This window comes from Mariniflexile sp., from assembly GCF_052728615.1.
Map to the genome: position 1 here is coordinate 1 of NZ_JBFVFE010000010.1, position 57,671 is coordinate 57,671.

The 57,671-nt window shown below is 36.0% G+C and carries 43 protein-coding genes (1 of these 43 running past the window's edge); 29 read left to right on the forward strand and 14 right to left on the reverse strand.

Annotation, left to right across the window (positions count from 1 at the left end):
- Window positions 1-34: 34 nt before the first annotated feature.
- Window positions 35-4,078, reverse strand: coding sequence for a type II CRISPR RNA-guided endonuclease Cas9 (gene cas9, locus ACU1LP_RS05765; RefSeq protein ID WP_445735813.1), 4,044 nt, complete (start codon window positions 4,076-4,078; stop codon window positions 35-37).
- Between the two features lie 705 nt (window positions 4,079-4,783).
- Window positions 4,784-8,350, reverse strand: a complete 3,567-nt coding sequence (locus ACU1LP_RS05770) for a methylmalonyl-CoA mutase family protein (RefSeq protein ID WP_445735814.1) — start codon at window positions 8,348-8,350, stop codon at window positions 4,784-4,786.
- Window positions 8,351-8,496: 146 nt separating this feature from the next.
- Here ACU1LP_RS05770 and purU point away from each other — a divergent pair, with 146 nt between their 5' ends.
- The 3 genes from purU (at window position 8,497) to ACU1LP_RS05785 (ending at window position 10,401) form a co-directional block, all read left to right on the forward strand.
- On the forward strand, window positions 8,497-9,351 hold the full coding sequence (purU, locus tag ACU1LP_RS05775) for a formyltetrahydrofolate deformylase (protein WP_445735815.1): 855 nt from the start codon (window positions 8,497-8,499) through the stop codon (window positions 9,349-9,351).
- Between the two features lie 44 nt (window positions 9,352-9,395).
- Complete coding sequence (locus ACU1LP_RS05780) at window positions 9,396-10,097, forward strand: DUF4197 domain-containing protein (RefSeq protein ID WP_445735816.1); 702 nt, start codon at window positions 9,396-9,398, stop codon at window positions 10,095-10,097.
- Window positions 10,098-10,209: 112 nt separating this feature from the next.
- Window positions 10,210-10,401, forward strand: coding sequence for a Lacal_2735 family protein (locus ACU1LP_RS05785; protein ID WP_445735817.1), 192 nt, complete (start codon window positions 10,210-10,212; stop codon window positions 10,399-10,401).
- A 348-nt stretch (window positions 10,402-10,749) separates the two neighbouring features.
- On the opposite strand, the gene ACU1LP_RS05790 is transcribed toward ACU1LP_RS05785, so the two are convergent.
- The 4 genes from ACU1LP_RS05790 to prfA form a co-directional block, all read right to left on the reverse strand.
- Complete coding sequence (locus tag ACU1LP_RS05790; protein ID WP_445735818.1) at window positions 10,750-11,556, reverse strand: ABC transporter substrate-binding protein; 807 nt, start codon at window positions 11,554-11,556, stop codon at window positions 10,750-10,752.
- A gap of 39 nt (window positions 11,557-11,595) precedes the next feature.
- Window positions 11,596-12,411 (reverse strand): orotidine-5'-phosphate decarboxylase, encoded by an 816-nt coding sequence (pyrF, locus tag ACU1LP_RS05795; RefSeq protein ID WP_445735819.1) that lies wholly within the window; start codon window positions 12,409-12,411, stop codon window positions 11,596-11,598.
- On the reverse strand, window positions 12,408-13,028 hold the full coding sequence (locus tag ACU1LP_RS05800) for a hypothetical protein (RefSeq protein ID WP_445732327.1): 621 nt from the start codon (window positions 13,026-13,028) through the stop codon (window positions 12,408-12,410). The genes pyrF and ACU1LP_RS05800 overlap by 4 nt, the downstream gene beginning before the upstream one ends.
- A 95-nt stretch (window positions 13,029-13,123) precedes the next feature.
- The gene (prfA, locus tag ACU1LP_RS05805) at window positions 13,124-14,200 is read right to left on the reverse strand and encodes a peptide chain release factor 1 (RefSeq protein ID WP_445732326.1); all 1,077 of its coding nucleotides are present in this window, start codon (window positions 14,198-14,200) and stop codon (window positions 13,124-13,126) included.
- Between the two features lie 431 nt (window positions 14,201-14,631).
- On the opposite strand from prfA, the gene ACU1LP_RS05810 reads away from it, so the two are divergent.
- The 8 genes from ACU1LP_RS05810 to ACU1LP_RS05845 all read left to right on the forward strand — a co-directional run bounded on the left by ACU1LP_RS05810 (window position 14,632) and on the right by ACU1LP_RS05845 (window position 28,417).
- Complete coding sequence (locus tag ACU1LP_RS05810) at window positions 14,632-16,440, forward strand: FAD/NAD(P)-binding protein (RefSeq protein WP_445735820.1); 1,809 nt, start codon at window positions 14,632-14,634, stop codon at window positions 16,438-16,440.
- A gap of 186 nt (window positions 16,441-16,626) precedes the next feature.
- The gene (locus ACU1LP_RS05815) at window positions 16,627-21,591 is read left to right on the forward strand and encodes a translocation/assembly module TamB domain-containing protein (protein ID WP_445735821.1); all 4,965 of its coding nucleotides are present in this window, start codon (window positions 16,627-16,629) and stop codon (window positions 21,589-21,591) included.
- Window positions 21,578-23,866, forward strand: a complete 2,289-nt coding sequence (tamL, locus tag ACU1LP_RS05820) for a translocation and assembly module lipoprotein TamL (RefSeq protein WP_445735822.1) — start codon at window positions 21,578-21,580, stop codon at window positions 23,864-23,866. Before ACU1LP_RS05815 ends, tamL begins: the two co-directional genes overlap by 14 nt.
- Window positions 23,867-24,390: 524 nt before the next feature.
- Window positions 24,391-25,209, forward strand: a complete 819-nt coding sequence (locus ACU1LP_RS05825) for an MlaE family ABC transporter permease (RefSeq protein ID WP_445733274.1) — start codon at window positions 24,391-24,393, stop codon at window positions 25,207-25,209.
- Complete coding sequence (locus ACU1LP_RS05830; protein ID WP_445734374.1) at window positions 25,209-25,952, forward strand: ABC transporter ATP-binding protein; 744 nt, start codon at window positions 25,209-25,211, stop codon at window positions 25,950-25,952. The genes ACU1LP_RS05825 and ACU1LP_RS05830 overlap by 1 nt, the downstream gene beginning before the upstream one ends.
- Window positions 25,953-25,959: 7 nt before the next feature.
- Entirely contained in the window at window positions 25,960-26,709 is a 750-nt protein-coding gene (locus ACU1LP_RS05835) for an MlaD family protein (RefSeq protein WP_445733028.1), read from the forward strand.
- Between the two features lie 20 nt (window positions 26,710-26,729).
- Window positions 26,730-27,578 (forward strand): mechanosensitive ion channel family protein, encoded by an 849-nt coding sequence (locus tag ACU1LP_RS05840; protein ID WP_445734373.1) that lies wholly within the window; start codon window positions 26,730-26,732, stop codon window positions 27,576-27,578.
- Between the two features lie 305 nt (window positions 27,579-27,883).
- Window positions 27,884-28,417 (forward strand): lipid-binding SYLF domain-containing protein, encoded by a 534-nt coding sequence (locus ACU1LP_RS05845; RefSeq protein ID WP_445734372.1) that lies wholly within the window; start codon window positions 27,884-27,886, stop codon window positions 28,415-28,417.
- 423 nt (window positions 28,418-28,840) lie between these two features.
- On the opposite strand, the gene ACU1LP_RS05850 is transcribed toward ACU1LP_RS05845, so the two are convergent.
- Together ACU1LP_RS05850 and ACU1LP_RS05855 are read right to left on the reverse strand one after the other, a co-directional pair.
- Entirely contained in the window at window positions 28,841-29,650 is an 810-nt protein-coding gene (locus ACU1LP_RS05850) for a TerC family protein (RefSeq protein WP_445734371.1), read from the reverse strand.
- Window positions 29,651-29,732: 82 nt separating this feature from the next.
- Entirely contained in the window at window positions 29,733-29,918 is a 186-nt protein-coding gene (locus tag ACU1LP_RS05855; protein ID WP_445734370.1) for a CsbD family protein, read from the reverse strand.
- Between the two features lie 293 nt (window positions 29,919-30,211).
- Between ACU1LP_RS05855 and ACU1LP_RS05860 the strand changes: the two genes are divergently transcribed.
- The 12 genes from ACU1LP_RS05860 to ACU1LP_RS05915 all read left to right on the forward strand — a co-directional run bounded on the left by ACU1LP_RS05860 (window position 30,212) and on the right by ACU1LP_RS05915 (window position 43,562).
- Entirely contained in the window at window positions 30,212-30,451 is a 240-nt protein-coding gene (locus ACU1LP_RS05860) for a DUF7218 family protein (protein ID WP_445735823.1), read from the forward strand.
- A gap of 43 nt (window positions 30,452-30,494) precedes the next feature.
- Window positions 30,495-31,517 (forward strand): AI-2E family transporter, encoded by a 1,023-nt coding sequence (locus ACU1LP_RS05865; protein WP_445735824.1) that lies wholly within the window; start codon window positions 30,495-30,497, stop codon window positions 31,515-31,517.
- Between the two features lie 171 nt (window positions 31,518-31,688).
- On the forward strand, window positions 31,689-32,456 hold the full coding sequence (locus ACU1LP_RS05870; protein WP_445735825.1) for an SDR family NAD(P)-dependent oxidoreductase: 768 nt from the start codon (window positions 31,689-31,691) through the stop codon (window positions 32,454-32,456).
- Between the two features lie 209 nt (window positions 32,457-32,665).
- Entirely contained in the window at window positions 32,666-33,283 is a 618-nt protein-coding gene (locus ACU1LP_RS05875; protein WP_445735826.1) for a nitroreductase family protein, read from the forward strand.
- Between the two features lie 24 nt (window positions 33,284-33,307).
- Window positions 33,308-33,949 carry an NADPH-dependent F420 reductase gene (locus tag ACU1LP_RS05880; RefSeq protein WP_445735827.1) on the forward strand — a complete coding sequence of 214 codons (642 nt, stop codon included), beginning with the start codon at window positions 33,308-33,310 and terminating at the stop codon, window positions 33,947-33,949.
- A gap of 1,048 nt (window positions 33,950-34,997) precedes the next feature.
- Entirely contained in the window at window positions 34,998-36,827 is a 1,830-nt protein-coding gene (locus ACU1LP_RS05885) for an SLC13 family permease (RefSeq protein WP_445735828.1), read from the forward strand.
- 11 nt (window positions 36,828-36,838) lie between these two features.
- Window positions 36,839-37,741: a mechanosensitive ion channel family protein gene (locus ACU1LP_RS05890; RefSeq protein WP_445735829.1), complete on the forward strand. Its 903-nt coding sequence runs from the start codon at window positions 36,839-36,841 to the stop codon at window positions 37,739-37,741.
- 182 nt (window positions 37,742-37,923) lie between these two features.
- Entirely contained in the window at window positions 37,924-38,268 is a 345-nt protein-coding gene (locus tag ACU1LP_RS05895; RefSeq protein ID WP_445735830.1) for a hypothetical protein, read from the forward strand.
- Between the two features lie 834 nt (window positions 38,269-39,102).
- Window positions 39,103-39,549, forward strand: coding sequence for a response regulator (locus ACU1LP_RS05900; protein ID WP_445735831.1), 447 nt, complete (start codon window positions 39,103-39,105; stop codon window positions 39,547-39,549).
- A 23-nt stretch (window positions 39,550-39,572) separates the two neighbouring features.
- On the forward strand, window positions 39,573-42,170 hold the full coding sequence (locus ACU1LP_RS05905; protein WP_445735832.1) for an ATP-binding protein: 2,598 nt from the start codon (window positions 39,573-39,575) through the stop codon (window positions 42,168-42,170).
- A 530-nt stretch (window positions 42,171-42,700) separates the two neighbouring features.
- Entirely contained in the window at window positions 42,701-43,015 is a 315-nt protein-coding gene (locus ACU1LP_RS05910) for a four-helix bundle copper-binding protein (RefSeq protein WP_445735833.1), read from the forward strand.
- Window positions 43,016-43,049: 34 nt separating this feature from the next.
- On the forward strand, window positions 43,050-43,562 hold the full coding sequence (locus tag ACU1LP_RS05915; RefSeq protein ID WP_445735834.1) for a pyridoxamine 5'-phosphate oxidase family protein: 513 nt from the start codon (window positions 43,050-43,052) through the stop codon (window positions 43,560-43,562).
- A gap of 463 nt (window positions 43,563-44,025) precedes the next feature.
- Here ACU1LP_RS05915 and ACU1LP_RS05920 read toward each other — a convergent pair whose 3' ends face one another.
- The 4 genes from ACU1LP_RS05920 to ACU1LP_RS05935 all read right to left on the reverse strand — a co-directional run bounded on the left by ACU1LP_RS05920 (window position 44,026) and on the right by ACU1LP_RS05935 (window position 46,245).
- Window positions 44,026-44,472: a response regulator gene (locus ACU1LP_RS05920; RefSeq protein ID WP_445735835.1), complete on the reverse strand. Its 447-nt coding sequence runs from the start codon at window positions 44,470-44,472 to the stop codon at window positions 44,026-44,028.
- A gap of 33 nt (window positions 44,473-44,505) precedes the next feature.
- The gene (locus ACU1LP_RS05925; RefSeq protein WP_445735836.1) at window positions 44,506-44,931 is read right to left on the reverse strand and encodes an OsmC family protein; all 426 of its coding nucleotides are present in this window, start codon (window positions 44,929-44,931) and stop codon (window positions 44,506-44,508) included.
- Between the two features lie 53 nt (window positions 44,932-44,984).
- On the reverse strand, window positions 44,985-45,155 hold the full coding sequence (locus ACU1LP_RS05930) for a lmo0937 family membrane protein (RefSeq protein WP_445733092.1): 171 nt from the start codon (window positions 45,153-45,155) through the stop codon (window positions 44,985-44,987).
- 202 nt (window positions 45,156-45,357) lie between these two features.
- Entirely contained in the window at window positions 45,358-46,245 is an 888-nt protein-coding gene (locus tag ACU1LP_RS05935) for a YihY/virulence factor BrkB family protein (RefSeq protein WP_445733091.1), read from the reverse strand.
- A gap of 284 nt (window positions 46,246-46,529) precedes the next feature.
- Between ACU1LP_RS05935 and ACU1LP_RS05940 the strand changes: the two genes are divergently transcribed.
- Together ACU1LP_RS05940 and ACU1LP_RS05945 are read left to right on the forward strand one after the other, a co-directional pair.
- Entirely contained in the window at window positions 46,530-46,670 is a 141-nt protein-coding gene (locus ACU1LP_RS05940; RefSeq protein ID WP_445735837.1) for a hypothetical protein, read from the forward strand.
- A gap of 86 nt (window positions 46,671-46,756) precedes the next feature.
- Window positions 46,757-47,773 carry a helix-turn-helix domain-containing protein gene (locus tag ACU1LP_RS05945; protein ID WP_445735838.1) on the forward strand — a complete coding sequence of 339 codons (1,017 nt, stop codon included), beginning with the start codon at window positions 46,757-46,759 and terminating at the stop codon, window positions 47,771-47,773.
- 1,205 nt (window positions 47,774-48,978) lie between these two features.
- Here ACU1LP_RS05945 and ACU1LP_RS05950 read toward each other — a convergent pair.
- On the reverse strand, window positions 48,979-49,776 hold the full coding sequence (locus tag ACU1LP_RS05950) for a hypothetical protein (protein WP_445735839.1): 798 nt from the start codon (window positions 49,774-49,776) through the stop codon (window positions 48,979-48,981).
- Between the two features lie 217 nt (window positions 49,777-49,993).
- Here ACU1LP_RS05950 and ACU1LP_RS05955 point away from each other — a divergent pair, with 217 nt between their 5' ends.
- Entirely contained in the window at window positions 49,994-50,938 is a 945-nt protein-coding gene (locus ACU1LP_RS05955) for a calcium/sodium antiporter (protein ID WP_445734046.1), read from the forward strand.
- Between the two features lie 433 nt (window positions 50,939-51,371).
- Here the strand turns inward: ACU1LP_RS05955 and ACU1LP_RS05960 are convergent, their stop codons facing one another.
- The gene (locus ACU1LP_RS05960) at window positions 51,372-52,394 is read right to left on the reverse strand and encodes a glutamine synthetase beta-grasp domain-containing protein (protein ID WP_445734048.1); all 1,023 of its coding nucleotides are present in this window, start codon (window positions 52,392-52,394) and stop codon (window positions 51,372-51,374) included.
- 266 nt (window positions 52,395-52,660) lie between these two features.
- On the opposite strand from ACU1LP_RS05960, the gene ACU1LP_RS05965 reads away from it, so the two are divergent.
- From ACU1LP_RS05965 to ACU1LP_RS05975, 3 genes are all read left to right on the forward strand, one after another.
- Window positions 52,661-54,847: a glutamine synthetase III family protein gene (locus ACU1LP_RS05965; RefSeq protein WP_445735840.1), complete on the forward strand. Its 2,187-nt coding sequence runs from the start codon at window positions 52,661-52,663 to the stop codon at window positions 54,845-54,847.
- Between the two features lie 617 nt (window positions 54,848-55,464).
- On the forward strand, window positions 55,465-56,643 hold the full coding sequence (locus tag ACU1LP_RS05970) for an AIR synthase related protein (RefSeq protein WP_445735841.1): 1,179 nt from the start codon (window positions 55,465-55,467) through the stop codon (window positions 56,641-56,643).
- A gap of 84 nt (window positions 56,644-56,727) precedes the next feature.
- A protein-coding gene (locus ACU1LP_RS05975; RefSeq protein ID WP_445734051.1) for a DUF3078 domain-containing protein crosses the window boundary here: on the forward strand, window positions 56,728-57,671 show its 5' portion. 13 nt of this gene lie beyond the right edge of the window; the window shows 944 of its 957 coding nt (coding positions 1-944); the start codon lies at window positions 56,728-56,730; its stop codon lies off the right edge, out of view.

The window sequence follows — 57,671 nt, forward strand, 5'->3', positions numbered from 1 at the left end:
CTATAAAAGCAAGCAAGGCCATAGAATCAAACAGTTATGCCAAAATGCAGCGTAATGGGAAATTTGTCGTACACCCTTTTTTCTTTTTTTGTTTCTCCAATAAAGCAATTTCCTTATTGATTTTTGCTTCTCCTGTTCTCGCATTGATAATAATTTTGCGGATTTCTGGGTCAACAATTTTCTTTAATTGGTTGTCTTTTAAATCGCTCACTTTCTTGCGCATGTGATAGCCTTTGCTAACTTCTAACGGTGCCTGTCTTTGCCCATAAACATTTTCCTTATGCAATTGACCTCTAACCGCATCGCCAACACTTATAAATGTTTTACCGTTTTTAGTGATGCGTTTTCTAACTTGGGTCAACACATTTCTGTTTTGCTTGTGCGATACTAAAATCTTTTCAGCTTCTTTTTTTGCCGAAGTATGGAAATTCAACCAAGGTTCAGGAAAATTCAATTGCTCTTTATCAAAATGCAATCCTTTGTATTTTGCTTCACGCTGTGCATTATAGACACTTAATTGTTGAAAATAACTTTGTTTTGACAAGGCAATTACCAATGCATCTATGGCATGGTGCCTGTGGTCGTCTCTATTTTTCTTTGGGTCAAATTTTATCTCGCCTGTGTATTTATCTACCCAAATAGTTCCTTCAACCAACGATTGATTTTCTTCTAAAGTTGGTTTTGGGTTTTCAATGACGTTAAATTCTTTTGGCTCATTTACGATGTCAAATACTACCCAATATTTCCCTTCCTTTTGTTGGGTTGTAAATTGATGTTCGGCATCTATTTCTGAAACGAAAACACCTCTATCATTTACTGTTCCTTCAATACAAATTTGATTTGAAGCAAAGGTTGGTCTTTCATTGATGGCTCTCTCATAAATCGGATTTTCTGTATCGATATCCAATAACAACCAATATTTTCCATTTTCATTATTGGTCTCACATTCATAAATATAGGATTTGAAATAATTGTCATTTACTTCGCCAAACAATAAAATTTGCTTTCCTGTTTTTTTAGGTTGCTTTTCTTTTTCTGGCAATATGAATTTTTTATTGGTTACAGGTAATTTTGCCCAATAGGACCCATTGTCAAGATCTTTTGCAGATACCAAACCAATGCCATTGTTCTTAAATTTTTCCCGTTCTATATGTCCTCTTAAAACAATAGTGTTTTCTGTACTTTCCGGTCGTTCTTTAAAGATGCGCACCACCTCAATAGCTTTAGAGATGTTCAACTTTAGCCAATAATCACCATTGTTCAATTCTGGTACGCTAACAGTTAAATCAACATAGTTCTCCAAAGTTTTGAAAACACCTTTATCTACTTTTCCTGTTATGGTCGTTTGGTTAACTTCCAACTTTGGTTTATCATTATAAATGGGCAATGAAGAAATTAAATTATTGTTTTCATCCATTACGACATAATGAGGATAGGCTCTATCTTCTTCTATATTCTTAACGTTTATATCCAGATTCATAACAGGTTGAAGAATATTATTTAATCCCCATAAATGTCTTAATTCCGAAGTAAGTCCTCCTGGAAGTACACGAACGTCTTCACAAACCTGACTCATGATTTCTTTGGTCTTTTTGCTGATATATCGTGTGTCGTTCAACTGCCTTTCTATAAAACTACTTTTCACATCAGCATCTTCAATCTTAATTTTTGAAGTAAAACGCTTTGCTTTCGGATACGGCAATAATCTATAAATCCTTTGTTCGACATCTCCCCAAGTTTCTGCACCACCCCATATTTTAGGGTCATTGTTTTTCAAATAAAATTGATAAGGTGTCAGATTGCCTTTTAGTCCGTTAAATTTTGAATCACACAATGTTTTGTTACCAAAACTATCATTTAAAGAAATACTTTTGGGCATGATGTGTTCTATCTGTATTTTGTTTTCACCACCCAATACATCACTTATGTTTATCGAAATGTTTGTATAAGGACAAACAGTAATAACACCGCGATCTTGCATTTCTTTATAGAGCAACACTTTTTGGATGTTGTTTCTGTCGTGTTTCAGTCCGTATTCAGTTAGCAATTTTTTTGCTGCATCATTCTTTGCGGTGTTTTCTTTAATTCTATCCGATTGATTCTGTCTTCCCTGTTTACTGTTCTTGACATCACGACCCAATTCTACTTGAATCCTGTCAAATTTTCCGTGCTCTTCAAGCAAATGGTTGACAAGTCGTCTTGTTTCATTCAGGCCTTGTTGAACAATTGGGTTTCTTAAGTTTTCAATAGCATCCAATTTGTCTTTCAATTCTTTCTTTTCTATATCCTGACTATGATGATACAGTTTTATAAACCGTTTATCTTCTTTCACAAAACCAAAACCGTTTTCAATCAAATACGATTTAATTTTCTCAATGGCATCTCCTTCTTTATTTGATTTGCCTTTTACAATATTTAGAACATCTTTCTTTAATTGTGCTTCTGAATCTTTAAAATAGTTTATTTGGTCTCCAAACACGTTCATAACGCCGCCCAAGATAGTAGCATCGCTCATTTGCAATCCTTCTCTTAAAAATGGCAATATGTTTTTTATCGCTTTTAAGGAAACATTTGAATATCCTTCCTTTAAATTGATTTTTTCAACTCTGTCAATTAGTTTTTCATCTAAATCAAAATCCGAAATCAATTTTTCAATTAAATTTTCGTTGTCTTCAAAATCTACAAAGCAATGCCATATTTCATCTTTATGCTTTTTCCATATTTCTTTAGAAAATAAAGTCGATAAATGCTTTGTGGTATAATTTCCTGCTACTTTTTGATCATCGGCATAATTCCATTTTTCATATTCCATTTTTAACTTTTTAGGAATTTCCGAAAAATTAAAATTACTGTCTTTGCTATTGATCAAATCCAAAACCTGCAATCTTTGGAACTCGTTAAGCTTTTGTTTTCGTCCGTATTCAATATTATTTATAAATTGATAGGCTCTGAATTCTTCATAAATTGGATGTGAAAGATGGCAAGGTGACTTCCCTTTTTGAAGATATTTTCCGTTTTTTAATACTGTTGGTTCAAATCTGCATTTGGCCAATAGACCTTTTTGGGAACGCAATGGTCTTTGCCAGAACAGCACACTATCTTGACTTTTATGTTTAATAGCCCCTTCATCATAATCGATTTCTCCCCCAAAAAATTCTTTTAATGGCACTATGGATTTTACAACAACTTTAAAAATACTTTTTCCTGTATCTTTATTTTTAATTTCTTCAATAGCAACATTTGGTTGCCCATACTTTTGATATAATTTTTCTATTTTCTTTTGATTTCTATTGGCTTTCAAATTTCCTTTAAGAAAAGTCAGCTTCTTTTTTTCTCCGGTTCTTTCCAATAATCCTAATTGCCCAGCTTGTCTTTCCCATATTTTATCAAACTCTTCAACATACATATCCCGCAACGTATATCTGGCTCTAACACGGAGTTCATTACCATTTTCGTCAGTAATTAATTTGAATGGCTCTCCCTCTATTGGATAAATCGCATTTAAAAAACTGCCCAAGGTACCATCTTCAATGCTGTTTTTAGTTTGGTCAATACCAACCATTCCTTCTTTGCCTTTATAGATTTTCCCATCATCCTTTCCTTTTCTATTGCTCAAAAATCCTCGTCTTTGAATTAAATGGTACAGAACACGTCCCATTTCCTCTAACGTTAAATCTTCGTTTAGGGCTTTATTTCTTAAGTAATAAGGATTTTGTCGATGCCATTCTGTATAAGCTTTTGAACTTGGAGCAATACGTCCAGCCTTTCCTTTGGATTTATCCCATTTTGCCCAAACATCAAGTTCTTTATGAGTCAACGGACACATATCTAAATCAATAAGTGTTCTCAATAGCTTTATTTTCCGTAAACGCTTTCTGTAATATTGACGTCTTTGTTGCCTACTGTTTCTTCGCGCTGCGTTTTTTGATTCTTCCTTTTCTCCTGTTCCAATTGTTTTAGCTACCACGCCTTCTGGGAATATACGGCTTCCCATACCCATTATCTGTTGTTTCTCATCGTCTACAATCGCCCACCCAATCGAGTTGGTTCCCAAATCCAATCCTAATATTTTTGCCATAGTCTCCTAAAATTAATTGGTTTTCAAGGTATTAAAAAACTTCTATTCTACCTTACGGAAAACCGTATTGATTTATCAAAAAGATTTCGCTATATTTGTTGTGATTAAAATTTCTAATCTTTAATCTTATCACAATAAGGCTATATGCCGTAGATGAAAATCTTTAGTCCTGCCTCGGTGGGACTTTTTTGCGCAAAAAAAATCCCCACACAAGTGCGGGGATCTATAAAAAACAACTGAGAGTACTGTTCTTTTAATTTAAAAAACGGGTATCATTAGGATAGGATACTATAGCTTCCATATCAAAATATCTTTCAGATTTTATAAAGTTCGCTAACCAATCAATATAATTTTTTGACTGTCTCTTAAAATTGTAATTCAAATTCGTTTCCATAGGCAAAAGATTTAATTATTTGGGTAAAATTTGTTCAATAATCAACTTGAACAGGATAAAACTACACCCGAAATCTTTAACCAAAAAATTTTATAAAATATATTAGTTCAATAGTTTGAATAAAACTTTAACGTGTTTTTTTTTGCAAAAAAAAACGATAAAATAACTCTTGAAAAAGTTGTTTTATCGCATTGATTGTTAAAAATTAAAAGTTTTTTTTCAATTCCATTGCATCAAAAAAAGCCCCCCCCGTCTTCGCTCGGAATAAGCGATCTACACACTTTTTGCAAACGCAAAAAGTGGTTCTCTGCTTACATATTTCTTCGGTACTGCCCACCAACTTCAAACAAAGCGTTGGTTATTTGCCCTAGTGAGCACACTTTGCAAACTTCCATCAATGCCTCAAAAATATTCTTATTGTTAATGGCTTTCTGTTGAAGGCCTTTCAGCAAGGTTTCGGTACTGTGCGCCTTGTGAAGATTCTCCAATGTTTTTATTTGAAGTTGTTTTTCTTCTTCGGTGGCCCGAATCACTTTCGCAGGTAAAATAGTTGGCGATCCCGTACTGCTTAAAAAGGTGTTTACTCCAATAATTGGAAAGGTGCCATTGTGCTTCAACGTTTCATAATACAGACTTTCTTCTTGTATTTTACTGCGCTGGTACATGGTTTCCATGGCGCCCAATACACCTCCGCGTTCCGTAATTCTATCGAACTCCAATAATACTGCCGCTTCTACCAAATCGGTCAGTTCTTCAATGATAAAAGACCCTTGTATAGGGTTTTCGTTTTTTGCCAATCCTAATTCCTTGTTTATTATCAGTTGAATGGCCATGGCACGACGTACCGATTCCTCCGTTGGTGTAGTTATAGCCTCATCATAAGCATTGGTGTGCAAAGAATTGCAATTATCATAAATGGCATACAATGCTTGTAGTGTGGTACGGATGTCGTTAAAATCAATTTCCTGTGCGTGGAGACTTCTACCCGAGGTTTGAATATGGTATTTTAACATTTGGGCACGTTCGTTAGCACCATATTTAAGTTTCATGGCTTTTGCCCAAATTTTTCGGGCAACGCGACCAATAACGGCATATTCAGGGTCGATACCATTGGAGAAAAAGAAAGATAAGTTGGGGCCGAATTTATTGATATCCATACCGCGACTTAAATAATATTCCACGTAAGTAAACCCGTTAGACAAGGTCAACGCCAATTGTGTAATGGGGTTTGCTCCCGCTTCTGCAATATGATAGCCAGAAATAGACACCGAATAAAAGTTCCGGACATTATTCTCAATAAAATATTCCTGTACATCGCCCATTAAACGCAAGGCAAATTCCGTTGAAAAAATACAGGTGTTTTGCGCTTGGTCTTCTTTTAAAATATCGGCTTGCACCGTTCCCCTAACTTGCGTAATGGTTTTTGTTTTTATATTTTGATAAACCTCTTTTGGCAATACTTGGTCTCCGGTAACCCCCAATAACATTAACCCTAAACCATTATTTCCTTCAGGTAGAAGCCCACCTCCTGTCCTCCCAAAGGGAGGATGATACGCGCTTCCATCCTGGCATATATACTTTGGTCTTTCGACACCTTTTTCTTGAAATATTTTTGAGATTTTAGCTTCGACTTCTTTTTCTAAACCCTTTTCTTTAATGTAAATTTCGCACTGTTGGTCAATCGCAGCATTCATAAAATATCCTAAAAGCATGGGAGCTGGCCCGTTAATAGTCATACTCACCGAGGTCATTTCATCTGCTAGATTAAAACCGGAATACAGTTTTTTGGCATCATCCAAACAACAGATGGACACCCCTGCATTACCAATTTTGCCATAGATATCGGGGCGTAAATCGGGGTCGTTTCCATAAAGCGTTACACTATCAAAAGCAGTGGACAATCGTTTTGCTGGCAAACCCGCACTGACGTAATGAAAACGGCGATTGGTGCGTTCGGGTCCACCTTCCCCTGCAAACATTCTTGCAGGATCTTCCCCGGTTCGTTTGAATGGATACAATCCTGAAGTATATGGGAATTCCCCAGGCACATTTTCCTGTAAACACCATTTTAAAATATCGCCCCAAGCTTGGTATTTTGGTAATGCCACTTTGGGGATTTGTGTATGCGAAAGCGACTCCGAATGCGTTTCTATTTTTATCTCATTGTTTCGGACTTTAAATGAATAAATGGGATTTTTATAAGTCTCAACTTTTCCATCCCAATTTATGATGGTTTCCCAATGGAATGGGTCTAGGTTTCGTTTTACACGGTCGAACTCTGAAATTAATAGTTTAATGAAATCTTTGTTATCATCCTGTCCCGAAAGCTTTCGGGATTGTTTTAGGATTTTATCACTATTAAGCCCCGACTTATTCAAATATGATTTCTCACTTGCGTTCGAAATGACTGCAACGGAACAAATGGTTTTATAAATCCCAAAAAGTTTTTGGGCGACTTCAGCTTGTTCATTAACTTTAGAATCATAATTACGATTGTTCTCTGCTATTTCAGATAAATAACGGGTTCGTGATGGCGGTATCACAAAAATCTTTTCACTCATTTCATTTGAAATCGTAAAGGTCGATTTTAAATCTGCCAATCCTTTTTCAACCAATTTATCCATGACCGCTTTATAAAGCGTATTCATGCCGGGGTCGTTGAATTGTGATGCAATCGTACCAAAAACGGGTAATTGGTCTTGAGGGGTGTCCCAAAGATTATGGTTGCGCATGTACTGCTTTTTTACATCGCGCAGTGCATCCAATGAACCTCGTTTGTCGAACTTATTGATGGCTACTAAATCGGCAAAATCAAGCATATCGATTTTTTCCAACTGGGTGGCGGCACCAAATTCCGGGGTCATCACATATAAGGACACATCAGAATGCTCAATAATTTCGGTGTCCGATTGCCCAATTCCCGATGTTTCCAAAATAATTAAATCGTATTCGGCCGCTTTCAAAACCCCAATCGCTTCATGTACATATTTTGACAATGCCAAATTAGATTGACGGGTTGCCAAACTGCGCATATAAACCCGTGGATTGTTGATGGCATTCATACGGATCCTATCTCCCAACAAGGCACCGCCCGTTTTACGTTTTGATGGGTCAACGGATATAATTCCAACCGTTTTTTCGGGGAAATCGACCAAAAAACGACGCACCAATTCATCAACCAAACTCGATTTTCCGGCACCACCTGTTCCTGTGATGCCCAAAACGGACCCTCCTAACCTCCCCGAAGGGGAGGAACTATTATGATAAAATACTTTTTCAAAAGCTTCATGATTGTTTTCTGCGAGCGAAATCAATCTTGCAATGACTCTTAAATCCTTATTTTTTAATTTCTTAGAGAATTCCTCCTTACTCATTTTAAACAACCAAGAAGCATCCGTATTATGATTGATAGCACGCATTGGCTCCCCTCCTTCGGAGGGGTTGGGGGAGGCACTTTCCACCAAATCATTAATCATCCCTTGCAAACCCAATTCCCTGCCATCATCTGGAGAATAAATCCGTGTAATGCCATAATCCATCAATTCCTTGATTTCTGAAGGCAAAATAACACCGCCGCCACCGCCAAAAATTTTAATATGGCTCGCACCTCTTTCCTTCAAAAGGTCATACATATACTTAAAATACTCATTATGCCCTCCTTGGTAGGAGGTCAAACAAATAGCATTGACGTCTTCTTGAATGGCCGTATTAACTACTTCCTCTACACTTCTATCGTGCCCCAGATGGATCACCTCAACACCAGTCGCTTGGATAATGCGCCGCATAATATTTATGGACGCATCATGGCCGTCAAACAACGATGCCGCTGTAACAATTCTAACTTTATGTTTTGGTTTATAGGGTGCTATCTGGATCATTCTAAAATAAATTAATTATACTGGCTGTAAATTTACGAAATATTCAAAAAAACTTAGCATTTGCAAACGATTATCTAAAATTATAATCTCTGCTATACCCAATCTAATTTTTAGGTTAATTTTGGACATCAATCATTTTTATTCAAATGCAAAAGATTACTATTTTAATTCATTGTAAAGACCGCCCGAATATCATTGCTACCGTTACCAATTTTATTGCCCAAAAAGACGGGAATATTGTGTACATAGACCAACATGTGGACAGGGAGCAAAACATCTTTTTTATGCGTTTGGAAAGTGAATTTGCTGAAGAATCGTTTTCAGCAGATGCTTTTAGGGATGCCTTTAAAACTTCCTTAGCCACTACTTTTGGAATGAAATGGCGTATTTATTCTTCTGCCAGAAAACCAAAAATGGCACTTTTTATTTCCAAATACGACCATTGTTTGTATGATTTATTGGGACGTTATAATTCTGGTGAACTTAATTTGGAAATCCCTTTCATAATCAGTAATCATTTGGATTTAAAACCCATTGCCGATAGTTTTAAAATTCCGTTTTACCACGTTCCTGTTACTAAGGACACCAAAGAAGAAGCGGAGCAAAAACAACTGGAACTGCTTGAAAAGCATCACATTGATTTTATTGTTTTGGCAAGGTACATGCAGATTATTACTGAAAAATTAATTGCGAAATACCCCAACAAAATCATTAACATACACCATTCGTTTTTACCTGCGTTTGTGGGCGCCAAACCCTACCATTCGGCTTTTAAACGTGGGGTAAAAATAATAGGTGCTACCAGCCATTATGTAACCGAGGAATTGGATGCGGGCCCTATTATAGACCAAGGTGTAACCCGTGTTTCCCATGCACATTCCATTGACGATTTAATTGCCAAAGGGCGCGATTTGGAAAAAATAGTTTTGGCCAATGCTGTTAAACTGCATACCAACCGAAAAGTAATGGTTTACAATAACAAAACGGTTATTTTCTCGTAATTACCTATATTTACCATTCTTAAGAACCCCAAAATCAAATAAACATGATACGTAAATTTTTAGCATTCATTTTAATTTTCAATGTAACAGCTTGTGCCGAACTGCAACAAGTAGTAAATCAATTACCCCAAGGCGGACTTGGAAATGATGAAATTGCCGCTGGATTAAGACAAGCCTTAGACTTTGGCATAGACAAACAAGTAACCAAACTAACGCAAACCGATGGTTTTTTTAAAAATGACTTGGTCAAGATTTTATTACCTGAAGAATTACAAAAAGTAGATAAAGGTTTAAGGGATATTGGTTTGGGGAAACTTGCCGATGAAGGCTTAAAAGTACTTAACCGCGCTGCTGAAGATGCCGTTAAGGAAGCCACCCCCATATTTGTTGATGCCGTTAAGGGTATCACATTTGCCGATGCCAAAAATATTTTACTTGGTGGTAACGATTCGGCAACCCAATATTTAACCACTAAAACACAAACGGCTTTGTACGCCAAGTTTAACCCAGTTATTAAAAATTCGTTTAGTAAAGTGGGTGCTGATGCCGTTTGGAACAACCTGATAACTAGATATAACAGCATTCCTTTCACGGCAGATGTGAACCCCGATTTAACGGATTATGTAACCGGTGAAGCCCTAAAAGGTGTTTACACGATGATTGCTGTGGAAGAAAAACAAATACGTACCAATTTAGCCTCTAGAACTACTGATCTATTGAGAAAGGTTTTTGCTTTGCAAGACTAAAAAGTTTACTTTTTTTTATAGCTTTTTTTGAAAGTGTTAAAAAAAAATTAAATGTTTTTGATATTTCTGAATAAAAAATGTATATTTAATTACTTGTTATTCAGTAATCTATATGGGCATCAATGATATCATAAAAAATCGTCAAAAAAAACTCGATGAGCGCTATAAAGAGCTTATGGAGCAAGCTTACAACTTCCGTCAAACCGACGCAGAACTTAGCGATCTTTCAGAATTTAAAGCCATGAGACTTCTCAATAAATTAAATACGCTGCGCTATTTTTCAAGAAATCAAGCTAAACGTTAGTTTAAGTTTTTTTAATTATTCGAACTCATCTTGACTTTTTCTATTTCCTAAAAAACGGCTAAAATTCGTCCATATTTCGTTACCTTTTTTATGTGTAGTGATGCTATGCCTTTCAAAAAGTGCCTCATCTGAACAAATTTTATCTCGTTTTCGGTCAAAAACAAAAAGTCAAGATGAGTTCTTCTTTAACTTTCTTATCACATCTAAAACCTATAAACTCACGTACTTTATATAAAAAAGTTATGAGTCCACATTTTTGTAGAGTAAGGAAGATCAGTCCCAATTTGAATAAATTAATCAGCTTAGAGGAATTTGAGAAAAGAATATCACACTTTGTTGAAGATATCACTAAAGTGGATTATCCTGAAGGGTTGCGTGCAAGTTTTTAAAATACTTGAATGCTTTGGCAAGTCTGGACCCATGCCACGAGAAATATTCCCCATCTCCTAAAACAATTTGGGCATTGGGAAAATACGCTTGAACTTCCTTAAAATGCATTGTTTTGAAAGGGTATGGTTCGCTTGATAAAATCACCAGATCAACAGCCATATTAGGTTGTAAACTGCTCAATTGTATTTCTGGATATCGACTCTGTCCTTCATATACATTTTCGAATTTATTCAGTCTCATCATATTATTGATGAACGTATGGTTCGCTGCTACCATCCACGGAGATTTCCAAATAAAATAAGCTGTTCTTTTTGGTTTTAGGGGTTTCATAAACAGCTCAAAATCCCTTTGCTCATTAATGATGGTATCTGCAATTCCCAAAGCTTTTTCTTCCTTATTAAAAATAGCGCCATATTGCTTGATCATGTCTATGCTATCCAAAATAGTAATAACATCGGAAACATGTACGTTGCAAAGGGTTTGGCACGCATCCACTATTTCAATAGTGTTTTCTTCTTTATTGCAAAGGATAATATCGGGCTGTAATGCGGCCATTTTATCAAATTGAATTTGTTTGGTACCGCCAACCACATCTGCATGTTTTTTTATATCTTTTGGATGGATACAAAATTTAGTAACTCCTACTATATGATTTTTTAATCCTAAATCGCACAATAATTCGGTTTGGCTCGGCACTAAAGAAACAATGCGTTTGGGGGAAGTTTTAAAATGAAGTTTTCTATGTAGTTGGTCGTGAATTTCCATATAAAAGACTCCTGATTTTTAAGGATACGAAACGGATTTTTAGTTATTGAGTATCACTTCCATTTCTAATTGAAGTTCTTTGGCTTTAGCGGCAGCAACTTCTGCAAAATCTTTGTTGTTGGAAGCGTAGATAATTCCTCTGGAAGAATTTATTAGCAGGCCAACCTGCTTATTCATCCCGTATTTACACACATCTTGCAAATTACCACCTTGAGCGCCTACACCGGGCACCAATAAAAAGTTATCGGGAATTATTTTTCTGATCTCGGCTAAATATTTTGCTTTGGTGGCACCAACCACATACATTAAATTTTCAGAATTTTTCCAAGTTTTAGAGGTTTCCAAAACCTGTTTATACAACTCTTTTCCATCAACAGTTTTTGTCTGGAAATCGAAAGCGCCTTCGTTGGAGGTTAACGCCAATAAAATAGTATGTTTGTTCTCAAAAGCTAAAAAAGGCTCCACGGAATCTTTTCCCATATACGGAGCAACCGTAACGGAATCAAACGCTAAATCTTCAAAAAAAGCTTTGGCATACATGGTGCTGGTGTTGCCAATATCGCCACGTTTGGCATCGGCAATCGTAAAAATTTCTGGATGGTTTTCATTTAAATAATTGATGGTTTTTTCTAAAGCCTTCCAACCTTTCAAACCATAGGCTTCGTAAAATGCGGTGTTTGGTTTGTAGGCTACACAAAAATGGTGTGTGGCATCAATAATCGCTTTATTGAAAGTAAAAATGGGGTCTTCTTCTTTTAAAAGGTGTGCTGGTATTTTGTTTAAATCGACATCCAATCCGATACATAGATAGGATTTCTTTTTTTGGATTTGGGATATTAAATATTCTTGAGTCATTGAAAAAAGTACAATAAAGTATATGAGCTTATTTCCAAATCTTTTTGAAAATATGCCATAAATGGTTTGAGATCATCATTTTTGATGAAATCTGTTTCTTTTTTTTCTATTTTTGGAAACAGAACAACAAAACTATCATCTTGAAAATTTAGTATATCTGAATCCTTTTTTTTATCTAAAATTTCTTTTATAGTTATAAACTCTTCCTTGTTACAAATTAATTTAGAAATCCATAAGAAATCATCGATAATTTCATTTTTGTTTTCATTATACAAAAAATCTTTAGGAACAACAAATGTAACAGATTTTCTAATGGAGTCACATTTTAATCCTGAGGGCACGAGAGATATGTTAAGCTTTTTGTTTTCAGATATTTCTACAGTGGCTGTAAATGTCTCTTTATCCCAATAATAATCTTTTAAGTCTTTTACGTTAGCTAAATAAACCTCCTCAAATTTTGATGTTTTCTCAATACAATCTGCATAACTTGGTCCTTCCATAAATTGTTTCTTGAGTTCTTGATGAAAACCTAATTCATCGGACTGTTCATGTTTATCATTCATGACTTTACATCCTCCCAAAAACAAACCAATAAAAATAAATAAGAATACTTTCATTCACATAATAGTAAAACTCCTGTCACCACAGTAACTATAAAAAAATTATTCTTGACCCGAGCGTTAGCTAACAGGCGAAGCAATTCGTGGCCATTTTAAATCACATCACTATTCGCTTTTAACTTTTCGGTGTTTTCGGCCAATTGTAGTTCGTCAATAATGCGTTGGATATCGCCATTTACAATGTTTGATAAATCGTAAAGCGTTAAGCCAACTCTATGGTCGGTTACACGTCCTTGCGGATAATTATAAGTTCTAATCTTAGCGCTTCTATCGCCCGAAGTTACCATGGTGCCTCGTTTTGCAGCATCTTCGGCATTCTTTTTAGCCAACTCCATTTCGTATAAACGCGAACGCAATACCCTAAACGCTTTCTCTTTATTTTTATGTTGCGATTTTTGATCCTGACACTGCGCCACCAATCCGGTTGGTAAATGCGTTAATCGCACCGCGGAATAGGTGGTATTTACAGACTGCCCACCGGGACCCGACGAACAGAAAAAATCGATACGCACCTCTTTTGGGTTTATTTCCACATCAAACTCTTCAGCTTCAGGAAACACCATCACGGTGGCGGCACTGGTATGCACACGCCCTTGCGTTTCGGTTTGTGGCACCCGTTGTACACGGTGCACACCGGCTTCAAATTTTAAAGTTCCGTACACATCTTCACCGGAAACTTCAAATTGGATTTCCTTGAAACCACCATTGGTGCCTTCACTAAAATCAACCGTATCAACTTTCCAACCTTTGCTCTCACAGTATTTTGTGTACATTCTGAATAAATCGCCCGCAAAAATACTCGCTTCATCGCCACCCGTTCCTGCACGTAGTTCAACCACCGCATTTTTAGTGTCTTCTGGGTCTTTCGGTATTAAAAGGAACTTTATGGCGTCTTCTATTCTCGGAATGCTCTCTTTAGCTTCATCATATTGCATTTTAGCCATTTCAACCATTTCTGCGTCCCCACCTTCGGAAATAATAGCTTCCGCCTCGGCAAAATTATTGGTTGCCTCAATATACTCCTCGCGTTTTTCCATCAGCACTTTAAGGTCTTTGTATTCTTTATTTAATGCGATGTAACGCTTTTGGTCGGTCATGATATCCGGTTGGATGATCAAATCGCTCACCTCGTCAAAACGTTGTTTTACTATTTGTAATTTGTCTAACATGTACCTTTTTAAATTGTGGCTCAAAAATACGATAAATTATGAATTTTTGATAGTTGGAACATGAGTATTGAAAACTATCTTTAGAATACTGCTAAATGGGTATCTTAAAGGCTTCCCAGGTTTTCATCTATATTCAGGGTCGTTGGTGGAAACCATATTTGCCATCGGAGGAATTCCGAAAAAAGGAAAATTTGTCGTACACCCAAAGCCATTTAGTTTTAAATTCTTGCCAATGTCTATGTATATGGGCTATGGTGTCTGCCTGCCCGCCCTTAGGTATGAGCTTGCAAGCAATAGCGGTTTTGTTAGTGGAAGTTATATAATCTTTGATTCAAATTCTGTAAAGTAATGGCTATCAGATGCTTTAATTTAGAGGATTGTTGAAATAAATTTAAAAACTGAAAATAAGGTTGGATACTACCAGAAACGTTATGAAAAAATATGCTGTTATTGGAAGCGGTCCTACTTCCATATACTTATTGAAACATATATTCGATTATATTGGTATTTTGAAAAAGGAAATACATTCCATTAGCATTTTTGAGAAGTGTGATATTTTAGGTATGGGTATGCCATATAACCCTCATACTACCGATCTGTATAATTTATCCAATATTTCATCGGAAGAATTGCCGGAATTGGATATTTCATTTGCCAACTGGTTAAAGAAACAACCCAAATCTAAACTGAATGCCTGGGGAATCGATAAAGAGAAAATCAGTAAAAAAGAAGTTTACAATCGGTTGGCTCTCGGTCAATATTTTCAATCCCAATATCAAACCATCATAAAAAAACTCTCAAATTCAGGGATCATCATAAAGGAATTTCCAAAAACACAGATCATAGACATACAGTATAACAGAACTACAGAAACCGCAACCTTAATAGCACATAAAAATTTGGAGTTTACATGCGATAAAGTTATTATAGCAACAGGGCATGTTTGGAATGAGGAAGACCATCCGGCAGCGGGTTATTATGGGTCTCCTTGGCCCATAAAAAAAGTATTTCCTAAACCAAACACCTTTCACAATTTTACTGTTGGAACACTCGGTGCATCGCTTAGTGCTTTTGATGTGGTTTCTTCCTTGGCCAGAAGGCACGGTGAATTTAAAGAAACCAACAACGGAGCATTGATTTTTGAAAGTTTTAAAGGTGCCGAAAAGTTTAAAATTGTGATGCATTCCGAAAATGGCTGGCTGCCACATTTACAGTATGAGCAGGAAAAACCCATAAGGGAAATTTACCGCCATTTGAATAGAGAAGCTGTTTTTAATGCGTTGGATGCTGCAGGTTTTTTGAGAATTGAAACGTTTTTCCATAAATTTTGTCGAAAAGCATTGGCTGTTGCTTTCAAAAAAGACGGGATGCCAACTATGGAAAAAAAAGTTTCGGAACGTGATTGTTCGTTTTCCGATTTTGTAGAAGACATGACCGAAAAGCATGAGTTTGAAAATGCGTTTGAAGGCATGCGCATGGAAATGGAAAAATCCAAGCAATCCGTACAACATAACAAACCCATTCATTGGAAGGAAGTAACAGACGATTTAATGTACGCCCTAAATTTTCATGCGGAATTGATGCCTGCGGAAGATCATCTGTATTTCCACAAGAAAATCATGCCTTTTTTAATGAATGTGATTGCCGCAATGCCCATACCATCTGGCAACCTATTGTTAGCGCTTTATGATGCAGGGAAAATTGAAATGATTTCTGGCCATGCAGAAGTTTTGGAAACCAAAAACGATCCATACACCAAGGTAACCGTTTCCAATGGCGATGCCCAGGAAATTTTAAAGTATGATATGTTTATTGACTGTCGTGGTCAACAACCCATCAATTTAAAAAATTATCCGTTTCAATCCTTGGTCAAAGATGGATTTGTAACCAGTTCCCAAATTAAGTTTGAAAGCACCACGAAAGCCAAACAATTAATGGGTTCAGATAAAAGCCATACAATTGTTAAAAAGAAAAACAACTTTTACTACAACTTTGATGGCATCGCTATAGATTCCGGTTATTCCATCATGGATTCCCATGGAGAAGCCATTCATAATATCCACGATATTTCGTTCACGCATATTACGGGCTTGCGTCCCTACTCTTATGGCTTACAAGCTTGTGAAGCCACCAGCGGCATATTGGTATCGGTTTGGGTAAAATCGATTGAAAACAATACTGAAATTAATGCAAACATGGAAAATATCACCGAAATATATAAGGAGGATGTTAATTTATAGTTTAAATGGGTTCTTACCCACTTTTAGCAAACATAGTTAATTTCAACAACTAAAATCCATCGAAATTCCCGACTTCAAATTTTAAAATGATTCTGTATAATTATGTAACAAACCAAAGGCATTATAGTAATATATTTGCAAAAAAACATTTATTAACAGTTTTAGTAAATTAAAATCAGCTCTAAATTGAAAAAAATCGCTAAAGTTTTTTTAAAAATCCTACTATTTTTTGTAGCTTTTTTTTTAGTGATTGTGCTTGCATTGCAAATTCCTTTTGTTCAAAATTTTGTAAAAGACAAGGCGGTTGCCTACCTGGAAGGGAAGATAAAAACCAAGGTGGAAGTAGGGTCCATTGAAATTGGTCTGCCCAAAAAAGTCATTCTGCACGATTTTTATTTTGAAGACCAATCCAAAGACACTTTATTGGCAGGAAAAACCTTGAAAATTGATGTCAGTTTATTTAAGTTATTTAGTAGCAAGTTGGAAATCAATGCCATTAAATTAGAAAAGATTACGGCCAATATTGAAGTGGACAAGGATTCGGTGTTTAATTTCGATTACATTATTAAAGCTTTTGAAACTCCCCAACCTAAAAAAGGCACGAAGCCCATGGATATTTCCATCAGGAACATTGATTTGGATGCCATAAAATTTCGTTATAAAGATGCAGTTTCCAATAATAATGTAGATGTTTATATCGATCATTTTGACACGGAAATCAAAAAATTCAATTTACAAAAACTCACTTTTGATGTCCCTGAAATAAATCTGAAAGGTTTAAAATTAGAATTAAACCAAGACTTAGCTGAGGCTACTAAAAAAGTCGCCAAAAAAACAGAAAAAGAGGCGGCTACCAATATTTTAAAATTGAACTTAAAAAACATTCAGTTTGAGAATATAGACGTAAAATACAATAATGCAATATCGAAATTAGATACCAAAATTACCTTCGATTATCTAAAAACAAAAGTAAAAACCATTGATTTAGAAAAGCAAACCATTGTTTTAAATGCCTTGGAATTAACCAAAACCAAGGGCGAGCTTACTTTAGGTAAAACAGAAAATCTAACAAAAGAAACCACGGAAACATCATCAAGTTCACCCTGGAAGATTGATGTGAATGACATTGCAATTACTGATTTAAACTTTGCGTTAAATAACAACAACGCCAACAAAACGCAACAAGGCATGGATTACAACCATTTGAATTTAAAGGATTTAGCATTTAAAGGACATGCCATTTCCATTGGCGATAATGCTTATAGTGGCACTATTGAGTCGTTTGTTTTTAACGAAGAAAGTGGGTTTAAATTAGAGGCGTTAACAACCGATTTTAACTATACCAACCAAGGGGCTTCCCTTAAAAACCTATATTTGCAAACCCCTCAAACTACCTTACGGAACAATATCTCGGTTACCTATCCTTCCATAGATTCTATCAGTAAAAATCCAGAAAACCTAAAGTTGGATGCCCATTTAAAAAACAGTAAAGTAGGTTTTAAAGATGTGCTGTTAGTGGTGCCTCAATTAAATTCCAATGCTATTTTTAAAAACAATCCAAATGCGATTGTAAATTTTAATGCCACCATTCAAGGGAAACTCGACAATTTAAAAATTGACACGTTTAATGCGAACGGCATAGGTAGTACAAAGGTTGATTTTAATGGCACCATCACAGGCTTGCCAAACATCGATAAAAGTGTTTTTGATATCAACATCTCAAATTTTGAAAGTTCGTCTAAGGATATTTATGCGTACACTCCTAAAAATACGATTCCTAACACGATTCAATTACCCGAAAAGTTTAATTTAAAAGGCATTTTTAACGGAAGCATTAGCAATTTTGAAACCAATTTGGCACTAAAAAGCGCTCTTGGAAACGCCAATATCGAAGCGACATTTGATAGAACCCGAAAAAACAATGAAAAATACATGGCCGATGCCACGGTTGAAGATTTTGATTTAGGCACATTCCTCAAGAACAAACAATTTGGAAAAGTAACGGCAAATGCCACCATAAAGGGTAAAAGTCTGGATCCGGCAATGGCCAATGCAAAACTGAGTTCTAAAATTGTAAAGGCGCAATTCTATGCGTATAATTATCAAAATATAGACATTAGCGGAAGTATCGAAAATGGCAAATTTGTAGCCAATGCGCATGCCAATGATCCAAATTTGACCTTTGCATTGGATGCAAAAGGCACTTCCAACCCAGAAAAACCAACGGTAGATTTAAAACTTGATTTGGATATAATTGACTTGAACAAACTCAATCTTCATGCAGGCCCTTTAAAGATGCGAGGTAATGTTACAGCCAATTTTGAGGATTTGACCCCGGATAATTTAAACGGCACCCTCAATGCCAATAATTTTTTGGTGGCGTTGGAAAAAGAGCAATTTCCATTGGATACCATTTCTGTGAGAGCCGTTTCCACTATTGAAAAGGATTCCATTATTTTAAAGTCCCAATTCGCAAACGGATTGATATCAGGAAACTATAAATTATCGAGCGTAAGCAATCAATTGATGAATTCCATTTCAAAGTATTATCAATTGGATAAAGGGTATGTTAAGAATGAGGAAAATCAAAATTTGGATTTTGAATTCATCATTAAAGATAATGCCATTACCAAAAAAATAATCCCAGACATTATAGAACTGTCTGAAATTACGCTTGCCGGAAGTTACAGTTCCATAAACGATTCCATTGTGCTAAACGCTTCCATTCCCAGATTGAATTATGCCAACAACGAACTTTCAAATGGGGTTTTAAAGGTCAATACCCAAGACAGTGCCCTACTGTATGATTTGTCTTTAGGGAAAATTAAAAACGCCCAATTTGAGGTTCCAAAAACCCTTTTGGTTGGCAAATTAGAAGACCATACCGTTGATTACGAATTAAACATCAAAGATGTAAAAAATACCGATAAATATCTCATTTCTGGAAACTTTAAGGATAGTTTGGGCGCTTCCGTAATCCATTTCAACCCCGAAAAACTACTTTTAAATTATGAAGATTGGAAGATTGATGGAAGCAATCTTATAAAGTTAGAGAAAAAAGGATTAGTGGTTTCCAATTTCAAAATTGAAAACGACCAACAATCGTTTTCCGTTCAATCTGAAAATAATGTTGCCAATGCACCCATTGCTGCCAATTTTAAAAACTTTAAATTGGAATCCTTTACAAGTATTGCAAAATCCAATTTTGAAGTCGGTGGCACCATAAATGGCGAAACGACTATAAATAACCTTACGACCAATCCGCTGTTTGTAGCCGATTTGAACATTGAAAATTTCAAAATAAAAAATGATACCGTTGGTAATTTAGTATTAAAAGTAGATAACAAAACCACCAATCTTTATAAGGCGAATGTAACATTGACGGGTTCGAATAATCAAATGAACGTGGATGGAAACTATAATATTGGCACCAAAAGTTTGGATTTTATTGTTGATATTCAAAAGTTGCAAATGGCATCTGTACAACCTTTCACGCTAAATAATTTAAAAGAAAGCAATGGTTATATTAATGGAAATTTAAGAGTTACAGGAAAAGCATCAAACCCCAATGTGGATGGAACCATTAAATTTAATTCCGTTGGTTTTGTGGTGGTGCCACTAAGTTCTAAATTCAAATTGATTAACGATAACATTGAGTTCAATACCAATAAAATCGTTTTCACAAATTTCAAGCTTAAAGATGAAAACGATAATCCATTAACAATAAACGGCACTATAAACAGCCAGGATTATGCTAATTTAGGATTTGACTTAAACGTGATTGCCGATAATTTTAAAGCGATCAATTCCAACGCGAAAGACAACAAGTTGTTTTATGGCGAACTCTATTTGGATAATAATTTAGGCATTAAAGGCACTTTGGAAAGCCCTATTGTTGATGGAACGGTTAAGATTAATGCCGATACAAAGTTCACAATCGTATTGCCTCAAAGCGACCCATCGATTGCAGATAGGGAAGGCATTGTGGAATTTATAGACCAGGACCAGCCTGTTTTGATAACGGTTGAAGACCCCACAAAACAAATTTCTGAAACAGAAGTAAAGGGCATCAATGCATCGGTAAATATTGCCATAGACAAAAAAGCTGAAATTTCCATTATAATTGATCAGGCAAACGGCGATTATTTAAAACTTCAGGGCGATGCCGAATTAACGGGAGGCATAGACCCTTCCGGAAAAACAACCTTAACAGGAAAGTATGAGTTTACCGGAGGTTCCTATGAAATGAATTTCAACTTGATCAAACGGAAATTCGACATTAAACCAGGCAGTTACATACTTTGGACAGGCGAACCAACTACGGCCAACATCGATATTACCGCGGTTTATAGTGTAGACGCGCCTCCTTTGGATCTGGTAGACGACCAGTTATCTGGAATTTCCGCAGAAACTCGAAACACCTATAAACAAAAAATCCCTTTTGAAGCAGAATTGAAAATGAAAGGTGAATTGTTGCAGCCTGAAATTACGTTCGACATTGTTTTACCCGATGGTAATAATAACGTTTCAGCGGAAGTGATCAATACTACACAAGCCAAATTAGAGCAAATAAGACGCGATGAGGATGCTTTGAACAAACAAGTTTTTGCCTTATTGTTATTAAATCGTTTTATAGGCGAGAATCCTTTTGAGAGTCAAGCGGGCGGTACCAGTGGTGCTTTTTTAGCGAAACAAAGCGTTAGCAAAATATTATCGCAACAACTAAACAATCTTGCCGGTGATTTAATAAAAGGGTTTGAATTGGATTTTGATCTGGAAGCCACCGAAAATTATGCATCTGGACAAAAAGTGGAAAGAACCGATTTGAATGTGGGTCTGTCAAAACAATTGTTCAACGACCGATTGAAAGTGACCGTGGGAAGCAGTTTTGGTCTGGAAGGTAGCCCGCAACAAAATGAACAGGCCAATACCATAGCAGGCGATGTTACTGCCGATTATTTAATTACCAAAGATGGTCGCTATAAATTAAGGGCATACAGAGAGAATAATTATCAGGTAGCCTTGCAAGGCCAGGTTATTGAAACGGGAATCGCTTTTATAATTACCATGGATTACAATAAATTTAGAGAGTTATTCCAAAAAAAGGGTAAAGCACCTGAAAAATCAAGAAAAAAGAATGGGAACCAATAATTACATAGCACTGTTTTTTTTGGTGGCACTGCTTTTGGGCTGTAGCGGAACGCGGAAAATTCCCGAAGGTGATTTATTGTATGTGGGGCATAACCTTAAAATTGAAAAAGGAAAAGCGCCCAAAAAAACGAGAAAACAAATAAGATCTGCGGTGGATGCATTGATCCGTCCAAAACCAAACAAATCCATTTTAGGAATGCGGCCCGGTATATTTTTTTACAATGTGTTCGACGAGGTGAAAAAAGACAAAGGCTTTAAATATTGGGTAAAATACAAGTTAGGGGAAGCACCTGTTTTAATGAGTGGGGTTGATTTGGAATACAATAAAAAGGTAGTCCAAAATTATGTTGAAAACAAAGGTTTTTTTAATGCGGAAACCATAGTGGATTCCATTAGGAAAGGCAAAAAAGCAGAAGCCAAATACGACGTAAAGTTGCACAATCAATATAAAATTAAATCGGTTGTTTTTCCTAAGGATTCTATTTTATTGAGTAAGGAAATTAATTTATTGAAAGAAAAGAGTCTTTTAAAAATTGGAAAACCTTATGATTTGGACCTCATTAAAACCGAACGTTCACGTATGGATGCACGCTTAAAGGAACGTGGTTTTTATTACTTTAACGAAGACCATCTGTTGGTTCAAGTGGATAGTACCGTTGCCAACCATGAAGTGGATTTGTTGGTAAAGATAAAAAATGATATTCCTGACAAAGCTAAAAATCAATATCGGATCAATAACATTTTTGTTTATCCAAGTTTCAATTTAAAAAGGGATACCGTTTCAACACAAAAAATGGACACCATTCGGTATCAAGATCTTACCATTATCGATAATAAAACGGTTTTTAAGCCTTTTATATTCGATAAAACCTTATTGTTCAACAAAGGGGATCTATATAACAGAACCACGCATAACTTATCGTTAAACAGATTGATAACTTTAGGAACTTTTAAGTTTGTAAAGAATGAATTCAAGGTGAACGATTCCGTGGAAAACCAATTGGACACTTACTATTATTTAACCCCATTACCAAAAAAATCGATACAAGTGGAAGCCGTTGCCAAAACGAATTCCGCCAATTATTCGGGCACCGAATTGAACGTTAATTGGAGTAACAGGAATACCTTTAAAGGGGCGGAACTATTAAAAATATCGGCATTTGCTGGATTGGAGACACAGGTTTCGGGTCAGAACAATGGCTTTAATGTGTACCGTTTTGGTGGAGAAACCAATTTAATTTGGCCTCGATTTATCTCGCCTTTTAAAATGACTTCGGGCAGTGCCTATGTTCCTAACACCAAGGCCACTTTAAGTTATGAATATCAATTGAGAACCAAATTGTATTCCTTAAAAACATTCAACGGGTCGTTTGGTTATATATGGAAGGAAAATGAACGGAAAGAGCACAATCTTAATGCTTTGAACATAGCGTTTACCTCCTCCAATAACGTGTCCGATTTATACAAATCCCAAATTGCAGCAAACCCTTCTTTACAAAAAGTAATTGATAAACAGTTTATTTTTGGCACCACCTATTCGTACACTTACACCAATACGATGTTAAAAAACAGGAAAAACAACATCTATTTTAAGGGAGCTGTAGATTTATCTGGTAATTCATTAGGTTTATTATTGGGCGCCAATGATAGTGCAGATCCGAAAAGTATTTTTGGAGTTCCGTTCAGTCAGTATTCAAAACTTGAAGTGGAATTCCGTCATTATTATAACTTCAGCAAAGACACCCAACTTGCCAGTAGAATCATTTTTGGGGCTGGATTGCCTTATGGAAATTCCAGTGAGTTGCCTTTTATCAAACAATTCTTTATTGGCGGCACCAGTAGCATTCGTGCTTTTAGGGCACGATCTATTGGACCGGGAACTTTTAACGGCAATGAAACCACCAATGTGTTTTTGCCAGACCAATCGGGTGATTTAAAATTGGAATTCAGCACCGAATTACGCACTAAAATCTACAAATTGGTTAAAGGGGCAGTGTTTGTTGATGCAGGCAATATATGGCTGTTGAACGAAAGCGCTGAAAAACCGGGAGCAAAATTCTCTGGTCAATTTTTAAATGAATTGGCAGTAGGAACGGGTATTGGGTTACGCTTCGATTTCAATTTCTTGGTGCTTAGAACAGATTTGGCATTTCCTTTAAGAAAACCCTATTTGCCCAAAGGAAACCGATGGGTGGTTGATGACATTAATTTTGGGGATAGCGCATGGAGAAAAGAAAATTTAATATTCAATCTGGCTATTGGATACCCGTTTTAAATTGTTTTTAAGGACATTACTGAAATTAAGTTAAGCTCAAATCATTAAAAATAAACTTTCTAAATAATTCCTCCCCTTTTTTCAAGGGGAGAGCCTGTGCCGATTAAATTCGGTATGCCGATAGGCGGAGGGGTCAACAATAGTAACTATTTTGATATAATGCCCCCTAATTAATCTAATATTTTACTTTGTGGGTTTTGTGCCTTCTTTGTGAGTTTTGTGCAATAGCTATTCCGCAAAGTATCACAAAGGATTTCTGTTTTAGGGTGTTTAGCTTAATTATTAGCTTTTTTTTAGTTTTAAAATCCTAATAAATATTTAGGGTTTCAAAAATTTAAAGAATAATTAGTGTGTTTATCATTTAGTTACGACCAAGTCTTTATTCTATATTCTAAAAGCGAAGCGGTCTTGATTCTTTATCTAACCATCATCTTCATTGGTATTGTATAATAATATCCCAAAATCTTATAAATCTTTAATTAAAAAAGAGTGTAATTTTATTCGCATATCCCAAGAATATAATTATGCCTAAAAAATTACCTCAAGCCGATAATATGTTTTTAAAACCTCCTTCATTCATCACTTCGCTAAAGGAAAAAGGGGAGTCCTTTTTTATAGATACGGCAAATGTTGTGGAGTACTTAAAAATAGTCTTGAGGAATTTTATAACCAAGAAGTTCGAGTTTCAAGAATTTTTAAAGCAATGCTATCACATTGGCAATAAATCGGTAGGCTTAATTTCCATTACCGGTATTATTGTGGGTTTGGTTTTAACCATTCAATCCAGACCGCCTTTGGTGGAGTTCGGTGCCGTTGCCATTTTGCCCGGTATGGTTGCCATTTCTATAATTAGGGAAATGGGGCCTGTAATAACCGCATTGATATGTGCCGGAAAAATAGGTTCGAGTATGGGAGCCGAATTGGGTTCCATGCGTGTAACCGAACAAATTGATGCCATGGAAGTATCGAACACCAACCCCATCAATTTTTTAATAATACCCAGGGTCTTGGCTGCTACCGTAATGATACCCATACTTACTTTGTATGCCGATGCCATTGGTATTTTTGGGAGTTGGTTAGGCATAAATATTAAAGATACGGTAAGTTTAAATCTGTTTTTAAACCAAGCCTTTGCTAACGTAGATTTTATAGATATCATTCCTGCGGTAATAAAATCATTCTTTTTTGGTGCCGTGATTGGTTTAGTGGGTTGCTATAAAGGCTATCATGCCGGTAGAGGAACAGAAAGTGTGGGAATTGCGGCAAATTCCGCAGTAGTGACCGCCTCATTATTATTGATCATTGTGGACTTAATTGCTGTACAAATAACCGATTTACTATAATGGGAAAAAACACAAACAAGGTTATTATCGATATTCAAGATCTTAAAAAAAGCTTTGGGGACCAAAAAGTTCTCGATGGCGTAACACTGCAACTTCATGAAGAAGAAAATCTAGTGGTATTGGGAAAATCGGGTTCCGGAAAATCGGTGTTGATCAAGTGCATTGTGAATCTGTTGAAACACGACGCGGGAAGCATCGTCGTTGGGGAATATGAACTGACCGATATCAATGAAGAAGATTTGATTGAAGTCCGTAAAAGAATAGGCTTTCTTTTTCAAGGTGCGGCATTGTACGATTCCATGACGGTTAGGGAAAATTTAACTTTTGCACTTGCAAGATTGAATGAAAAATTTTCTGAGGAAGAAATAAACAACAAAATTGTGGAAGCTTTGGAAAATGTTGGGATGCCGGATTCCATCGATAAAATGCCATCAGAACTATCAGGAGGCATGAAAAAAAGAATTGGATTAGCTAGAACACTGGTGGTGAACCCCAATATTATTTTATATGATGAGCCCACCACGGGTTTAGACCCTATTACTTCCGACGAGATCAGTAAATTAATAAACGATACCAAAGCCAAATTTAAAAACTCATCCATAATAATTACCCACGACATCAACTGTGTAAAAACTGTTGCAGATAGAATAGCCATGATAAAGGACGGAAAGGTTTATAAAGAAGGCAGTTTAGAGCAGTTCGTCAATGATGGCGATCCGTACATACAATCATTTTTTAAATAGAAATATTATGAAAACAGATAACAACTCATATAAAATAAAATTAGGGATTTTTGTAACTTTAGGGATTTTGATATTGTTTATAATAATATTTTTTATAGGGAATAACCAAAATTTATTCAGTACAAAATTTAAGGTTTACACCAATTTTAGGAATGTAAGCGGACTTCAAGTTGGAGGTCAGGTTCGTTTCTCGGGAATTTCAGTCGGAACTATTGAAAACATTCAAATTGTTAATGATTCCACGGTAAATGTTATGGTTATGATAAACAAGGACGTGAAAAAATTCATTAAAAAAGACAGTAAAGCGTCCATTACCTCAGAAGGTGTTATTGGCGATAAAATTTTAATGATTTCACAGGGAAGTTCCAAAACGGGCGAAGTTAAAGACGGTACTACCATTCAATCTTTTGAGCCTGTAGAGTTTACCGATATTTTATCGTCCATTAAAGTGAGTGCGGAAAATGCCGAAGTGATAACCGATGAATTGGCAAGCATGTTAATTGATATTAATAATGGCGAAGGCACTCTAGGAGCATTATTGAACGACGAAGGTGTAGCCAAAGATTTGGAAAAAACCCTTGAAAATTTAAGAAAGGGCTCCAAAGGCTTGGAACAAAACATGGAAGCGGCCAAAAACAATTTTCTTTTAAGGGGTTATTTTAGAAAGAAAGAAAGAGAAAAGGAAAAAGCTAAAGAGGAAGCTGAAAAAGAGGCTAAGAATAAAGCAGAAGAAGAGGCTGGGAATAAAGTGAAATAATTTTAAGTTTGTACCATTTTATGGAATCGGAAATAAATGTATTTAAAGAATCCATCTATCAATCATGGATCAGTCTAGTGTCCAATTTACCAGGCATTATATTATCGGTCTTGATGTTTATAATAGGCTTGTTAATCATCAAAATAATAAACAAATATTCCAAAAAAATAATTATTTCCAGGGCCAATGACCCCTTGATAGCTGATTTTATATTGAGCATCATTTCATTGGTGCTAACTATTATTTTATTTGTGATCTCTTTGGGCATTTTAGGTTTTAATGATGTTACCAATAAAATTTTAGCAGGTGCGGGATTAACCACGTTTATTATAGGTTTTGCGCTAAAGGACATTGGCGAAAATTTTTTGGCAGGCATATTAATGGCGTTTCAAAGACCTTTTAGAATTGGCGATTTAATTCAAATAGGGAACATAAAAGGCAATGTTATAGAAATGAGCTTGCGCTCCACTACCATAAAAACACTTGATGGTATTGACGCCTATATTCCCAATGGATCCATTTTAAAAAATAATTTGGAAAATTTTACTATTGATGAATTGTTGCGAAACAATTTTATTGTTCGCGTAGCACACGATGACCGAATACATGAAGCCATACAGCTTATAGATTCTATTTTAAAGGAAAATAAATTTGCATTAAAAAAACCCAACCATACTGTTATAGTAGAAAAAATAGAAAACGATCTGGTAAGCATTATGGTTTATTATTGGTACCGAACGGACTCCCTGGAAGCACCTGGCGGAAAATTAAAATCAGACTTGCAACTAAATGTTTACTCCGCCTTAAAATCTAGAGGCTTTAACTTACCAACCACCACGGTTTCCATAGAACAAATTGAAAAGAAGTAAAAGAAGTTTTTACGCAATTGGTTATCCCCTTGAGGAGATTATAGGGGTGTAGATTACAGGGGTGCAATATATATTAGACTCATTTTCGGTTAAAAACAAAAAGTCAAGATGAGTTCATTAAGCAAAAACTCCATAATCCTCCTCAAAGCTATATGGTCCTAATGATTATCCCTAGCTCACTCCATGCTCAATAACTTATTGGCCCCAATACCCGTTTTTTTGAGTTAATAATCCATCCAATCGGGGTACTTTGTAAGCAGGTGTTTCTTTAAATTTGGTATATAATAACAATAAAAACACAAATTATGGAAACTCTAAAAAATATGATGGTGGTGTGCCTTCTACTGGTAACTGTTGGAGCCACTGCACAGAACAATAAAGACAAAGAAATAATGGCGGATGCGCAAAAAGCTAAAAAAACGCTCATCGCCAAAGATGCAGGCCTTGAAAAATTCTTTGACCACGCTTCTGGTTATGCCATTTTCCCTAACGTTGGAAAGGGTGGATTGATTATAGGCGGTGCCAGCGGAAACGGTGTTGTTTATGAAAATGGAACACCCATTGGGATGACTTCTCTAAAGAAAATTAACATCGGACTTCAAGCGGGCGGACAAGCTGTTATAGAAGTTATCTTTTTTGAAACCGATGCCGCTTTAAATCGATTTATGGAAGGGAATTATGAATTTTCTGCTGAAGCTTCAGCGGTTGTTGCGGAAGAAGGAAAATCGGAAAACGCAAGTTATTCGGATGGCGTTATGGTTTTTGCTTTACCAAAAGCAGGCCTTATGGCGGATGCGTCGGTGGGCGGCCAAAAGTTTGAATACCATGCCTTTAAATAAATAATGAATAATTTTTATAAGTACATGACAAAAATTGAAACATACATTTTAAATGACTGATTGTCAATAGCTCTATAATATTTGGCGTTTCAGACCTGTCAGGTTTTTAAAACCTGACAGGTCTTGATTTCAGTAGGCTTAATAGAGTTTAATAAATGTTAATATAATTTTTTGTCATGTACTAAAATAATTTTTAATCAATGTCATTTAGTTAAGGAAATTGGGTAATGATTTGCAAAAAAATATCAAACAAAAAGAAGCTAAAACAAGTTCAGCATGACAATGTGCTGGTAAGTTTGTCATCCCGAACTTGTTTCGGGATCTAAAAAGAACCTTAACTAAATGACATTGAATTTTTAATACGAAAAAGATTGGTAATTTGCGCCAACCTTTTTTTGCCTCATGCATCCAAATCCTGCTATTTTAAACACCTTTCTTTTCTTCAACTTTAACCTTCTTTTTTAATTTCGTGTTTAAAAACTCAACCAACAACGAGAATGTAATGGCGAAATAAAGGTAGCCCTTTGGAATGGCACCAATTTCATTCCCAAAAATGATAGTTCCAGATAGGTGTGCCGCTTCGGTAACCAACATAAAACCAATCAGTATTAAAAAAGAAAGTGCCAGCATTTGTACGGAAGGATTTTGGTTGATGAATGTCCGAATGGTATTTGCGAAAAGCATCATAATCAGGATGGAAACCACTACGGCCGTAACCATTAAAACAAGTGCATCTTCAGGGGTGTTTCCAATACCGTTTGTCATCCCCACAGCGGTCAAAATGGAATCTATCGAAAAAATAAAATCAATTAACAGTATTTGAACAATGGCATTTTTAAGACTAGTGATTTTTTTTGCCTTTAATTGGTTTTCTTCTTGTCCAGGGGTGTCTAATTTTTCGTGTATTTCAGAAGTGCTTTTGTATAAAAGAAACAAGCCTCCAAAAAACAATATAAGGCTTTGCCAGCTTATGCCAAGAGATAGCCAAGAACTGTTTATGGAATAGAACGGCTTTTTAAGGGCCACTAAATACGATACGACAAACAACAATATAATACGTTGCACCATGGCAAGTAAAAGCCCCCAGTTTGTGGCCTTTTTTTGTTGCTTTTTGGGTAGTTTGTTAGCGGTTATCGATATGAATACAATGTTGTCGATACCTAAAATTATTTCTAAAAAGGTAAGGGTCAACAATGCTACCCATCCATCGGTAGTAGTGAAAATTTCAAACATAGTTGTTGTTGTAAAAAAATTATCCCCCTAATGTATAAAATTAGGGGGATAGGGTTATTGATATTCAAAAGCAGAGGTGCTTTTACCAAGATTCAATTTCTTTTTTCAATTCTTCTTTTTTCTTTCCTGTTTTTTCTTGGAGTTTACCCAACATTTCATCGAATTTCCCTTCAGAATAGGTTAAATCATTATCGGTAACATCACCATATTTTTGTTTGAATTTACCTTTAATTTGTTTCCATTTACCTTCTAATTGATCTTTATTCATGATTTTAAAATTTTTAGTTAAACATTATTAATTTCATTATGAAATAAAATTAATCTAACCAATCCTATTTCATTAACTCAAAAAAATAATTTCTTGATGCAATAAAAAAGCAAAGTGCGAAAGGGTTTTGAAGTTAATATTTTGTGCGATTAGGTTAAGTAATCTTGGTTTTTTTTCACAAAATTTGATTGACGGTAAAATTTTGTTGAATTTTACTTGCGATATTAATTCAAATTGATGAATTTTTGATAAAAATTCAAAACCAGCAACGTATCATATCAAATTAAAAGATCATGGCTATTCCAAGTATAAAAAATGAAAATCAGTACGAAGCACTTAGAGAGAAGGGCTACAGTAAGGAAAAAGCAGCGCGCATTGCCAATACCCCAAATGCAGGTAAAAAAGGCGGTAAGGCTAAACCTTATGAAAAGTGGACAAAAAGTGAGCTTTATGAACAGGCCAAAAACGTAGGTATAAAAGGGCGTTCCAAAATGGATAAAGCAGCACTGATGCACGCTTTGCGAAATAATTAGTAAGGTGTTCCGAATTTTCAATAACTCTAACCAAACATAAATTTTGAATATCATAAATCCAAAAGTAATCCGTCAAATTTTTACTCTTTTATTGATCCTTTTAATGGGAGTTTTGATTTTTTGGGAAATGATACCCTATTTTTCCGGGGTATTGGGAGCTATCACACTGTATGTATTATTAAACGGATTCATGGAAAAGTTGGAAAAAAAGGGATGGAACCCTAACTTGGCAGCTGGATTCTTAATGTTTTTATCCTTTATAACCATCTTGCTTCCCATTGCAGGTACCGTGCTTATGTTGGGCAATAAAATAGGAAAAGCGGCCCAAAACTCAGAGAAAGTGATAAAGGCCATCAAAACAAAAATGACAGATTGGGAACATGCGCTAGGTTACAACATTACAGACCAAATTGATGCTTCCGCCATATCCAGTTCGTTAACCAGTAGCATATCCAACATTTTAGGAAGCACTTTTAGCACATTTATTGCTATTTCCATTATGTACTTTTTACTGTTTTATATGCTTACAAACCGTAAGCAACTTAGAGAGGTTTTAATCGAGTACATTCCCATAGGTAAAGATAACCTTAAAACTTTGGGCAAGGAAATGGATGCCATGGTGCGTTCCAATTCATTAGGGATTCCTCTAGTAGCTATTGCCCAAGGTTTTGTTTCGTTAATAGGATTTCTGATATTTGGCGTTGAAAGTCCGTTTTTTTGGGCAGTGGTGGTTACCATTGGTTCCATGATACCCTTCGTGGGAAGTCTTTTGGGAATTCTCCCGGTTTTTATATTGGCACTATCCAACGGTGATGCGTTTCAAGCATGGGGCGTCTTCTTGTACGGTCTGATAGTTGTGGGTACCACAGATAATTTGATTCGCCTCTACGTTTTGCGAAAACTGGATGATGTTCATCCTCTAATCACCCTTATAGGGGTTATTATTGGTATCCCTCTCTTTGGGTTTATCGGTTTGGTTTTTGGGCCATTATTGATAAGTTTGTTCATTTTGGTTGTGCGTATTTATAAAAAGGAATATTCCAAACATACTACGGGTAAGCTTTGAACAAGCGCATCATCTGTATTTAAAATCACTTTTAGCATCCCATTTTCATTTTTGGGTTAATAATCATTTTATTTAAGTCAATGGTTAAGCATACAAATACATAATTTGCAATATAAACTCAATCCAAGAACTTTAAATGAGTTCTATGTATAAGAATTTAAGATTTTAGCGATGGAAAATAGATTTAAAGATAAAGTAGTATTGATAACCGGTGGCTCTGGAAGCATAGGATTTATTACAGCAAAAAAATTGGCAGAACAAGGAGCCAAAGTAATGATTACCGATATTAACGAAGATGTCTTAAAACAAAAACAACATGAAGCAGCATCCGAGAACTTGCAAATTCAATATGTACAGGCAGATGTAACGAAAGCCGAGGATGTAAAAAAATATGTGGATGCCTGTATAAACACTTACGGAAAAATAGATTTTTTCTTCAACAATGCAGGTATTGAAGGTAAAGTAAAGCCGATGCACGAATATCCAGATGAGGTATTTGATAAAGTGATGGCTGTAAACGTTAAAGGTGTTTATTTGGGCATGAAGCATGTTATTCCAAAAATTGAAGATGGAGGCAGTATTGTGATCACATCATCGGTGGCAGGACTTCAGGGCACTCCCGGAATGGTAGCCTACATTACCAGTAAACATGCCACTATTGGTATTATGCGAACAGCAGCTTTAGAACTGGGCAAACGCAAAATACGTGTTAACACCGTAAATCCGGGTGTGGTAGATAATAGAATGATGCGCTCTTTGGAAGATGGCATGAACCCAGGAAATGGCGAGGAAGTAAAGAAATCGTTTGAAAAACAGATTCCGTTACAACGCTATGCAGAACCAGAAGACGTAAGCAATATGGTTATGTTTTTGTTTTCTGATGAAAGTAAGTATGCCAATGGTGGTGTTTTTGTAGTGGATGGTGGCTTAAGTGCCTAAGCATATTTTGAACTCATCTTGACTTTTTGTTTTTAACCGAAAATGAGTTGATCCCGATAGATATCGGGAGTTCAGATGAGACTATTTTTGAGAGGCATAGCATCGCTACGCATAAGAAAATAGACGGGATATGAGCGAATTTCAGCCATTTTTTAGGAAATAGAAAAAGTCAAGATGAGTTCTTTGTTAAAACAATCAAATAAATAATTATGAAAGACATAGAAGAAGTAAAATTAAAAAACAGTGCAGAAACTGATTATGAAATATTATCGCTTTTAAAGCACAGGTACAGTCCCAGAACCTTCCAGAAAAAAAATATAGAAAATGAACATTTAAATCAGCTATTTGAAGCGGCTCGCTGGTCTGCAAGTTCCAATAATTTGCAACCGTGGCGTTTTATTTATGCAGAAAAAGGCACCGGTGCATACCAGTCTATTTTTGATTGTTTGAGCGATTTCAATAAAAAATGGGCTAACAATGCACCATTGTTAATGTTGTCGGCCTATAAGGAAAAAACTGATGACGGAAAAGAAAACTTTCATGCCTTACATGATCTAGGGCTGTGTTTGGGCTCTATGACCGTGCAAGCACAGCATCTGGGCATTGGTTTGCACCACATGGCTGGCGTAGATTGGGAAAAGGCCCAAAAGGTTTTTGATGTGCCCGATGGTTTTCATGTTACAACCGCCATAGCATTGGGGTATTATGGAGGTAATTTAGACAAGTTAACTGAAGAATTACAAAAACAGGAAGTTGCAAAACGCCAAAGAAGGGATGCTGAAACATTTGCCTTTAAAGGGGCGTGGAATAAAAATAAAAATAAATAAGTTTAATTTTAAAAATGATATGTTATGAAAATAGGAATTATAGGAAGCGGAAACATAGGTGGCAATTTAGGCAAACATTGGAGCAAAGCAGGGCACAAAGTGCTGTTTAGTTCCAGACACCCTAACGAACTGAAGAGTTTGGTTAAGGAAGCAGGCGAAAATGCCGAGGCAGTGAGTGTAACAGAAGCTTTTGAGGCCAATGCCGATGTTTATTTATTGGCCATGCCATTTAAAGCGATTGATAAAATATCTGAACTTTATGCCGGGGAGTACGGGGGCAAAATTATTATTGATGCCACAAACCCATACCCGGAAAGAGACGGTGAAATGGCTCAAAAAGTTAGGGATGCAAATTACAATGCTTCAGAATATACGGCAATGAAATTTGCTACGGCAAAAACAGTTAAAGCCTTTAATACCATACACGCAGAGCATTTAAAAGACCGCGCATTTAGTACCATTGATAAGCTGGCCATTCCTTTTGCTGCCCAAGATCAAGAAAGTAGGGCAGTGGGCAAGCAGCTCATAGAGGATATGGGGTTCGATGCCCTGTATGTGGGCAACTTAAGTGATACCAATATTATGGATCCAGATCAAGCTATTTATGGAAAATCCCTTGATAGGAGTACGTTGCAAGCGTTGGTCAATACCACCAGAGTACATTAGGCAAATAGCACAGTATCAAGTCTCCGAGGTTTGTATCCAGAATATTTTTATTTTATGAACTCATCTTGACTTTTTGTTTTTAACAGAATCCCGATATATCGGGATGTTCAGATGGGACTATTTTTGAAATACATAACATCGCTATGCATAAGAAAATAAACGAAATATGGGCGGATTTCAGCCATTTTTTAGGAAATAGAAAAAGCCAAGATAAGTTCTATGCAAACCTCGGAGTATTATAAAAATTTTAGGGCACATAAATTGTTCGTTATTAAGTTATAGGTGCCTTGGCAACAAGCTAAGTAAACTTGTATGGACTGGAAGTAAATACCAGCAGGGATTTTTAAAGCAGATTGAAAGTTTGCCTGTCGGCAGATGGGTCTGCGAAATCAGTGAAATCCACATCCATACTATTTGCGGGAATATTTTCAAATAATGAATGGATTTGTATGAATTAGTGATACCGATGGCTTGGGACATGGCTAAAAATAGGAACATTCATTTTAATGCGTTTGCCCTGTTCCCGTTACGGACTTAATTTGGGTAGCACCATCTAAAAACACGGTTTTCTGTGCCTTTAGGTACAGAACCGCTTTAGACCGAAAGTAAAGCTGATGTTAACAAATGGATAGAGGTAGCCCAAAATGCGGGCGGCACCATTTTTTTGGCTCCAGAAAAGATAAAAAGAAATTACATGATGAAAATGGATTTTAAGTATTTGTGTTTTCCGACCCTAGATGGCCATAAATTTAATGTATTTTTGAATGCAAATAAAAAATATAAATCTACCTTTATTGGAAGTTACCATGGGTGTGCGGCAAATTTCCCTAAAACTGGAATCTTGACCTGAAGGGTAAATACTGAGTGCAAACCTACAAGGCCTCAAAGTATCTAACAGGTTTTCGTCCCTCTCCAGGGCCGTTGGCGGAAACCGTATTTGTTATCGGACGAATTGCAAAAAAAGGGAAATCTGTTGTACACCCTGTTATATTTAACATGGCCCGAATAAGCAAAAACCGTATAATCAACATAAGCAATATTTTTACGAATGGACGGGCAAATTATTTTGATATTTTCGGTACTATTGGTCACCATAGTACTTTTTGTTTTTGAAGTTTTTCCCATAGACAAAATAGCTTTTATTATAATAGTATCGCTCATTTTGTTGGGATTGGTAACGCCCGAAGAAGGCATCAGCGGTTTTTCCAACAGTGCTACTATAGCGGTACTGGCTTTAATGATACTGGCTGTTGCCATGGAAGAAAACGGCGTTATCGATTGGCTTACATCGGGCATAGGTAGAGTGAAATCTTTGCCTATTTACATCATGGCGCCAATTTTTATGTTTGTTACGGCGAGTATATCTGCTTTTATCAGTACCACCGCAGTGGTCATTGTATTTATAAAGATGGTCAATCAACTCTCGGAAAAATATAAAATCCCACAATCAAAACTCTTATTGCCCATTTCTTTTGCCGGTATTCTGGGAGGGTCTTGCACATTAATGGGAACTTCAACCAATTTGATCGTAAATTCTGTTGCAAAAAATTTGGGCGCCGAAAAACTGGGTTTTTTCGAGTTTTCCATCATGGGCATTATTTTTTTGAGCATCTCGGTGGTGTACCTTACCATTACCTTGCGTTGGCTGCCTTGGGATAAGGCACGAAACCTGAGCAACGATTATAAGATCGATGATTATATTACCAAAGTGCGTGTTAATGCAGATTCAGAATTGATAGGAAAAAAAATCCAGGAAACCTTTTTATATGAAAATCCCGAGGTGTCGCTTTTGCAGTTGATCAGGGATAACCGCATTCACAATTCCCCCGGAAAATATATTACTTTAAAGCAGGATGACGAATTGCTTTTGATGTGCAATATTGAAAACTTGGCACGAATTAAAACATCAGAAAAATTGAGTGTCTATGAAGGGGAAAGTATAGAGGGATTGGAGATCGAACAAAAAAAAGAGAAAAAAAACAAAACCAATGCCTCCGAACTGGACGAAAAGGTTTTTGTGGAACTTTTAATGCTTCCCGGCGCATCGTTATTGGGCAAAACCATGGGGAGTTTACGTAGCTTTATGCTGCAAGATGCCATACCTTTGGCCATAAAAAAAAGGAAAACTTTGGTACACCTACAAGATAGAATGGTGCGCGGTAGCATGAACCGTTTGGTATTGAAAGCGGGCGACCGCCTATTGATAGAAACAACAAAAGAAAAACTACCTGCCCTAGCCACCATGGAAAACGTGGTATCGCTACAAGAATTTGATAAAATAGATAAAAATTCGAAATTAAAAAAGTACTTTTCATTATCGGTCCTACTACTGGTAATCGCTTTGGCAGCAAGTGGGTTGTTATCCATCATGGTAAGTGCATTGACCGGGGTGTGCATATTGCTCATTACAAAAAATTTGGATTTGAACACGGTATATAAAAAAGTGAATTGGCAAATATTTTTCTTGTTGGCAGGTATGATCCCATTGGGCTTTGCCATGCACAATACAGGGGCCGATATGTGGATTTCAGAAAAACTGTTAAGCTTTTTGGGCGGGCAACCTCCTTACATTATTATAGGGACCCTGTTTTTTGTTACCATGTTGTTAAGTGGCGTGGTAAGCAATAACGCCACGGCCATTATTATGACGCCCATAGCCATTTCTTTGGCCCATGGGATGGACTTGGATTTTAAACCTTTTATTCTGTCTGTTATGTTCGCTGCCAATTTTAGTTTTTTTACACCCGTAGGCTACCAAACAAATACATTGATTTACGGTATTGGCAATTACCGATTCAAACACTTTTTGCTGATAGGTGGGATGCTTAGTTTATTGCTATGGGTTGTAGCCACCATATTGTTGACCAAAATGTTATAAAAAATAGTATTATGAATGATAAATTTTCTTTTGAAGATTCCATAAGCAAATTATGGGATAAATTGGATGGATGGGCAGATGCCATTATTCTTAAATTGCCAAATTTTATTATGGCCATTGTGGTTATGGTAGCATTTTATTTTATTGCACGGAGTTTTAGAAGGATTTTACAAAATTTCCTTTTACGGCGAATCGCCCAAAAATCCATACAGGATATTGTCGCAAAAATTGCATTTATAACGATTGTTCTTATGGGGTTTTTTATATCGCTGAGCGTATTGGGCCTCAACAAAGTTTTAACCAGTGTTCTTGCAGGTGCGGGCGTGTTGGGTCTGGCCATAGGTTTGGCGCTTCAAGGCACATTGAGCAATACTTTTGGCGGTTTAGTGCTTTCCTTTATGGATAAAATAAAAATAAACGATTATATTAAAACCAGTGATGCCGATGGTTTTGTTTCAGAAATAAGCCTTAGAAATATTGTATTGCGGCAAACGGACAATAATTACATCATCATTCCCAACTCTAAATTTGTGGAGAATTCTTTTACCAATTATTCCATAAGTGAGCGCAGTAGGACTACGGTAACGTGTGGCGTGAGCTATGATAGCAACCTTCAAGAGGTTGAAGATTTGGTAACACGCATTATAAGTGAAAATTTTGAACATCAGGAAGGAGAATCCGTAGAGTTTTTCTTTACCGAATTTGATGATTCCTCCATTAATTTCATGGTCCGTTTTTGGATCGATATGGTAAGGGTGGCACAGGAACATGCGGCTAGGCACAAAGCCATGAAATTGATAAAAAGCCATTTTGATGCAAAAGGCATCACCATTCCGTTTCCTATACGTACTCTGGAATTTGGTAAAACCAATTTACATTTGGATGTTGAAAATAAAGAGAAACAAAGTGAATAGAAAATCCGTAGTTTTTTAGTGGCCTTTTCTCCCAGAGGTGGAATCGCTGCAAATTTTGAAAAATGAATACCGTTAAAATTGAATTTAATAGTGTTATTGTTTGTGCTTTTGTTTGTGCAAATTTGTAGCACGTGGATGTACCGGTTTATTGGAATGTCTATCAATCATAAAACATTAAAGAAATGAATAGTGAATTCGCTAAACATGAAAAGGATTATATACAAATTTATCAAGGTAAGGGCTATACTGCCAATTTTCACTTTAAAGATGATACGCTTATAAGTAGCGATACCAAATCTGAATATGCACCGAAGGATATCTTTATTGTTGCCGAACACCGATACGAAGGCATGAGCGACCCTTCCGATATGTCCATACTCTATATTATTGAAACAAACAAAAATGAAAAGGGGACGTTTCTGTCGGGCTACGGTCCCAGTGCCGATTTAGAAGTTGCCGAGTTTTTTAATAATATACCAGAGGCAAATATTTCCAACAAAAAAAATATCAATAATATTAATGAATAAACTATATCTATCTAGTTCAAGTATTCAAACAAGCACTAAAAAGTGGATGTTTCACGTTAGCCCAAGGTTGTTTGTGTATTCAAATTTAACATCCCACATTCTCCCTCGAATGAAAAATTACTTCTCAATTAACACCTCTCAAAATTGCCGGAGCGTATGTATTCTTCAGGGCTTTTATATATTTTTGTTAAGCGTATTATGCGTTTATTGTTTAATTTAAGTAATAGTTAAACCACTATATAATTTGTCAAATAAATAATTTATCTTTCAGGTTGCAAATTGCCCATGATAGAATTGGATTGAAAGGACTGTTTTTTTTAAATATTATTCGGTTTCTTTTATCAATTTTAGTTTTCAACACATGCAGGATGCTTTATTTAATTTGTTATTAATACGAATCAAGAGTTAAAATATTGTAATTATCCAGCCGACTGAAAAATGGATTACGGGCTTGACTTAGGGGCGTTAGCCCTGTAGTATTAGTAGTAAAAAAATGAGGCACGATGATGAATTAGGGGCGTTAGCCCTGACATTTTTAATAAAATAATGTGTACGTGTTTGCCATGTTTATTGAATTTCAGGGCTATGTGTTTTTTGTTCATTATCGTGTTATTTTACGAAGATAACAGGGCTACGCCCCTTTTTATTTAATTAACGTTTGGTATCTATACGATGATTTTAGGGCTAACGCCCCTAATATTGTCTTATAAATCGTAATGGATTTTAATCTTTTCAACACTTGATTCGCATTATTAATTATATAGGTTTAATCAGGTTTATATTAAGTTTTTAGCTTTAAAAAATATATCTAACATTTTATAACATATTAAGATAATGAACCCTAATTTATTGAATATTATTTTAGCAGATGATGATGAGGATGATAGAATGCTTTTCAGCGAAGCTTTAGAGGAAATATCGGTAAAAACCACTTTATCGCTATTTAAACACGGCCAAGAACTACTGGACTATCTTTGCCAGCCCAATATCCAGCTCCCCAACTTAATCTTCCTCGATCTTAATATGCCCATAAAAAATGGCATGCAATGTTTAACCGAAATACGTGGCAACCCCCAATTAAAGGATTTGCCCATAGCCATATACTCCACCTCTTCCTCAGAAAAGGATATTGAAGATTCTTTTTCAAAGGGCGCCAATATTTATATAAATAAACCCAATAGTTTTACTAAATTGCGGGAAATGGTAGAGCGTGTCCTTAAACTCAATTGGCAGCATCATGCCTGTAATTCAAATAAGGATACCTTTCTGTTTCGTATTTAAATTCTATTTGTATTTAAAATTATATGGATTTTAAGCGTATTTATACCTCCTCAAAAACCTATATCGTATTACTGGTAATTGCTATTATCCTGCTTTTGTTCAGCACCAGTATGGCATATAGGCAAATTATGCTAACGCAGAAATCTGCGGAACTGGTGGTGCACACCCTGCAAGTGCATAATGCCATTGGCGACCTCACCACACATTATACCAAAGCCGAATCGGAAGAATTTAGGCAAGAGCTACTAAACGATAAACCCGCCAACACAGCATTTGAAGCCTACAAACTAGAGGGAAAAAAAATAATGGACACTTTAAGTGCCCTTACAAAGGATAATGAATTGCAGGTAGCGCGCATAAAACCTTTAAGTGCTTTACTAAGTAAGTTGAACGGCCAGCTTATAGATTTGGAGGTGGCCAATTATCAAGACAGTGAAAATATCGTGCAAGCACGCCAATTGCAAAAAATAAAAATTGGGAAGACCTTGTATGAAATTAGGAGCATTAAAAACAGAATGCTTGAAAACGAGGAGCGTTTAATGCACGAAAGAAAAGAAAAGTATGCATTTCACAAATCGTTAACGCCCAACATGTTATTGGTTTTGACATTTTTTGCGCTGTCGGTATTCATTATTTCTTTCTTCAGAATATACAATAACAAACTTAAGATCCGAAAATCGGAAGCTTTCTTGAAAAGTGTACTGTCCACTACAGATAATATTGTGAACTATTATGAGCCCGTATTCGATAGCGACAAAAACCCAATGGATTTCAAGATTGTATTTGCAAACGAGTGTAACCGGGACTATTTAGGTATTGAACCTAATGACATGCTCGATAAATCTGTAATAAAAGCACACCCTTTACATAAAGATTATGAGGAGATAAAGGAATTAATACAATCCTATAACGAAAAAAACAAAGTTATTTTTGATAGACAGCTTATTGTCAATGAGAAAAGAATGTGGTTTCGTTGTTTGGTCACGCCTTTGGCTGAGGGTATATTGGTTACCTATCGAAATTCCACGCCCGAAGAAGAAGCTAAACAAATGGAGCTGAATCTTAAAAAGCGCTTGGAAAACCAAAACTTAATGTTGCTTGACAATCGGGCACTCCTAACCAATATCTTTAAAAGTATTACACATATCGTCATGCATTTTAAAAGCATTAGGGACGAAGACGGTAAGATTGTAGATTTTGAAATTTTGTTTGTCAATGATAAAATAAGTCCTTTGACAGGCGATATTCCTGATGATATAAAAAACAGTAAAGTTTCAGAAGTGTATCCAAATATATTCAAACTAGGTGTTTTCGAGCATTTGGTAAAAGCTATAGAGAATGATCAACCCCAGAATTATGAAGTCCCTTATAATAGAAACGGTACAGTAAAATGGTTCCGTGCTACCGCCATTAAGTTGGGTGATGGCGTTACCATAACAAGCAGGGATGTTACGGAAGAAAAGGAAAAGACAGAACAAATAATTAAATTAAACGAGCAACTTGTCATCCAAAATTCCATTTTAAAGGATGCTGAGCGTATGGCTAAAACGGGGAGTTTCTTTTGGGATATGGACACCAATGTTTCTGAAGTTTCAGATAATTTCCATAAAATGTTAGGGTATGGCCCTAATGAGTTTCTGCCTTCATTTGAAAAATACAGGGAATTTATACATCCAGAAGATTTGGAAGAATTTGAAAAAATTGGATTAAATCCCGTAGAAAAAATCCTTACCAAGGAGCATACCTACCGCATAGTCACCAAACAGGGCCGCCTAAAGCATTTTAAAACCAATGGCCAATTTATAAATAGAAATGATACTATGGTTATGGTAGGTGTGGTACAAGATGTTACGGAAACCATAGAAGCAGAAGAGGAATTGCTAAAAAGTAATTTAGAACTGAAGAGTAGGAACAGCGAATTGGAATCTTTTAACAGGGTAGCAAGTCATGATTTGCAAGAGCCTTTGCGAAAAATACAATTGTTCGCTTTGAGAATTGAAGATACGGAGGCGGAAAAATTTTCTATAAAAAGTCAAGAGTATTTTAGTAAAGTAATCAAAGCTGTTCATAGAATGCAATCGCTTATTCAAAATTTGCTGGCTTATTCTAGGATAGACAGTAGTAAAAAAGATTTTGAAAAAATCGACCTAAACACGGTGCTGGAAAAGGTTAAGGAAGATTTATCCACTAGTATGCATGACTCCCAAGCGGAAATCATTTCAGATAATTTGCCAAAAGTAAAAGGCGTGGTGTTTCAAATGGAGCAGTTGTTCACCAACCTCATATCCAATGCCATCAAATACAAAAACGCCAACAAAACACCTAAAATACAGATTCAATATACTAAAGTACCTGCTTCAGAATTGCCACAATATATATTAAAATCAAGCCGTCAGTACCATAAAATATCTTTTGTGGACAATGGCATCGGTTTTAACCAACAGTATGCCGAAAAAATATTTGAAGTGTTCCAACGTCTGCACCAAAAAACAGAGTATTCAGGCACTGGCATTGGTTTGGCAATATGTAAAAAAATTGTTGAAAACCACAATGGCTATATGTATGCTACAGCTACCGAAGGCGTTGGCGCCGAATTTATTGTTTACCTACCTGAACTATAAAGGGAAAATTCACAATTGTACTCTTGATTGTTCTATTTTACCATTTCATGCGAATCAAGGGTTAAAATATTGTGACTATTTAGCCGACTGAAAATTGGATTGCGCGCTTGACTTAGGGGCGTTAGCCCTTTAGTCCTTGTAGTAAAATGTGAAGAGGATGACTTAGGGGCGTAGCTCTGACGTCTTTGTGTGTTTACCATGTTTATTAGATTTCAGGGCTATATCTTTGTTCGTTATCGTGTTATTTTACTAAGATAACAGGGCTACGCCCCTTTTTATTTCATTAACGTTTGAATCTACAACGATTTTAGGGCTAACGCCCCTAATATTTTCTTATAAATTGTAATGAGTTTTAATCTTTTCAACATATGATTCGCATATTTTATTAATACAATTTCTTTTTTACTTCTTAGAAGCTTAAGTGTAAGATATGTTATAGTGTCAAAAATTTTATCTATTGAGCAAAGGCAAAGTATATTGATATCTTAAATTTAGAAAAGAATATAAGTCTAATCTCAAATATTTAAATTATGAATAGTTATGAAAGTTGTATAAAAGCCTGCCAACAATGCTTGATCGATTGTCAAGATTGTTTAATAAAAATGGCGGGAAAAGAAAGTATGAACGACTGCCCCAAGTGTTGCGTACTATGTGTGGATGCTTGCTTAATGTGCATTAAGTTTATGGTGGCAGACAGTACTTTTGCCAAAGAATATTGCAGATTGTGTGCCGAAGTATGCGAGTGGTGTGCCAGCCAATGTGAACAGCATGACCACAAGCATTGCAAAACCTGTGCAGCTTCTTGTAAAGCCTGTGCGGAAGCCTGCCGTAAATATGTGGCGTAAATAAACAGAGAAATTTAATTTAAAAACCATAAAAATGAGCAATAAAAATGATACAAAAGATAAAAATGGGGTAAAAAAACTAAAAGCCCTTATTGATGGCCCCAAGGTAGTGATGATGGCAACCAGACTGGATAAAATACCTTTTTCAGTTTGTCCTATGACCCTTCAACAGGTTGATGAACAAGGTGATATTTGGTTTTTTTCTTCAAAGGACAGCAGTCATTTTGAAGATATTACCTTTGATAATAGAGTGCAAATTATATATTTAGATGACGATAACCAAATATATATTTCAATTTTTGGCAATGCTACCCATGTTGAGGACGATAAAAAAACAGATGAATTATGGAGCCCCATGCTGAACAATTGGTACAACGGTAAAGACGACCCCAACTTGGTGTTGCTAAGCCTAAATGTGGAAAACGCTTATTATTGGGATTCCGAGGAAAATAAATTAGTGTCATTTTTTAAAATGATTGGGGGCGCCATCTCTGATGGTACTTCAGGTTTTGGTAATAAAGGAGAAATTAATTTACAAAATTATTGATAGTACCCAGAAATGGATAATCAGGTAATTTAAATGAGTTCATTGTTTTAATTTTTGTCATGTACTTAGGTAGCAACTTTATATACTGAAAAAAATATATTTCGGTTTCATAGTTGTCCGGTTAAAATATTTGTAGTGCATCAATATGTGCGTTTTTGGGCGTTTCTAATTATTATCAGACTTTTGGGCTAGCTTTTTAAATTTATAAAAGAAAATAGAGTTATCAAAAATTCTAAAAAAACCAAATTGTTTATCAATGGGTTACAAAGCCAGTCTATGTTCTTTTCCCGATAGAGCTATCGGGACTATCAGCGAAGCGGTCTTGATTCTTCCCCAGACAACAATGGTTTTATAAAGTTGCTTTTTTTTTAAGCAGGGCTTTGTAAATGAAGGAAGAAGGTGCTTGTCCTTAAAAATCGAACAACTTGCAGGTTTGTTTAAAAAAACACAAGCTTTGTTTCCATTAAGAAGCGGTTATTATAAATTTTGAAAGGGAAGCTGTATTTTTGGAACCTATATAAACATACTCTAAACTTTTCCGCAATAAATTTTTAAGCTTATTAAAAGAATTTGGTTTCATTAAGTACCAATTGGCACCTTTTTTATGCAATCGTTCTGCCATGGCTTCATCTACGTACGTGGAGTATATAATTATTTGGATGTGTGAAAGTTTGGGTTCATTTCTAATATCGTTCAAACATTCCTCCCCGTTCATCAGTGGCATATTCAAATCCAAATAGATGGCATCCGGTAAATTTTCGGCCTTTAAAAGCTGGTCCATAAGGGTCACGCCATTATCAAAATCTTCTATGTAAACATCCAAGTCTATCTCGTCCAACGCTTCTTTAAAAAGCATACGGTCTTCATTATCGTCATCAGCTAGGTAAATTAAGAGCGGTTTTTGTAGCATAACTTTAGTAAAATGGGTTGAAGATGAAGAAAATCAATTCATCTTATTTTCCAAACTGGCTTTTAGGCTTATATCCAAATTTTTATAAGCTTTGCTTACAGGGCAGTTTTGTTTTGCGCCTTCGGCCAGCTCCTGGAATTTATCATCCTTAATGCCGGAGATTTTAGCTTTAACATCCAGTTCTGATTTTGTGATGGCACCATCTTCCAAACTTATAAAACATTTGGTTTCCAGTACTTCTGGAGGAAATCCAGCTTCAGTTAAATCGGCACTCAATTTCATGGCAAAACAGCCAGCATGGGCTGCCGCCATTAATTCTTCAGGGTTGGTGCCTGTTCCATTTTCAAAACGGCTTTTATAAGAATACTGCATATTGTCAAGTGCTTTACTTTCCGATGTCAAATATCCTTTTCCTTCCTTTACGGTGCCACTCCAAACGGCGGTAGTATGTCTTTTCATTTTTTAAATTTTTATAAGGTATGTTATTTCATTAATGTAATGGCTTCAGTAGATTAATCCAAAGGCCTTCTGCCAGAAATGATATTGTATAGAATGGCTATGATGGCCAATACTAAAAGAATGTGGATTAAACCTCCTGTTGCAATTCCTGCCACAAATCCAAAAAATCCTAAAATCCAGATGAAAATAAAGATAACGGCAATTAGCCAAAGAATACTTCTCATAATAAATAGTTTAAAGGTTAGTACTTAATTATTTTATGCACACTTCAACGTTTCTTTTATTTATGGACCTTGAAATATGATAGGCTAAAAATAACCTTAATAAACAGGTTGCTTTAACTCAATTACAAACTATTTTTAGCGTAATCAAACTATACTTTTTGTTTATTGCATGAATATAAGAATTCAAATTAGTGTACTTCAATTAGTTATCTATTAAATACCTGTCTGAATATATTTTAGTAAACTGGGCGCCAAAAAACAGAATTAAACTGGAATAGGAAGTCCAGAGCATCACAATGATGATAGACCCTGCAGCACCATAAGTGGAGCCTGGTTCTGTTTTTCCGAAGTAATAGGAAAGGATGTATTTGCCAATTATAAACAATAGGGCGGTTAAAGCGGCGCCAACCCTTACCGCTTTCCATTTAATGTGTTTGCTGGGGAGAAACTTAAACATAGCAGCAAATAGAATGTACACAAAAATCAAGGATAATGAAACATCGATTACATAAGCAATACCTACTATTTCCGTTGAAAATATTTTGGAAAGCCTGTTGGCAAATGTGGTAAGGAGTGCGGTAAGCACAAAACTTATTAAAAGTAAAAATCCGAATATTAATATAAACCCAAAACTTTTTAACCGACCCATTAAAGTAGCAATGAATTCGCTTGAATACGATTGTTTTATTTCCCAAATATTGTCCAGGGCATTCTGCAGCTGGAAAAACACACCTGTAGAACCATATAATAAGATAGCAATGCCCAAAATGGTAGCAAACAAAGAAGTAGGATCATCGCCCTTTTCGGCAACCATTTTTAAAATGGCCGTTGCCGTATCGGGTCCCAAAGCTGCGGAAATCTCCGATTGTAATTCACCACGTACCAATTCCCTACCCCATACGGCGCCAACAACATTCATTATAATGATAAGCAATGCCGGAAGCGACAAAATGGCGTAATAAGCAACTATAGCCCCTAATTTAAAGGGTTCCTTATCTATCCAGGCCTTGTAGGTTTTAACTAAAAGCCCTGGCAAGTGCATGAGCTTAAAGGTGTGATTATGTTTGGAATCCTTAATCTGACCGTCCATAAAAAACATTTATTCAAAGTAAATTAATTTGTGCTGATATATTTAACCTAATCACACAAAGAATTAGCGTTAATAATTTCCCATTATAAAAATCCTATAAATTCAATTCTCATGAAACGGTCCTCATTACACACTTTTACGGCAATGATCCTTAATATTTTCTTAAGGAAAAACAGCATTATTAAAATTATATAAAACAATGAAAAAATTGTGTAACAAAACGCCTAGGCTCTTGTTGCAACTTTGTAACATACAATAATAAATAACAAAAGAAGCATTTAGACATGAAAAATCCAAGATTTAAAACACAACAAAATGCCATTGTAAAAAGAACTTTAAGTCTGGAAGAGTTCTTGATGGATTATATAGTACCGTCCAAAATCCAAATATCAGATTTAAAAACGGTTTCAATCAACAACCAATAGGCACTGGCCAACAAGGTATTCAATATTTTTATTTACCACAAACGCAGAGCTTATCTGTTTAATAATTTATAAAAATCAATATATTTATGAAAACGATATCCATAACATCCCACGACCTCTCCACTGTTTTTGAACAAATTCAAGACCAATTGGGCGGTAAACTAGAAGTAAAATCCAAAGAATATAGATTGGAGATAAACAATGATATAGCGAAGGGCTTCATTTCAGGAATTTCTGTAGAACAAGCCATAGTGTATATGGAATATGATATTGTTTTTAAAGAAGATGTGTCACTAACCAATAAACTTTCCAATACCAGTTCCATCCATTTTGGATACTGTTCAAAAGGCCAATTGGTCCAAAGCTTTGGCGAGCATGGTAAAAAGAGTGGATTGGGCCAGTTTCAAACAGGGATTTTTTCAAATTCTTCCAAAAAAAGCACCTTTTTAAATTTCAGAAAGAATGAAGAGGTAAAGGTTTCTATGGTTACCGTAGATGTTTTATCGGTGTCAGACAGCGAATTAAAAGACCAATTACAGCATACATTTATATCGAACCAAGAAAATAATGAGTTCTCTTATATTGGTTCCTTCAACTTGAAAATTGTTGAAAAAATAGAACATCTTAATGCGATCAGTCAAAAAGGATTGGTCAGAAACTTATTGATCAATAGTATAGTCTATTTAATTTTGGCTTTGGAAATTGAGCAGCACAAACACGATCTAATAAATGCTGAAAGTAATTGTAGCTCTCTTTCGCAAGCAGATATGGAATCCATAAAAGAGGTCTCTGAACTTATAAGGAACTATCCTGAGATTCAATACAGTTTAAAATATTTAAGTAAAAAATCCGGTCTGTCTCCTTTTAAATTGCAAGAAGGTTTTAAAATAATGCACAACAGGACCGTTACCGATTTTATTAGAAATGTGAGGGTAGAAGTGGCAGAAAATTTAATAAGGACCTCGGAGCTCAATATTTCGGAAATTGTTTATACCGTTGGTCTTACAAGCAGAAGTTACTTCTCCAAAATTTTTAAGGAAAAATACAATTGCAGTCCGAAGCATTATCAAAACCATCAAAACACGTTAGCTGTAACAGCATAAACATAAATCCATACCAAAAAAAAACCGGTTTTTTGAAACTGGTTTTTTTTGCCATTGTTTTTTTCCATGTTCTTATACGAATTATTAAAACAGCGCTCAATGGCAACCCTCATAAAACGCACATGATTTCTTCTTCTTTATTTGTCAATTTTTCATTCCCCCAAAGGAAGGAAGTCGCAAAGTTTTAAATTCGTCAATCGTCAATCGTTACTCGCTAATCAATTTTTTTTTATTATCTCGCAAAGTCGCAAAGTCGCAAAGTTTTAAATTCGTCAATCGTAAATCGTCAATCGTCAATCGTAAATCGTCAATCGTCAATCGTCAATCGTCAATCGTTAATCGTAAATCGTAAATCGTCAATCGTAAATCGTAAATCGTAAATCGTCAATCGTCAATCGTAAATCGTTACTCGTCAATCGTCAATCGTCAATCGTAAATCGTCAATCGTCAATCGTCAATCGTAAATCGTCAATCGTAAATCGTTACTCGTCAATCGTCAATCCAAAATCGTTACTCGCTAATCAATTTTTTTTATTATCTCGAATCCCATTTTTTTGGCGTTACCACAAGGGTCGGGTTTTCCGCTATATCTTTTTTGCTTTTAATGGCAAAAAAGGATGCCGCTGCAACCCCTAACGCAAAGCAAACACATAACTATTTTTATAGTTATACAACTATATATTTAGTTGTTTAGCTAAAATCTAAGTTTTCATTTTAGCAATAAGCAAAAAAAAAGACGCTTTTAATTCTAAATAATTCCCCGACGGTTTTACCGCGGGGTTTCCGGATTTACCTCCCCTTTGGGGAGGTCGGAATTGCCTTTTTGCTCCCGACGGTTCGGGACCGGGTGGGGCAAAATATAATCCCGAAAGCTTTCAGGACGGTTTTTGGCTCCCAAGGACAAAATGATGCCGATAGCTCGGTACGGCAAAATACCTCTATGGCCCGATAGCTATCGGGACTGCCTGGAGGAGAGTCGGTTTCAAGAAATTTTTTATTATCAAGTTAAAGGTTAAAACCCTGCTCCCGATAGCTATCGGGATTCATTGCGGTTACTTTAGTTTACATAAATGTTTTAGCCACGTCCCGATAGCCATCGGGAACACAAATGATTATGTGTTTTTCCCCTATACTTTATTGGCCATTTCACGAAGCAGACTTTCAGTCTGCCAATATAAAACCATGGATTTCCAATCTATAGAGGTTTATTTAGTAGTTACAATGATGGCGCCGTCTTTAGCCTTTTCGCCATAAATGCTCATGGCGGTTTTAGGTTTTAAATCGTCAGTTTCCAATATTTTGTTTGCTTTCGATAATTTGTCAAGGGTTTTAAAATCAGATTCTTTGCCATCAATTATAATTAATTTATTGGTGCTTGGGTCGTCATAAAAAGTATATGCATCTTCTGCAAATGGCTGCTGTTGCATCAGTTGTTGCATGTACTCTCTAATCTTGTCCATGTTCATGGAATTTCCCCCAAAGAACAAGGAGTCACCATTGCCATTAAAAAAATCGTTAAGATTGATGCTGCCAAACGAGTTAAGGTTTTGCCCCATTATCGAGTCGTTATCAAAGCTAAACGAAGGCACGCTGTTTTGGTTTAAAAAGCCATTGGCGTCCTTTTCGTTTTTACCTTGCGATATAAAAAGCATGCCGTCTTTTCTTCCAAATGTAATTTCAGAAATGGGAATGTTGCTCGAAATTTTAATGGCTGCCAAACCACCTTTTCCATCGTTCAGTTCAATCTTCAATCCGGTAAGTTCTGCCAGGTCATTACGCTCCATGTTGCTAAAACTTGCTTTAATGCCATGTTCTTTTAACATGCTTTTAATGTCTTCAAATCCTTCGGCAGTTGTTTTTTTATCGATGGTAACAACTACATTATCGTCTTTGGATAGAACCGAGGAGGCGTTTTTGTGGGCAAAACTTTTAAAGGTAACAAAACATAATGCTACAAGCATTAATAAGCCCATTCCTATCTTAAATACACTTTTTGTTTTCATGATTTTTTTATTTTTAAATCCTTACATAAAATTATTGCTTATTGATATCCGATAAAAAAGTTTAACTAAATTTTAAAATGAAAGCCTTTTGGAGTGTTAAAGAATGTGAATATTTTATGATTTGGTTTTAAGTTTTCATAAGGTTGATTTATAAAAACTTTTGACTTTTAACCTCTAACTTTTTAACTTTCATTTATCTTCGCAAAAAATTGATTATATGAGTATAGTTTTCGTTGTCCTAGGTTTTACGTTGTTGGTAATAGGAGGCGAGTTTCTTGTGAGGTCTTCGGTAGCGCTGTCGTTCAAGTTTAATGTATCTAAAATGGTAATAGGGATGACGGTTGTGTCCTTTGCTACGTCCATACCGGAATTATTGGTAAGTCTTCATGCGGCATTATCGGGTTCCCCGGCCATCGCCATCAATAATGTAGTGGGTTCTAATATTGCCAATATTGGATTGGTTTTAGGAATTACCGCTATGGTGGGCAGTATTGCGGTTGACAAGTCGTTTTACAAACTCAATTGGCCGGTAATGATGGTTTATTCCATAGTATTGTACTATTTTCTTAAAAATGACAATGTGCTTTCTGCTTTTGAAGGGATGGTATTGTTTTTGGGATTGATCTTGTTTTTGGTAGTTTTAATCAAAGGGGCCAAAAAAAACCATGTAATTGAACAAGTGGATGACGCCCTAAGTACCGTTTCTAATTTTAAAATCTTTATTTGGTTGGCCATTGGCGCCACCACATTGTATTTTGGTAGCGAATGGTTGGTTGATGGTGCCAAAGAAATAGCATTGTCCATTGGGGTTAGTGAAGCGGTAATAGGGGTGTCTTTAATAGCCATAGGTACTAGTGTTCCGGAATTGGCGGCATCTGTAATTGCAGCGGCTAAACAAGAAAAAGCCATTTCGTTGGGTAATTTAATTGGGTCCAATATTTTTAATATCGCTTCGGTTTTGGGTTTAACCGCTATTATAAAACCAATACCTGTTACAGAACCATTGATACTTTCCCGCGATATTTTTTGGATGCTGGGGTTTGCTTTTATACTGATACCATTAGTATTTATAGGTAAAAAGTTTGAAATCAATAAATTTAAAGGTTTCTGTTTGGTATTTGCTTACGGACTATTTATGATGCTATTATTTACGCATAAATAATAATAGGTTTCAATAATTAATGTACTTGGGTTAACCGCTAGCTTCAAAATACATGTTTTATATTTATAATGTTTACAATCCATTATGACCAGCTGCCGGTTTTTGTTGTTGCTTGGTTGTTGGCCTTTGGCTTTTGGTATTTATATTAAGGTTTGTGGGTTTGGGTTGTCCCCTCGAGGGGACTTTAGTGGTGTTTTCCCCAATATTTTTTCGGATAGATTCTTTCTGGTTTGGTTTGCTCCAATTCAGTGCGTTCACCCCTATAATCCCCTCAAGGGGATAATCAATCGCCATTATATGATTAACATTTTTTTGTTTTCAAACCAATAAATTTACTTTAAATCAAATCCATAAGCCATAAAAAAAGGGTTCGCCATGTAGCAAACCCCTTTTTGTTATCAATATTTATTAAAAAACTTTAAATGAGTTCAAATTAAACCTTAGCAGATTTAACAGTTTTAACAATTCGTGCAGCAATTTTGTATGGATCACCATTGGAAGCAGGACGTCTGTCTTCCAACCAACCTTTCCAGCCTTTATTAACCGCGATTAATGGAATACGAATGGAGGCGCCTCTATCTGAAATACCCCAAGAGAAATCATGGATGGACGCCGTTTCATGTTTACCTGTTAAACGTTGGTCATTAAATTCTCCATAAACAGCAATGTGTTCTTCCACTACAGGACGGAAAGCTTCACAAATTTTAGCAAAAACATCTTTGTCCCCACAAGTTCTTAAAATAGAATTTGAAAAGTTTGCATGCATACCAGAACCGTTCCAGTCCATATCCTTACCAAGTGGTTTAGGGTGGTATTCAATGAAATACCCATATTTTTCAGTCAATCTGTCCAATAAATATCTGGCAATCCATAATTCGTCTCCAGCTAATTTGGCGCCTTTTGCAAACAGTTGGAATTCCCATTGTCCACAAGCAACTTCCTGGTTGATACCTTCAAAGTTTAAACCCGCTTGGATACATAAATCAGCATGCTCTTCAACTAAATCCCTACCGTGTGTGTTTAATCCTCCAACCGAGCAGTAGTACATACCTTGAGGTTTTGGATAACCACCAACAGGGAAACCAAGTGGTAACTGTGTTGCCGTATCCATAATAAAATATTCTTGCTCAAAACCAAACCAGAAATCATCATTGTCATCATCAATGGTAGCTCTACCATTAGACTCATGAGGCGTTCCATCTGCATTATAAACTTCAGTCATTACTAAATATCCGTTCACGCGCTCTGGATCTGGATAAATAGCAACAGGCACCAATAAGCAATCTGAAGATCCACCTTCAGCTTGTTTTGTTGAAGACCCATCAAATGACCAGTTTTCAATTTCTTCCAGTGTTCCTTTAAAGTTTTCATGCTCTTCTACTTTGGTTTTACTTCTCATGTTCTGAGTTGGGAAGTAACCATCTAACCAAATGTATTCTAATTTAATTTTTGCCATAATAATTATTTTATAATAATGAGAAATTAGTAATATATCAACAAATATATATTTTTCTTCAGACACTTTAAATTTATAGGGTAATTAAATAAATTCTAAAGTTATTTTTGTTTATACCCTATTTTTTTAGGGTATCTATTAAAAAAAGCATATTTTTTTATATAAATACTGAAAAATTGTTAACAGTAAGAAAACATTTTCTTCATGTTATATTTACTATATTGTTACTTTTGTAAAAAAATCAATAACTAAAATAAATAGAGATCATGCCCACTTTAAGATTTCATGCCATTAGAGAATCGCTAACCAATAAACCTGTTTTGGTTGAAGAGAAAGAGCGTCGGTCAGACTTATTTGGAAAGAACGTTTTTAACGAAAACACCATGCGCCAATATTTAACAAAAGACGCTTTTGTTGGGGTTATGAATGCGATCCAATTCGGAAAAAAAATCGATAGAAATATAGCGGATCAAGTGTCCTCTTCCATGAAGGATTGGGCATTGTCCAAAGGTGTTACACATTATACGCATTGGTTTCAACCATTAACAGGGACTACCGCCGAAAAACATGATGCTTTTTTTGAAACCATTGGAAACGGGATGGCCGTTGAAAAGTTTGGAGGCAGCCAATTGGTACAGCAGGAACCAGATGCATCCAGTTTTCCAAGTGGAGGTATTAGAAATACTTTTGAAGCCAGGGGTTATACGGCGTGGGACCCTACGTCGCCAGCCTTTATTTATGGCACAACCTTGTGTATTCCCACCATTTTCGTGGCTTATACTGGAGAGGCACTGGATTATAAAACACCGCTGTTAAGAGCATTACATGCCGTTGACAATGCGGCTACTGATGTTTGCAAGTATTTTGATAAAAATGTAAAAAAGGTAACCTCATCATTAGGGTGGGAGCAAGAATATTTTTTAATTGATAGATTGCTTGCCGCCAGTAGGCCGGACATTGCCTTAACGGGCCGGACCTTATTGGGGCACTCATCAGCAAAAGGACAACAGTTGGACGACCATTATTTTGGATCGATTCCAACACGGGCCTTAAATTTTATGCGCGAACTGGAAACCGAGTGCATGCTTTTGGGCATTCCCGTAAAAACGCGCCATAATGAAGTAGCGCCCAATCAGTTTGAATTGGCGCCCATTTATGAAGAAGCCAATTTAGCGGTAGATCACAACTCGTTGCTAATGGACATTATGGGGCGTGTGGCATCCCGCCATAACTTTAAAGTATTATTCCACGAAAAACCTTTCGCAGGCATCAACGGTTCTGGTAAACATAATAATTGGTCGCTTTCTACCGATACAGGCGTTAATTTATTGGCCCCAGGAAAAACGCCTATGAGCAATCTCCAGTTCTTAACCTTTTTCATCAACACCATCAAGGCGGTACATGAAAACGAAGCCTTGTTAAGAGCCTGTATAGCTTCTGCCAGTAACGACCACAGATTGGGTGCAAACGAAGCACCACCCGCTATTATTTCGGTGTTTATTGGCGAACAGTTGACCAAGGTTTTGGATGAGCTGGAAGGGGTTACAAAAGGAAAATTATCACCCGAGGAAAAAACCGAGCTTAAACTCAACGTTGTCGGGAAAATTCCGGATGTTTTGCTTGATAATACCGATAGAAACAGAACCTCGCCGTTTGCGTTTACCGGTAATAAATTCGAATTCAGGGCAGTCGGTTCCACAGCAAATTGCGGAAACCCCATGACGGTTTTAAATACCATTGTCGCAAAACAATTGATCGATTTTAAAAAAGAAGTGGACTTATTAATAGAAAATAAGGACTTAAAGAAAGACGAAGCCGTTTTTAATGTTTTAAGGGAATATATTAAATCTACAAAAGCGATATTATTTGAAGGGAATGGCTACGGAAAAGCTTGGGAAGAGGAAGCCAAAAAACGAGGCTTGAGCAATAACAAAACCACTCCCGAGGCATTAAAAGCTAAAATCTCTAAAAAATCCATCGCCTTGTTTGAAGACATGAATGTGATGAGCAAAATAGAATCCGTAGCGCGCTATGAAATTGAAATGGAAGCCTACATCATGCACATTCAAATTGAAGGCCGGGTTTTGGGCGACATCGCCCGCAATCACATTGTGCCCACGGCTGTAAAATATCAAAACATTTTGATTGAAAACGTAAAAGGATTAAAAGAGATCTTCGAGGAAAAATTCAAAAGCGTTTCCCAAGAGCAAATTGGTTTAATTGAAGAAATATCGGGTCATATTGAAGGCATCAATGCGAATGTAACCAAAATGACCAACGAGCGCAGAAAGGCAAACGCCATAGAAGATCTGGAAAAGAAAGCGATGGCATATTGCAACCATGTAAAACCCTTGTTCGATGATATTCGCAAGCATTGCGATAAATTGGAATTGCTGGTTGATGACGAGATTTGGCCACTAACAAAATATAGAGAGTTGCTTTTTACAAGATAATTTTGGGCGTTTCCCCAATCCCGATAGAATACGGGAGGGCTTTACGTTGCAATCTTTTTTAAAAGTCATTGCGAGTACAAAGGACGTGGCAATCCATCAAATTTTATCTCTCACAATGTTTTTGCATTACATTTTTAAAAAGGATTTTCACTTCAATCCCTAATGCAACCACCGTTTTCAAATCATGATTAGTTTATAATTTCAAAATCCAGTTGTAAAAAACGGGATTTTTTTAAAACAAACTGAAAGTTTGTGAAATTAGTGAAATTCACCACCATACTATTCACGAGTATAATACCAATTGTATGTATAAAATAGTCTAAAGAAACGAAGAAATTTTTTGTCAAGACGATGAAAAAAACCTTAGCATAGCATAGCTACGGAACTGTTTTTTGAAGATTTATTGGCGAAAAAGAACAAGTTTATTGGGCTGTTTTTATATGTCCAATTGGTATAATTTCAACTGATGCATATATTCGTGAAAATTTGTGTAATTCGTGTCAAAACAATTTCAACTTTTTTTTGAGACTGATAAAGTCAACAAAATACTCCCAAAGGGTCAGTTTAGGCTGGTTAGTTTTAAAATATTCCTTTTCTTTGCACCACAATACAACACTATGGGCCAAGAAGTTTCAAAACGGTACGCACAACGTGGTGTTTCGGCATCAAAAGAAGATGTTCACAATGCCATTAAAAACATCGATAAAGGATTGTTTCCAAAAGCATTCTGTAAAATCGTTCCGGATTATTTAACCAATGACGACGATTATTGCTTGATTATGCATGCCGATGGCGCCGGAACAAAATCCTCACTTGCCTACATGTATTGGAAAGAAACTGGCGATATATCGGTATGGAAAGGCATTGCGCAAGATGCGTTGATCATGAATGTTGACGATTTATTATGTGTCGGTGCCACTGATAATATCATGTTGTCATCAACCATCGGGCGAAATAAAAACCTGATTTCTGGCGAAGTGCTTTCAGCAATCATTAACGGTACCGAAGAATTGATTTCAGAGTTAAAAAACTTCGGTGTAACCATTCATTCCACCGGAGGCGAAACTGCCGATGTGGGCGATTTGGTCCGAACCATTATTGTCGATTCTACCGTAACAGCTCGAATGAAACGCAGTAATGTTATTGATAATGCCAATATAAAAGTAGGCGATGTGATTGTTGGGTTGGAAAGTTTTGGGCAAGCCACTTACGAAAAAGAATATAACGGCGGTATGGGCAGCAACGGACTCACCTCGGCGCGTCATGATGTTTTTAGTACCTACCTAGCGCATAAATACCCTGAAAGTTTTGATCCTTCGGTTCCGGATGATTTGGTGTATTCCGGAAATGTAAAATTAACGGATGCCGTTAAGGATTCCCCAATTGACGCTGGTAAGTTGGTATTATCGCCAACACGTACCTACGCACCGATAATTAAAAAAATATTATCAGAATTTAATAGTGATACGGTTCATGGCATGGTGCACTGTTCGGGCGGCGCACAAACAAAAATCCTCCATTTTGTTGATGGATTCCATATCATAAAAGACAATATGTTTCCCATTCCACCGCTGTTTAAATTAATCCAGGAGCAGTCTAAAACCGATTGGAAGGAAATGTACCAAGTGTTTAATTGCGGACACCGAATGGAATTGTACGTAGCGCCAGAAATTGTAGAAAGCATTATAAAAATTTCAAAATCCTTCCATGTGGACGCAAAGATAATCGGTAGGGTAAAAGCATCAAAAACTAAAAAACTTACAATAAAAAGTGAGTTTGGAGAGTTCAATTATTGATTTTTTAACTTAAACCGTTCCTTTTGTTAAAATGGAACAATTATTGATAAAATATGTAATTTATTAAAACCACCAGACGTAATCATGAAAAACGTTTTATTATTTATTGCTTTTATTTTCTTTCAATTTATAGCAGCGCAACCAGACTCATTATACTTAAAATCCAAAACTAAATACGATGGTCCGGTATGGGTCCAAAAAAATAAAGCATCCCTGAATTTAAGCGAGGTGGCTTTTGTAAACTGGAATTCTGGGGGTAGCAATTCAATTTCAGGACTATTTGGGGCGGAATCTTCTGCAAATTATAATGATAAGTATTTTACTTGGCGCAATAATGTTTTGGTAAAGTACGGTGTTAATAAGCAGCAAGCTAGGGAGTTGCGAAAAACTGACGATTTGTTTGAATTGAATTCAGATATCGGTTTTAGACCGGATAGTATCTCGAACTGGTACTATTCCGCAAAACTCAATTTTAGGACCCAATTTGCAAATGGTTATAAATATCCAGATAAAGATACTCCCATTTCCCGATTGCTGGCACCAGGCTATTTGTTTTTTGGTGGCGGAATGGAATACGGAAAAAATGTTGAGGAATTTTCCTTTTATTTTTCACCTCTCACATTAAAATCCACTTTTGTATTGGACAAAACTTTGGCAAATGCGGGCAAATTTGGTGTTAAACCTGCAGTTTATGATGCTGAAGGCAATGTGGTTGTTCCTGGGGAACGCATTAGGAATGAAGTTGGTATTTTAATAAACAATAGCTATGAAATGGAAGTGGCCACCAATATAAAAGTTAAACATCAGGTAAGTCTTTATAGCGATTATATCAATAATTTTGGAAATGTGGACGTGGATTGGAGAATTGACTTCGATTTTAAAGTGAACAGTTTTGTTAAAGCTACTTTGGGCTCGCACTTAAGGTATGATGATGATGTGAAAACCACCAAACCAACCGCTGTGGCTGATGTTTATGATGAAGCAGGTGCCAAAGTGCAATGGAAACAGTTTTTGGGCATTGGTTTTGC

Excerpts from the sequence above, each read along its gene's own strand:
- cas9 (WP_445735813.1), bottom strand. The coding sequence starts at position 4,078 with ATGGCAAAAATATTAGGATTGGATTTGGGAACCAACTCGATTGGGTGG.
- ACU1LP_RS05770 (WP_445735814.1), bottom strand. The coding sequence starts at position 8,350 with ATGATCCAGATAGCACCCTATAAACCAAAACATAAAGTTAGAATTGTT.
- purU (WP_445735815.1), top strand. The coding sequence starts at position 8,497 with ATGCAAAAGATTACTATTTTAATTCATTGTAAAGACCGCCCGAATATC.
- ACU1LP_RS05780 (WP_445735816.1), top strand. The coding sequence starts at position 9,396 with ATGATACGTAAATTTTTAGCATTCATTTTAATTTTCAATGTAACAGCT.
- ACU1LP_RS05785 (WP_445735817.1), top strand. The coding sequence starts at position 10,210 with ATGGGCATCAATGATATCATAAAAAATCGTCAAAAAAAACTCGATGAG.
- ACU1LP_RS05790 (WP_445735818.1), bottom strand. The coding sequence starts at position 11,556 with ATGGAAATTCACGACCAACTACATAGAAAACTTCATTTTAAAACTTCC.
- pyrF (WP_445735819.1), bottom strand. The coding sequence starts at position 12,411 with ATGACTCAAGAATATTTAATATCCCAAATCCAAAAAAAGAAATCCTAT.
- ACU1LP_RS05800 (WP_445732327.1), bottom strand. The coding sequence starts at position 13,028 with ATGAAAGTATTCTTATTTATTTTTATTGGTTTGTTTTTGGGAGGATGT.
- prfA (WP_445732326.1), bottom strand. The coding sequence starts at position 14,200 with ATGTTAGACAAATTACAAATAGTAAAACAACGTTTTGACGAGGTGAGC.
- ACU1LP_RS05810 (WP_445735820.1), top strand. The coding sequence starts at position 14,632 with ATGAAAAAATATGCTGTTATTGGAAGCGGTCCTACTTCCATATACTTA.
- tamL (WP_445735822.1), top strand. The coding sequence starts at position 21,578 with ATGGGAACCAATAATTACATAGCACTGTTTTTTTTGGTGGCACTGCTT.
- ACU1LP_RS05825 (WP_445733274.1), top strand. The coding sequence starts at position 24,391 with ATGCCTAAAAAATTACCTCAAGCCGATAATATGTTTTTAAAACCTCCT.
- ACU1LP_RS05830 (WP_445734374.1), top strand. The coding sequence starts at position 25,209 with ATGGGAAAAAACACAAACAAGGTTATTATCGATATTCAAGATCTTAAA.
- ACU1LP_RS05835 (WP_445733028.1), top strand. The coding sequence starts at position 25,960 with ATGAAAACAGATAACAACTCATATAAAATAAAATTAGGGATTTTTGTA.
- ACU1LP_RS05840 (WP_445734373.1), top strand. The coding sequence starts at position 26,730 with ATGGAATCGGAAATAAATGTATTTAAAGAATCCATCTATCAATCATGG.
- ACU1LP_RS05845 (WP_445734372.1), top strand. The coding sequence starts at position 27,884 with ATGGAAACTCTAAAAAATATGATGGTGGTGTGCCTTCTACTGGTAACT.
- ACU1LP_RS05850 (WP_445734371.1), bottom strand. The coding sequence starts at position 29,650 with ATGTTTGAAATTTTCACTACTACCGATGGATGGGTAGCATTGTTGACC.
- ACU1LP_RS05855 (WP_445734370.1), bottom strand. The coding sequence starts at position 29,918 with ATGAATAAAGATCAATTAGAAGGTAAATGGAAACAAATTAAAGGTAAA.
- ACU1LP_RS05860 (WP_445735823.1), top strand. The coding sequence starts at position 30,212 with ATGGCTATTCCAAGTATAAAAAATGAAAATCAGTACGAAGCACTTAGA.
- ACU1LP_RS05870 (WP_445735825.1), top strand. The coding sequence starts at position 31,689 with ATGGAAAATAGATTTAAAGATAAAGTAGTATTGATAACCGGTGGCTCT.
- ACU1LP_RS05875 (WP_445735826.1), top strand. The coding sequence starts at position 32,666 with ATGAAAGACATAGAAGAAGTAAAATTAAAAAACAGTGCAGAAACTGAT.
- ACU1LP_RS05880 (WP_445735827.1), top strand. The coding sequence starts at position 33,308 with ATGAAAATAGGAATTATAGGAAGCGGAAACATAGGTGGCAATTTAGGC.
- ACU1LP_RS05885 (WP_445735828.1), top strand. The coding sequence starts at position 34,998 with ATGGACGGGCAAATTATTTTGATATTTTCGGTACTATTGGTCACCATA.
- ACU1LP_RS05890 (WP_445735829.1), top strand. The coding sequence starts at position 36,839 with ATGAATGATAAATTTTCTTTTGAAGATTCCATAAGCAAATTATGGGAT.
- ACU1LP_RS05895 (WP_445735830.1), top strand. The coding sequence starts at position 37,924 with ATGAATAGTGAATTCGCTAAACATGAAAAGGATTATATACAAATTTAT.
- ACU1LP_RS05900 (WP_445735831.1), top strand. The coding sequence starts at position 39,103 with ATGAACCCTAATTTATTGAATATTATTTTAGCAGATGATGATGAGGAT.
- ACU1LP_RS05905 (WP_445735832.1), top strand. The coding sequence starts at position 39,573 with ATGGATTTTAAGCGTATTTATACCTCCTCAAAAACCTATATCGTATTA.
- ACU1LP_RS05910 (WP_445735833.1), top strand. The coding sequence starts at position 42,701 with ATGAATAGTTATGAAAGTTGTATAAAAGCCTGCCAACAATGCTTGATC.
- ACU1LP_RS05915 (WP_445735834.1), top strand. The coding sequence starts at position 43,050 with ATGAGCAATAAAAATGATACAAAAGATAAAAATGGGGTAAAAAAACTA.
- ACU1LP_RS05920 (WP_445735835.1), bottom strand. The coding sequence starts at position 44,472 with ATGCTACAAAAACCGCTCTTAATTTACCTAGCTGATGACGATAATGAA.
- ACU1LP_RS05925 (WP_445735836.1), bottom strand. The coding sequence starts at position 44,931 with ATGAAAAGACATACTACCGCCGTTTGGAGTGGCACCGTAAAGGAAGGA.
- ACU1LP_RS05930 (WP_445733092.1), bottom strand. The coding sequence starts at position 45,155 with ATGAGAAGTATTCTTTGGCTAATTGCCGTTATCTTTATTTTCATCTGG.
- ACU1LP_RS05935 (WP_445733091.1), bottom strand. The coding sequence starts at position 46,245 with ATGGACGGTCAGATTAAGGATTCCAAACATAATCACACCTTTAAGCTC.
- ACU1LP_RS05940 (WP_445735837.1), top strand. The coding sequence starts at position 46,530 with ATGAAAAATCCAAGATTTAAAACACAACAAAATGCCATTGTAAAAAGA.
- ACU1LP_RS05945 (WP_445735838.1), top strand. The coding sequence starts at position 46,757 with ATGAAAACGATATCCATAACATCCCACGACCTCTCCACTGTTTTTGAA.
- ACU1LP_RS05950 (WP_445735839.1), bottom strand. The coding sequence starts at position 49,776 with ATGAAAACAAAAAGTGTATTTAAGATAGGAATGGGCTTATTAATGCTT.
- ACU1LP_RS05955 (WP_445734046.1), top strand. The coding sequence starts at position 49,994 with ATGAGTATAGTTTTCGTTGTCCTAGGTTTTACGTTGTTGGTAATAGGA.
- ACU1LP_RS05960 (WP_445734048.1), bottom strand. The coding sequence starts at position 52,394 with ATGGCAAAAATTAAATTAGAATACATTTGGTTAGATGGTTACTTCCCA.
- ACU1LP_RS05965 (WP_445735840.1), top strand. The coding sequence starts at position 52,661 with ATGCCCACTTTAAGATTTCATGCCATTAGAGAATCGCTAACCAATAAA.
- ACU1LP_RS05970 (WP_445735841.1), top strand. The coding sequence starts at position 55,465 with ATGGGCCAAGAAGTTTCAAAACGGTACGCACAACGTGGTGTTTCGGCA.